Raw genomic sequence first — 57,671 nt, forward strand, 5'->3', positions numbered from 1 at the left:
TAACAAAACCCACCTTTTATTTTTAGCAAAAATGCATTTGTCTTATTCTAGCAAAAATCCATATGGTAACAAAACATATATAGGCATTATAATATAGATCATTGAGTCTTATTCTAGCAAAAATCCATATGGTAACAAAACTAATATGCCTCACTTCTTATCAATTTTCCAGTCTTATTCTAGCAAAAATCCATATGGTAACAAAACATTGTCTAATTATCATTGCTATTTTCCTTTGTCTTATTCTAGCAAAAATCCATATGGTAACAAAACCAGCATTTACAGTTTGTTTTGACAAATTAAGTCTTATTCTAGCAAAAATCCATATGGTAACAAAACCGGTTGGTCTATTCTTGCTCTCTTTTAGCAGTCTTATTCTAGCAAAAATCCATATGGTAACAAAACAAGTGCGTAAAAAAAATAATTTGATCTTACGTCTTATTCTAGCAAAAATCCATATGGTAACAAAACCCACCTTTTATTTTTAGCAAAAATGCATTTGTCTTATTCTAGCAAAAATCCATATGGTAACAAAACATATATAGGCATTATAATATAGATCATTGAGTCTTATTCTAGCAAAAATCCATATGGTAACAAAACTAATATGCCTCACTTCTTATCAATTTTCCAGTCTTATTCTAGCAAAAATCCATATGGTAACAAAACATTGTCTAATTATCATTGCTATTTTCCTTTGTCTTATTCTAGCAAAAATCCATATGGTAACAAAACTTTATTAATTCAATAATATCTTTATCAAGAGTCTTATTCTAGCAAAAATCCATATGGTAACAAAACATCTATAGGCATTATAATATAGATCATTGAGTCTTATTCTAGCAAAAATCCATATGGTAACAAAACTTACTTCATAATTTCCACTAGTACACATTTGTCTTATTCTAGCAAAAATCCATATGGTAACAAAACGCGTGCCTATAATTGTATCTATTAAGTTATGTCTTATTCTAGCAAAAATCCATATGGTAACAAAACCCATCTCAACACAATTTGATAACCATAGAAGTCTTATTCTAGCAAAAATCCATATGGTAACAAAACCTCAAATACATACTATCATGTATTTGAATAGATGCAACCATTTTTTGTTATCTGTTTATTATAGACATATCAAGTTTGTTGTTTATAAGTTTTTTCATTTCTGCTTTAGCCTCCTGTAATGTACAAATGCCTTTTTCAAGAAATACGTTATATAAAATATTTTCATCATTTAAATCAAAGCAAAGATGATCAAATAGATAAATATGATTTATATCTAATTCTATTTTTGTGTTGTTTAATATAATGATTGATAAACATTGATTCATTATATTTAAGTAATCATTGATTGTTCTCGTTAATACTGGAATTTCAATTAAATTCATTACTCTTGCTTTTTCTATTTGATTTTTAGATATAAAATCAATCATCTTCAACTGTAAAAGAATGAGCTCTTCATATGTTAAGTCATATTCGTTAGCTTGTTCTTCTTCCTTTAAAAATACAGGTAAAAGAATTTTTAAAAATTGTTTAGGAGTATAAGTTATAAATCTTGATAGTATTATATCGCTATCCAACTCACTACTAAATGACTCTAACAATAAGTTAATTGTATTAATTGTATCAGTATTATCATTTTGTGAAATTAATACTTCTAAATATTTAGCGACTATAGATTGACTGGTTAACTTTAAATCACTAAGAAGAGAATAATCTGTAGATACATGAAAATATTGGATTGTTTTAGGATTAATGATTTCATCATTAATCAATACTTGAGCATGACCTGTATTATTTTGAGTATATTCGCTTTCTTTTGGATGCAGACAAGCTTCTTTCAATATTTTCATAAAATTAAATTTTTCTTCGTAATTAAATCCTAAACAATATTTGACATATTCAATGTTCATATCATATTTTATATTTCCTTTTTTTATCGTGAGTCTATTCATAATTTTATAAATGAATCCGCATTGACTATTTTTTCTTGATTTGAGACTCCACCGACAATAACTTCAATTCTTGCATATTGTTTTTCCGTAACCATCAATAATCTTATTTGTCCTTCTTTAGGAATATTTTTTCTTAAAACATCCGCATGCTTAACCGCAACTTCTCGGTTAGGAAATATTTTACAATATACAGAAAACTGCATCATCATATACCCATTTTTTATAAGATATTTTCTAAAATGAGTATATGTTTTTATTTCTTTTTTAGTTGTCATCGGCAAGTCAAAGAATAGTATGAGTCTCATAAATTCATAAATCATAAAGAATAGGTAAAGGAAATATATAAGCTACTTCATCTGTTTCTAATTCTTTAATAATACTTTCAATATAAACATATATAGCGTTACTTACTGTTTGCTTTCTACCATCTATTTCTATTTTTTTAGAAGTTAATTGAATTAAAGCTTCTCGATGTTCTTGTTTAAAAAGAATATCTTCCATCATATGATTACATACGTAATGATCTACTATTGGTCTAAATACTTCTATGATGTCATCACTTAAGTTAAACATATTCTGTTTTCCTCGATGAAAGATACCTAAATTTGGCAAATATCCTTTAGCTACAATAATTGATGAAATAAGTGCTCTAAAGATACTATAACCATAATTCAATCCTGCATTGATTACATCTTCATCAAAGCGTACAAAATCATCACCAAACATTTCTCTAAAATACATCTTAGCCGCTAAGCCTTCTCTATTGGTTACGTCATCTAATTCAACTTCATCCATAAATTGATATAGTTTTAAAATCACTTCAAATTTTCTATTATTTCTTTTTAATATTTCTGCTTGATTATAAATTTTTGCTTTTACTATTTTTTGATGTAGTATTTTTTTCTTTTGATCTTCCCACATGATTTGTTTATTAATGTTACCACTTTGTGAAAAATGACCATTCATTGGTAAAATATAACTTTTAGGGATATGGTCTATCCCACATATAATTGTACATATATTATTTTCTGTTAATTTATTTATTAAAGGTATACTTAAACTTGATTTATAATTGTCTATAACTAAGATTTGAATATCTGAAATAGGAAGCAATAAATCAATATCATTGTATTGAACTTTAATGTTGTCTAAATATAATTTCAGATACTCACATTTTTCAATGTATATGACTCTGTGTCCCATAAAAACAAAAAAAGGCTCCGAAGAGCCGAATCCGGGATAAACCCTTGTTTTGTTAGGTCATATAAATTTTTGCTAGAATATAACCATCTATAGTATATCCTAATCAAACTCTAATTTCAATATATTTTCTTTAATTTCATACATATTTCCTAATGCATCTGTTGCAAATTTTTGGATTTTGATGAATGTGCCAACAGATGGCATTAACCTTTTATTGCACATCATACAAATTGGCTTTACTTCAAACATTCCTTTTTTATCATTATTAGTTGCAGTAAATTTCAAGATTTCATAGTGAACGCCGTCATGGTATTGTGTCTTGCCTCCCTCTTGCATAGCAGCATCATAAACATACTTATCTCCTGCTTTTTTAACAAGACCAATGAGTTCATCTCGATGCATCGAACATACAAATTGCCAATCATCACCTATTCCTTTGTTTTGTTTTTCTTGATCATACCATTTTCTTGAAATAATATATTTTTGCTTTGTTTTGCTATAGAATACATCTTTATAACGTACAGTTAAAAATTTATACTTTCCTTCAGGTGATAAATAGAAATCAGTACGATAAGGACTAATTTGTTTAAGAATCACTTTTTTGTTATGAACACGATAGTTTGAAGTAATTTCTAAATGATTTCCTAGTTTTTCTGAATAAAATTTGATAGAAGTAATGGCTGGTCCATTATTTTTCTTTGCATATTTAGTAATCGGTCCAAAGTCATGTTCATATAATGTTAATGGATTTTCACCTTTTAATACATATTTACCTTTTTTATCAAGTCCATAATATTCATTAGATTCTTTATATGTATTAAAATGATCTAATACAACTACTTTTATTTTATCAAAAGTTTTTGAATCTTTATGTTTCATAATATATTTATCAGTATCATCATTAATAATATTATTAACAAGTTCAATAGCTTTCTTTTCCTTTGGGTCATAAATATTTTTGATTCTTTCTACCAGCATTTCTTGTGAATCTACATTTCTTGTACTATAAATTGTCTCATCAGCAATTTGTCTATTAGGTTTAGTATCAATTTTATGAGAAACCTTAATCAATGGATAATGCATAGTATCTTTGTCAATTAAACCTAAAACATATTGATTGGATTCATAGTATATATTTTTTAAATTAGAAATAAATGATATATATTTTGGATCTAAAAATTGATTATCCGGTAAAACATTAAAGACTTCTCCTGTTTTTTCATCATATAAATCTTTTAAATCATAGGTCATTAAATAAGAATTAATAAGATTCATTTTCTTTAATGAAGCTACAATTAAAGCATCAATAGCGTGATGAAAATAGTCTTGTTCACGTTCTTTTGGTAAATTAATTCTTTTTCTAAAAGCATTCGTTGCCTGTCCTTTAATAGTATGAACTTTCGTATCAATATCATTATCTTTAAAATAATGTTGTAAAGTATTCATGACAGTTCGACAAGCATAACTTGTATCTACTAAATTACGATTAATAAACTTTTTCGCCACATCATACTTTGTAATGTCTTCTTCGAATAATAAATTCATTTTTTTCTTACGATTCATATTTTTGTTATTACGCACAAATGTTTGATAATTTGTGAGATTTCCATCAGTGAATTTATTTTTCAAATAGGCTGCTATAGGTGTTAAATTTCCTTTTTCTTGATTTTCTAATCTTGAAGTTAAAACTTTGTTTGATAATGAATCATCCAAAGAAACTGATAAAGGTATAATATGATCAATTTCATAAGCTTTATCATCAAAAATCAAAGTATGTAAATCTATCGCTTGTTGCGTATACGCTGTTTTACAATCCTGTTCTAAATATAAACGTATTTTATTTCTTGTTTTATTATTCACTCTTTCAGGATCAATTTCTGCTCCTTTAATAATTTCATCAATCTCTTTATTTTTCTTTTCAAATTGTCTTTGATTTTCATTAATTCGATTTTTTTGTTCTTGTGTATTTTTATCTCTTGTTGTTTCAATAACTATACTATCAAATTCACCATATTTCTTTCTTAAATCATTAATGACTTTAAATGTTTCACGATGTGCTCTTTTAGCAACGGGAGACAAAATAGCACTATCATCTGCTTCAATATTCTTTTTACCTTTTAATGATGGTCTATTTTTATTAAATAAATCCATTTGATGTAATAACTGCATTTGATTCATTTCAGTATTTAATAATTCTTTATTCAAGAGCTTCATCGCTTTTAATGACAGTGAATGATAGCCAGATATTCCTTTCATACTTGCAAGATCAACTAGCACTTCTTGATTAAAATCAGGATATAATGTCTTTATTTGTTCATACCTTTCTTCTACCCCTTTAGCTTTTGTACAAATATCAATAATTTGATCAACAATATTTTTATCATCCAACTTATTTTCTTGATTATATTTTTTAAATATCTTTAAAACTTTATTAAATCCTTTAAATTCAGTTAAGATTGGTTTTTCATTTTTATCAATCCTAAAACCACTCACTTCAATTTCTTTAACATCTAATAATTTTAGTAATTGTTTAACTGTAATATTTCCTTTTGTATTGACATGTTCGATAATTTGTTCTTTTTGTTCTACTGATATTTTTTCACCATTTATCGTTAGATTATTTAAGTCATTTAATAAGTTAAATAATTCTGCTGTATAAGCTTGTTTAGGTGCTCTTAATTGATCAGGAAAAATACTACATTTCCCTCTCATCACATCTATTAAATTAACATGAACAAGTTGATTATCAACCAAACGATAACTTCCATAAGGTGTTGGCGAAATTTGACTACCCGGTCCTTGATCATAACGACGTCTTCTCGCTACTATGCTAACAATATCATTTTTTATCTTTTCATCAATTTTTTGTTTGGTAAGCAAAGCATCAAGTTCATGAAGGTAATCTTCTGTTTTAAAGTTATTTTCAGTTCCTCTAATATGTCCTTGTTCGTTTAATCTTTCTAATTGAACTTCACAAATAAATTTACCGTCTTTTAATAACTGACTATTAGAAGATAAAACAGCTTTTGTTCCTTCATCATCTTTTGTTTCATCAGCTAATGTTTCTAGTGTCGTTCCCCTTTTTTTAGTAATATGCATAATTGCACAGCATAATTCTTCTAAAGAAAGTTTTTCATTAAGCCCTTTTACCCTCATTTTATATGGATTAAGATAATAATAAGATGCAACATACATATTATTTTTTTCAAGATATTTTTTCATATCTTCTAAGCGATTGACTTTTCTTCTTTTTAATCTTCGTGCACTTCTGCTTGCTCTTCTTTTTTCATTTTCAGAAGCAGTACCTTCTTTAAAAAGACGAACCCCATAATCAACAAAAGTATTTTCATCAATATCAATTACACCATATCCCACCGATGTAATTCCAATATCCAAACCTAAAACCAATCTTCCCATATTTTTTCTCCTTTACATAGATTAAATATATTATACTATAAATAACACGAATATGATATGATAAAATTATTCATTCTTCTTTCAATTTTATCTTGCCTAAATAATAAATATATGTTATTCTAATTAGGCAGTTAGGTGAGATGTCTACGTAGCTCAGCTGGATAGAGCACACGCCTTCTAAGCGTGCGGTCAGGGGTTCGAATCCCTTCGTGGACGCCATTTATAAATTAAGTCTTGATTATTCAAGACTTTTTTTATTTTATATAAAAACAAACGGTACATATTGTACCGTTTTATTCTATAACCTTTTCTCTTTTATTACCAATATAAGGTCCATCTTGACATTTCCCTGCATAATAAAAACCATGACTTTCATAATAATCATTTAATTTTTGATTATCAATCGCACAATCTAAACGTAATCTTGTTTTACGATTGCTTTTTGCTAGTTTTTCTACTTCTTTTAAAATAATAGAACCCACACCTTGAATACCTATCATACTAACAAAATTATGAAGATAGTAAGCTGGTTGTTGATCTTGCCAACGTGTGTCTTCTTGTAAACATACAATAGCTCCCACAATATGTTCGTTATCTTTTAATACATACAATTGGTTTAATTTAGCTTGTTGAAGATAATATTCTAATGGATAAGCATTTAAATAATCTGTATCATTCCATTGATGAATACCTGCTTCATCCACGCTACTCTTTGTTTAACTAATTCAAATACTTCATTTACATCTTGAAGTGTTGCTTTTTCAAATTGATATTTCATTTTAGACTCCACCTACTCTTGATATTCTTCTAATGCTAATTGATTTTGATGAAGTGATGTTGCAATATCTATACCCACATATCGAAAACATGTTGCATCATAGCCATGCCCTGTTACTGCCTCTTTATCTTGAGGATAACGTAAAATATAGCCATATTCATAACTATGATTGATTAACCATTGATAAACATCTGTTTGATTAAAGTCCTGATCAGATATCCCTTTTTTCTTTAAGATGACCGATGTTCCTAATTGCATTTCACTGTAACCTGCTTGATCACCTTCTAGCGATAACACATCATAACTAGTATAAGCCTTTGAAACTATAAACCCATGATCTAACTCCGTATTCATCGCTTTATACATTGATTTCAATTGATTATAGGCTTCATCTTGTAAATACATTGTATAACTCAAACGAGGAATATCAGCTATCATCGTCAGCTTTTTGGGTTGATAACTTGATATAAAAGTTTGATTATTCACAACTTGTTTCATTAAATCAATTTTATATAGACGTTTAGCTCCATCTTTTAAAGTATTCGTCATGAGTGTAGCAACACCATTAGCGTCATAAGTATCAATCATTGATTTAAAATGATGGTAGATAATCCGGCTCGTTAAATTTTCTTCTTCAAAAATTGAAACATAACGATTAGTCAAAGCAATATAGTTATAATCACTATCATCATATAAAGTACGTAATAATTGATAGTATTCTATATTATCAAAATCAAAATACTCGCTATTTAAATAAGCAAAAGCCAAATTATTTTTAATTAATAAATTAAAATTAGTATCTATATGATTTCCAAACTCTACTGTAAGTTTATCTACTATTTTATTGGTTTCATCTAATAAAACAGATAAATCACTATAAGTTTTTACTTTTCTTAAAGAATTATAATATGTATAGTTTTGTAATTTGAATTGATCATATGTGATATAATCTATGAATTGATTAACCGGAATAGCATTATCAATTAGATAATTTTGTTCCTGTTTATCTAAATATCTTTCAATTAATGCACGATTATCATTGTTAATGCCATTAACACGATAAAAACGATCATATTTATAATTTAATGCTGTAAAAGCTAATATAAAACAAATAAAAGCTATTCCATATAAATGCCAACGTTTTAATTTCATTTTATCACCTGCACCCATTATATACTATCTTGAAGTGAAAAGAAAGGAATGGCTTATAAGCGCAATTCCTTTAATTTCACTAATTCAAAAACAGCTTGAATACGTGAATCAACACCTAGTTTTTGAATCACATTAGAAATATGATTTCTTACTGTCTTTTCACTAATACCAAGCTGTAAAGCTATCTCTTTGGTTGAAAAATTATCAACTAATAAATTAAATATTTCTTTTTCTCGTGGCGTTAAAATCATATTATAGCATCCCCTCACTACTATAATATATGTGATTAACTAAGAATTGGTACTTTGTAAAACTTTATATAAAGTTTGTGCCACATCTTGTGGCAACACTTCTTTAAGTTCATCAATTGATGCTTCCTTCAATCGTTTAACACTGCCAAAATGCTTTAATAATTCTTTTTTACGTTTTGGTCCAATTCCTTCTACATTATCCAAAATAGATTGAAATAAAGATTTAGATCGTACATTTTTATGAAAAGAAATCGCATAACGATGGACTTCATCTTGCATTCTTGTTAGCAAGAAAAATAAATCACTCTTTTTATCAATAGGAACAATTTGACCTTGTCCATCTAATAATAAAGCTGTAGAATGCTTATCATCCTTGGCTAAACCACATACTGGTATCCCCATATTTAAACTTTTAATGACTTCATCAGCCACTTTAATTTGCCCTTTACCGCCATCGACAATAATTAAATCCGGTCTTTCTAAACCATCTACCAATACACGATAATAACGACGATAAATAACTTCTTTCATACTAGCATAATCATCCGGTCCCTCAACCGTCTTAATTTTAAATTTACGATAGTTCTTTTTACTTGGAACACCATCTATAAAACAAACCATTCCTGCTACAGCATAGGCACCTTGAATATTAGAGTTATCAAATAATTCTATTCTTCTAGGTAAAGGCATATTTAATTTTTCACCTAACTGTTTGATTGCACCAATGGTTGCTTTTTCATTTTTTTCTTTCAATAAAAATTTCTTTTCTAATGACTCTTTCGCATTTTCATAAGCCATATTGACTAAATCTGCTTTTTTCCCTTTTTGGGGTTTAATGATTTTACACTCTACAATTTCTTCTAATAATGATGTATCTAAATCCATCGGTACAAATAACTCTTTAGGATACGTATTCTCTTGATAAAAGCCAACAATAAATTGAATAATTTGTTCCTGAACATCATCACTAGCAGGAACTAAATTTAAATCTCTAGCCAATAGTTTACCATTACGCATAAAAAATAACTGAATAGATAGATAGCCTTTATCTTGATAATAACCAATAATATCTCGATCTGTTAAATCACTAAATTGAACATGCTGTTTACTTGTTACATGATGAATATGCTGTATTAAATCACGATATTCTTTGGCTAATTCAAAGTTTAATTGTTTGGAAGCTTCTTCCATTTTTTGTTTTAAATCATCAATCACTTCTTTAGTATCACCTTGAATAAAACGGGTAATCTGATTTGTTAAATCTTTATAAACTTCTTCATTTACTTCATGAATACAAGGTCCTAAACATTGATTCAACGAATAATAAAGACATGGCTTTTTAGGTATATGATTACATTTTCTAAGGGGATAAAGACGATTTAATAATTTAAAAGTTTCTCTAGCAGCTGTACCATCAGGAAACGGTCCAAAGTATTTATGTTTTTTATCTTTGGCACTTCTAACTATTTTTAAACGAGGATGTGTTTCTTTAGTCATTTGGATATATGGATAATATTTATTATCCATAAAAGAAATATTATATTTAGGAGCATAATCTTTGATTAAATTAATTTCTAATAATAACGCTTCCTTTTCACTATCACAAACAATATATTCAAAATCCTCGATTTCACCTACAAGTTTTGTTGTTTTATAGTTATGACTGCCAGCAAAGTAAGAAGAAACTCGATTCTTTAATTTTTTTGCTTTTCCAACATAAATCACTGTTCCTTCTTTATTTTTCATTAAATAACACCCTGGTTTTAAAGGCAGTAAAGAAAGTTTATTTTTTATATAAGTTATATCCATTATTCAAAATACACCAAGGTTGCCCCTAAGCCACCTTCATTAGGTCCTCCATCACGATAAGATACAACATATTTATTTTTATCTAACAACTTTCTTACTCCCTTTCTTAAAACACCTGTCCCCATACCATGAACAATACGCACCATCGAATAACGATGAACAAGAGCATCATCAATAAACTTGTCTACTTTGATCATCGCTTCTTCATAACGTAAGCCAATAATATTTAATTCATATCCTTGAGGTTTAGATGTTTTTAATGGTTTTAAACTACTCTTTACTACTTTTTCTTTTACTTTTTCATGTAAGAATTCAACTTCATTTGTTTTGGCATTGATTTTTAAACCACCCATACCAATAGTAAGTACACCTTTTTTATTGATATCCATGACTTCTCCTTGACGATTAACCGAAAGAACCTTGACAACATCACCTATTTTAAATTGATGATGATTTTGGCGAACTACTTTTTCTTTTTCGTGTTTAGATAAATCTAATTGACGTTTAGCGTCAATAACCTGATGTGGTTTTAATTGACTTTGTTCATTTAGATTCTTCATTACCCTAGAAACTTGTGTTTTAGCTTGTTCAATAATTTCATTGGCTTCATTTTTAGCTTCTTCCATTAATTGTTCTTTTTGACTTTGCCATTTATTTAATTTATCGTTATATTCATTATTCTTCTTTTTTGCTTCTAATAACAATTCATCAAGTTGATCTTTTTCTTGTTGAACCCTAGATAATTCATCTTGTAACTTCTCTAATAATCGTTGTGAAGTAGTAAGTGAAGCTTCTTTGATCTTTTTAGCGTCTTGGACAATATCTTGATCTAACCCCAATCTTGCAGAAATCTCAATAGCATAAGAATTACCAACACTTCCTTCAATCAAACGGTATGTCGGCTTCATTGCTTGTTGATCAAATTCTACTGAAGCGACTTTGACATAATCAGAAGCCTTCGCATATTCTTTCAATCCTGAATAATGGGTAGAAGTTAACACCAAGCACCCTTTTTGATGAAGATATTGTAAGATTGCTTGAGCAATACTTTGACCTTCTTGTGGATCAGTTCCTGAACCAATTTCATCAATTAAAACTAAACTATTGAACTTGGCATGTTCAGTAATATGCACTAATCTTTTCATATGTGATGAAAAAGTAGATAAAGACTGTTCAATAGATTGCTCGTCACCTAAATCAACATAGATATCATGAAATAATGGAATCTTGGCTTCGCTTGCAAGAACTGGAAGTCCACATATAGCCATTAAAGAAAGTAAACCTGCTGTTTTTAATACAACGGTCTTACCTCCCGTATTACTTCCACTAATTAATAAAATATTTTGTGGTTTTTGTAAGACGATATCATTGGCAACAACCTGTTGTCGCTCAATTAAAGGATGTTTTGCTTGTTTTAAAACTAAACTTTGATAATCTTGATGAACCTCAGGTAAAATCATTTCATTCTTTTTACCAAATAAACTAATCGCAAAAATATAATCAATTTCTGTTAAATTTTGACAATCTTCTAATAAAATATCGAAATGTCTTTTTACCATTCTTGATAATTCTAATAAAATACGATGTATTTCTATTTGTTCATCTTGTTGCAAAGAGGCTAATTGATTGTTAAGCGCCACAATCTCAGCTGGTTCAATAAATAATGTTCTTCCCGTTGCCGAATGACCATGAACAATTCCTGATACTTGATTTTTATACCCAGCTTTAACCGGTAAAACTAAATGATCATTACGAGAAGAAATACCATCTTGTGATAGTAAATCTACATTTTTAGCTTTAATACTTTCTATTCTTTTTCTAATTTGTGATTGTAAATGCATTAAACGTTGTCTAATTGTATAAAGTTCATGACTAGCATGATCTTGAATATGTCCTGAAGGATCAATACAATGATGAATTTGATCCAATAGTTCTTGTGGTAAATAAAGTAAATCTATTAATTGAGTTAATTGACTATGTGTTGCATCATTGGATGAAAGATACTGTTTTACTTCTTTAATGTTATAAAGTAATGATTGAATACTTAATAGCTCATCAGGGAATAAAACACCATCTTTATTAGCTTTATCTAAATGCGGTTTTATATCATCAAACTGTCCTAAAGGAACATTGCCATAAGCATAAATAAGAGCCATTCCATCAAGAATATATTGTTGTTGGTATTGTAAATCATCTAAATCTTGATAAGGTTTTAATGCTGTTATTTTTTGTTTAGAAAGTTCACTATGACAAAGAGCAGCAATTTGTTTTTTTATTTCATTAAATTCTAAAGTATCATCATTATTTTTCATGTCCATCACCTACTTCTATTTTACTTAATATTTCATTCTTTTTAACTTGATTTGAACCCGTATTTAATAGCTTTATTAAAGCCTGATACTGTTGTTGATCAAGTGTTACATGATCTAAACTTAAATAGTAATCATTTATTTTTTCATCTAATTGACTTTGTGTCAACAAATGATAATCATAGCCATGTTGTAAAGTTTGACTCATCATATAAACAGTTTGGCTATCTTTACCATCATATGAACTTGATTTTTTAAAAATAGCATCCATTTGCATATAATCATTACTGATATCACTTAGCATATCGCTATAGTAAGGAACCAATTCAATGGCTCTACTCGCAATAATTGTATTCTTAACCATTTTCTTTCCATCACTTATAAAAGGAACAACAACCATTGTTAAAGCAATATAAATCATAACGATGGCTTCTAAAGCACTTAAAACCATCCCTAAGATACGATCTGCAAAACGAGTAAGAGAAAAATGATGCAATAAAGATTTAAACAATGGCTTTATTATCCTTCCTAATAAAGCAAAAACAATTTTTGAGATTACAAAAATGATAAAGAATAAAATAATACGATTGATATATTCTCCTAAAAATTCTAGTAAACCTTCACTTTGATAAATAACAAATATATATGACAGCGGACTCGACAAAAAATAAGCCACAATTACAGCTAAAATAGTAGCTAAAAAATCATAAAGTCTTACTGCAAATCCTTTAATAAGACCTATAAAAATCATCAAAAGAAAAAATAAAACGACAATAAAATCTATAATGAACGGTTTCATTTGCCAAATCATGTCATCACCCCTTGGATTATTGTACCAAAACAAAAATATAGTGTCAAAATGACAAATTTATGCTATAATTAGTATATACGTCAGGAGGTTAGATAAAACATGAATGTAGAAAAAAATAATTGTTCTGCAAATTCAAACATTATAAACATGCATGCCTCATATCACGCTCCTTTAAATGAACATGGAAGTAACGTATCAGCGTTAAATGATGAGCGCGCAAAAAATTATTACGACTTATCACATATTGGTTGTGATGAGACAGGTTCTGGGGACTTTTTTGGTCCATTATGCGTTGTTGCTTGTTACGTCGACGAACGTGACTTTGATTGGTTAGTGAGTTTAAATATTCGAGATCCTAAAACAATGACTTCAAAAGAAATAATTGAGACCGCTCGTGAAATAAAAGATCGTTTAATTTACAGTTTGCTTATATTAGATAATTCGCATTATAATCATATGGCACAAGAAGGTTTTAATTTAGCTAACATTAAAGCTAAATTATATAATCAAGCTGTAACGAATGTAATGCAAAAAGTGGCAATGAAAATTGATAAAAAAGTGGTAAATCAATTTGTTTCTCCTAAAACTTATTATAATTATTTAAAAAATGAAGTAATTGTTGTTAAGGATTTATCTTTTGAACAAAAAGGTGAAGAGAAGTATTTAGGAATTATGTGTTCTGCAATATTATCAAGGTATGCATATTATCAGTATTTTAATAATATGTCTCGCAGTTTAAAAATAAAACTACCTCGTGGCACAACTTCCACTGTTGAAAATGTAGCAGTAGATATTGCAAGAAAATATGGTGAAAAGATGTTACTTAAAGTAACCAAAACAAATATGACAAACTTTAAAAGAGTAAAAGAAGCACTTAAGAAATAAGCGCTTCTTTTTTATTTAACTTCTAATTCAAAAGGTTCTACTTTTGTATATTTAACACCCGCTGCATCTAGCATCCGTTTAGCAGCACGATCACTAGGTGTTCCGTTATATTTTTCATCTTCATAAATAATTTCAGCAATACCACTTTGAATGATAGCTTTGACACATTCATGACAAGGAAATAATGAAACATAAATACGGCATCCCTTTAATGGTGCAGTACTATTTAAAATAGCATTTAATTCTGCATGAACAACATAAGGATATTTTGTATCATATAATTCTCCTTCTCTTACTTGCCAAGGAAATTCATCATCTTCACAACCCCAAGGAAGTCCATTGTAACCCACACCAACAATTTTATTTTGAGGACTCACAATGCAAGCACCTACTTGAGTATTAGGATCTTTAGAACGATAAGCTGATAACTTAGCTACTCCCATAAAGTATTGAGTCCAAGAAATAATTTTACTTGCCATTATTTTTCTCCTTTCAACTCTTTTATTTTATCTTGAAAATAATCTGGTAATTCACTATCAAATTCTAAATATTCACCAGTTGTTGGATGAATAAAACCTAAAACTTTTGCATGTAAATATTGACCATGACTTTGGTCATCTCTTTTATAACCATACTTAGGATCACCATAAACCGGATAACCAATATAAGCCATATGTACCCTAATTTGATGCGTACGTCCTGTTTCAAGACGACATTCAATCAATGTCATATCATCATATCTTTCTAACACTTTAAAATTAGTAATTGCTTCTTTACTATTTTCTTTCGTTACGGCCATATTTTGGCGATTAGTACGATCACGACCAATAGGCGCATTAATTTTACCAAATTCATGAGGAATATTGCCATGAACTAAAGTAATATAACGACGTGTTACACTATGTTCTTTTAATTGTTCAGTTAAAGAACGGTGAGCTACATCATTTTTAGCTACCATTAATAAACCACTTGTTTCCTTATCAATACGATGTACAATTCCTGGTCTATTTACTCCATTAATACCCGACAAATCATGACAATGATATAACAATGCATTAACAAGCGTTCCACTAACGATACCTTGACTAGGATGAACAATCATACCTGAAGGTTTATTTACTACAATGACATCATGATCTTCATAAACAATATCTAAAGGGATATTTTCTGGTTCAATATCCATATTTTCATTTTCAGGAATGGTTACTTCAATTAAATCATTTTCTTTTAATTTAAAACTTGCTTTTTCTTTTTTTCCATTAACTGTTACCAGTCCTTTTTTTATATAATCTTGTATCAACGTTCTTGATAAATCAGGAAAATGTTGATCTAATTCTTTATCTAAACGAATATCGTCTTTTGTTGCCTGTAAATTAACTTTCTCCATGTATATACTCCTCTAATAATATTTCTACAATAATAAGTCCTACTCCAATCACAACCGCCATATCAGCAATATTAAAGACAGGAAAATCATAACCTAAAATAATAAAATCTAAAAAGTCACGTACATATCCTAACCATAAACGATCAATCAAATTACCAATAAGACCACTAAATGTGAGAACTAAACCATAACGTGTTAACACATTTTTTGGTGTTGTTTTATTAAAATAAACAGCCATCACTACAACCGCCACAATGGAAACAATAACAAACAATCCTATTCTTCCTGTTAGCATCCCCCATGCTGCTCCTTTATTATGAGAATAAGTATAATAAAAAAAGTGAGAAATAATCTCTTGTGATTGACCTAGTTTCATTGATGAATCAACAATAAACTTTGTTAACTGATCTCCTATTACAATGACTAAAATCGTAATAAGATAAAATATTTTATTTTTTGTACTTATATTTTTCATTTTATCACCCATCGTCATTATACAATAACCCCTTAAAAAAACCAATATTCAATTTAATGAAGTAGTTTCCAATACCGTATCTTGAACTTATTGTAACTTTGTTATAGAATTTGACTTGGAGGTATACATATGACACAAACAGAATTAGAAACGATTATTCATCAAGTAGCAAGTCAAAGTCATCTTTCATCAGATGATATTCCTGATTTAGATTTATACATCGATCAAATTATTACCCTTTTTGATCAAAAATTAGAAAATAATAAAAGATATGAAGACGATAAATTACTAACAAAAACAATGGTTAATAATTATAGTAAAGCTAAAGTTATTACGCCTATTAAAGGAAAAAAATATTCAAAAGAACAAATCATTTCAATGTTAATGATTTATCAATTAAAAAACTCTCTTACTATTCAAGAAATCAAACAATTATTAACCCCTTACTACCAAGAAAATATTTCTTTAGAAAATATTTATAATCAATTTTATCAAATACAAGATAAACAACAAGATGAATTACCTCAATTCATCCATCAATATTTAAAAGATTATCAACTACCTTTAAACAATCAAGAAGATTTATTAATTTTAGTATTATCACTTGCTTCATTAAATGACCAAATTACACGTATCATTCAACTTATTCTTGATCACTTAGAGGAATCTAAATGACATTACAACAATTAAAATATCTAATTGAAGTTGCTAATAGCGGTTCAATGAATGAAGCAGCTAAAAAACTTTATGTCTCACAGCCTAGTTTATCTAGTGCTATCAAAGAATTAGAACAAGAATTTGGTATTACTCTTTTCAATCGTACCAATAAAGGTATTTCTTTATCAAATGAAGGACAGGAATTTTTAGGTTATGCCAAGCAAATTATTGAACAAACACATTTATTAGAAGAACGTTATTTAGATCAAACAGAAAGAAAAATTAAATTTTCTATATCTTGCCAGCATTATTCTTTTGCGATTAGTGCATTTATCGAATTAATTCAAGAATATGGCTATAATGAATATGATTTTACTATTCAAGAGACAAGAACTGCAGAAATTATCGAAGATGTAAAGAGTATGAAGAGTGAATTAGGTATTCTATATTTAAATGACTTTAATAGAAAAGTACTTACAAAGTTATTTAGAGAAAACCAATTGACCTTTCATTCTTTATTTAAAGCTCAACCCCATGTTTTTATAGGTAAACATCATCCTTTAGCTTCTGCTTCTATCTTATCTTTAGAACAACTCAATGATTATCCTTATTTATCGTTCAATCAAGGAAATCAAAATTCATTTTATTTTTCTGAAGAGATTGGCAGTACCTATACCCATAAAAAATCAATTCAAGTCAATGATCGTGCTACCCTTTTTAATCTTTTATTAGGATTAAATGGTTATATCATTTCTACAGGCATTATTTCTAAAGAATTAAATCCTGATATTATTGCTATTCCTTTACAATTAGATGATATGATTGAAATTGGTTATATTAAACAAAAAAATGTTGCATTATCAAAAATAGGACAAATTTATATTGATAAAATGAATCATTATATTTATAATTTGTTATAGTTTTAATCTATAGCAAATTATAATTTTTTTATTATTTACGCATATTTCATAATTCTATATAATGTAGAAAAAGAGGTAGAGAAACATGAAAATAAATAACTTATTAAATAAAAGACCAACATTATCGTTCGAAATATTTCCACCTAAAAATCATGGTGATGATCTTTCGTCCATTTTTCTTACAATTAGTCAATTAGCTAAATTAAATCCTGATTTTATTTCAGTTACTTATGGGGCTGGTGGTTCTACAAGTAAGAATACTGCTAAAATTGCATCTATTATTAAAAATCAATATCATATTGAAGCCGTTGCTCATTTAAGCTGTATTGATACATCCAAAGAAGATTTAATCGATATTTTAAATGAATTAAAGGATAATAATATTGAAAATATTTTAGCCTTACGTGGGGATTATCCTCAAGACTATGATCAAAGAGATTTACAAGGAGATTTTAAATACGCAAGTGATTTAAATGAATTTATTAGTGAACAATTTCCTGATCAATTCTGTTTATCAGGAGCTTGCTATCCAGAAACTCACTTTGAAGCAGAAAGCTTTGAACAAGATCTTCAAAACTTAAAAAAGAAAGTAGATGCTGGAGCTAAATATCTTGTCACTCAGTTATTTTTCGATAATCAATATTATTATCGTTTAATTAAACGTGCTCGCCAAATAGGCATTAATGTTCCTATTATTGCTGGAATCATGCCAGCTACAAGTTCTAAACAATTAAAAAGATTATCTAAAATATCAGATTGTTCAATTCCTTATTCGCTTGCAAGCATGATGGAACGTTTTTTAGATGATCCAGAAGCCTGTAAAGAAGTTGGATTACATTATGCAACATATCAAATTATTGATTTAATGAGTCAAGGTGTTGATGGTATTCATATTTATACAATGAATAAACCTGAAATTGCTGAAGAAATTTTAAAAAGAACAAAAGCTATCCGTCGTGAATATTTCAAAGATTAAAGAACAAGCCCTTAAATATTTAGGATATCAAGGGCAATCTATCGATATACAAACCGAAAAACTCATTAATGAATGTTTAGATGAAATCAATCAAATTGCCCATTTTAAAGTTGTCTATCAACGCTATCCACTCAATCATCATCCTCTAAGACTTCACCATATTTCCTTAGAGTATGATGATTTAATAACATTATTTCAAGATTGTCATGAAGTTATTGTTATTGGATGCACTCTTGGTGTAGCATTTGAAAGAACAATGAAAAAATTATATTTAATTAATATGACTAAAGCTACAATTATGGATGCCATTGGCAGCAGTTATCTTGAAGCATGTTGTGATGAATATGAAAAAACAATCATTAAAGAGAAAAGAACTTTCCGTTTTTGTCCAGGCTATGGTCGTGTTCCTCTTTCTTTAAATCGAGAACTTGCGCAATTATTAGATTGTTCTAAGCATATTGGATTAACGATTCAAAATAATGATTTACTTCTTCCTCAAAAATCAATGATTGGCATCATTGGTTTAGGACAAGATAAAACTAAAAAAAGTTGTCATCATTGTAAACAAATTGAACATTGTCAATTTAGAAAGCGAGGTCAAAGATGTTACAAGACAAACTAAATAAAGAAATACTCCTATTTGATGGAGCCATGGGAACTCAATTACAAAATGCTGGATTAAAAGGTGGCGAAGTTCCTGAATATTATAATATTGATCATCCGGATTTACTTATCGATATCCATTCACGATATTTAAAAGCGGGTGCCGATTTTATTACAACTAATACTTTTGGAGCTAATCCTTTAAAACTTGAACAATCAAAATACAATTACCAAGAAGTGATTTTAAAAGCTGTAGAAAACGCTAAGATCGCACGTGATCGTGTTAATCCTGATGCGTATATTGCTTTTGATATTGGACCCGTAGGACAATTAATGGAACCTATGGGAACTTTGACTTTCGACCAAGTTTATCAAAGTATAAAAGATATGATTGACCTCATTAAGGACGATGTTGATGTTGTTTTATTAGAAACAATGACTGATATCTATGAAGTTAAAGCTTCTATTTTAGCCATCCAAGAAAACTCATCCTTACCTATTTTCGTTACAATGACCTTTGAAGCTAATCAACGTACCCTATCTGGATGTGATCCTTTAACCATGGTCAATATTTTAGAAGGGTTAAATGTTGATGCCCTCGGTATCAATTGCTCTTTAGGTCCTAAAGAAATTACTCCTATTTTAGATCAAATATTAAAATATACTCATTTACCTGTCATGGTTCAACCTAATGCTGGTTTACCAGTTCTTGTTGATGGTAAAACATGTTATCACATGTCAAGTGATGAATTTAGTGAAGCTTGTCTTCCTCACCTTGATCATGGTGTTGCGATTATTGGCGGGTGTTGCGGTACTACCCCAGAATTTATTGAAAAATTAAGTATTCATTGTCATCAACCTGTTAAAAAAAGAACTGTCCAAAAAGCAACAAGAGTATCCAGTGGTAGTCAAACAGTTGAATTTGGTCATCATGTTGTTGTCTGTGGAGAACGTTTAAATCCAACCGGGAAGAAAAAATTAAAAGCTGCCTTAAAAGAACAACGTTATGATGAATTAGTTGTAGAAGGTATTAAACAAGAACAAGCAGGAGCCCATGTTTTAGATGTCAATGTTGGTTTACCTGGTATTGATGAAACAAAGACAATGAAGCATGTTATTAAATTATTACAAGAAGTTTTAAATGTTCCTTTACAAATCGATAGTTCTCATGCCAGTGCCATTGAACAAGCTTGTCGTTATTATAATGGAAAACCATTGATTAATTCTGTTAATGGTAAAGATGAAATTATGGAAGAGATTTTCCCAATCGTTAAAAAATACGGTGGTGTTGTAATTGGTTTAACCCTTGATGAAAATGGTATTCCTTTAAAAGCTGAAGAGCGTTATGAAATTGCTAAAAAGATTATCAAAAAAGCCGCTACATATGGTATTGATAAAAAAGATGTTATCATTGACTGTCTTGTATTGACAGCTTCTGCTCAACAAAAAGAAGTCATGGAAACAGTTAAAGCTGTCAGTATGGTTAAACAACTTGGTGTCCATACCGTTTTAGGAGTAAGTAATGTTTCTTTTGGTTTACCTAATAGACCTTTACTTAATAAAACATTTTTAGCCATGGCGATGTCAGCTGGTTTAGATTTACCTATTATTAATCCATTAGATAAAGAACTCATGAGTACTATTGATGCTTTCAATGTTCTTTATAATTATGATCATGATGCTACAGTTTATATTGACCACCAAGCCAATCAAGAAACAACAGTAAAAACTGAACAAAAAACAATGTCTTTATTCGACATTGTATTACACGGTCTAAAAGATGAAGCTACTAAAGCAACAAAACAAATGCTTGAAAACCAAGACGGTCTTTCTATCATTAATGAGATCCTTATTCCTGCATTAGACCAAGTAGGTAAAGATTATGAACAAAATAAAATCTTTTTACCACAATTAATTCAAGCAGCAGAAACAAGCAAAATTGCTTTTGAAATCATTCAACAAGGTTTCCAAACACAAGACCAAAATAAAAAAGCAAAAATCATTATTGCTACTGTTCATGGAGATATTCATGACATTGGAAAAAATATAGTTAAAGTCGTTTTAGAAAGCTACGGATACGATGTCATTGATTTAGGAAAAGATGTACCTAAAGAAACCGTATTAGAAGCCTACAAGCAACATCATCCTCAAGCTATAGGTTTAAGTGCTTTAATGACAACAACCGTTATTTCTATGAAAGATACCATTACTTTATTAAAAGAAAATCATATTGATTGTCCTATTTTTGTTGGTGGTGCTGTATTAACACCAGATTACGCAAAAGAAATCAATGCTGATTATTATGTCAAAGATGCTATGGATACTGTAGAACTTATGAATAAACTTTTTGATTAAATAAAAACAAAAGAGAAAATTCTCTTTTGTTTTTTTATAGTCTTTCTAAAAAATGAATCAACCGTTGATAACAATGATGATAAGATGCAAGATCTAATCTTTCATCAGGCGTATGAATATCATACATATTAGGACCCATTGTAACAATATCCAAATCAGGAATAGCCCCTTTAAAAATTCCTGTTTCTAAACCGCCATGTGTTCCTTCTTCTATCAACTCAATACCTTCACTCTCTCTAACAAAATCAATATATTGTTTTCTAAGTGTTGAATGTGGATCATAATTCCATCCTGGATAATTATTTTCGATATATGTTTTTCCTTTAAATAATTCTGCTAAAAGGGCAATTTGATGAGATAATTCATCTTTTGCTGATTCAAATGGTGAACGAATTGAATATAAAATATATAAATCTTGTTCCATATTAACAACACCCATATTTAAAGAAACATTTGTTAAATCCATATCTAATGATTTATGTTGAAAACCATTTGGTAATAAATACATCATTTTAATAATATCTTGACTTTCTTGAAGTGAAAGAGTTTGATCAAGTGCCGTAGTTTGATTAAATTGAATAGATAACCCTGCATCACTTTCTTGAAGTTCAGCCTTTATTTCTTGTTCAACTTTTTCTACTATATCCTTTATTTTTTGTTCATCACTATGACTTGCAAAAACACTTACACATTCTCGAGGAATCGCATTATCCTTTAATCCACCTTGTAAGCTTCCTAATGCAAAGTCAATATCATTTAACAAGAACTGATAATAAAGACGACTCATTAATTTATTAGCATTACCTCTTTCTAAATGAATCAAATCTCCTGAGTGACCACCTTTTAATCCACCAATTGTAATTTGATAACAAGGAAGATTATTTTTTATATAATGTAATTCTTTTTCAACCATCATTCTTCTACCACCAGAACAACTGATTGTCACCACTTTTTCATCCCCACTATCAAGTCCAATCATTCTTTTAGCATGAATATGACTTTTATTAAGCGCCATTGCTCCTTTTAAGCCAACTTCTTCTTGAGCAGTAAAGACACATTCTAATGGTGGATGCTTGAGTGTTTGATCTTCTAAAATAGCTAACATATAACAAATAGCTACCCCATCATCAGCTCCTAAAGTTGTTTTATTCGCATGCAAAAATCCATCTTCTTCGATAAGTTCAATAGGATCTTTTAAAAAGTCATGCTGACTGTCATTGTTTTTTTCACAAACCATATCTAAATGTCCTTGCAACATTACTGGTTCATGATTTTCGTAACCTTTACTTGCCTCTTTATATACAATGAAATTATTATTTTCTTCATCAAAAGCACCAGATAAACCATGACTTACCACAAAACGTTCAATATAATCTCGAATACCTCTTTCATTATCTGAACCTCTTGGAATATTTGAAATTTCTTGAAAATAATAATCAATTCTATTTTCTAACTGAAATAAACCCATTTTAATCCTCCTTAATGTGTATTTTTGCCTCGCCAACAATCATTAGAGCGTGTACTTCCATCATTTAAAGCTATAACAGGAACGTTTTTTAAATGAAGATATCCTTCCTCATTTTCAATTAAATCATGAATAATGGATAATCGTTTATGTCCATCTTGACAGTAATATTGATTATCTTTGTAAATAACTTTGATAGGAAAAGACAAACCTATTCTTTTGACTGAATCATAAGTACCTTGTCGATAAGGACAGTAATGATAATGGATATCATCTATAGATAATTGAATAATTCTCATGCATTTCCTTCATGTTGATCAATATATTTTTGGATTTCTTCTTGATCACTGTAATGATGTTTACCGGTACTGGTAATTTGGTAATTTTCATGTCCTTTGCCAAGTACGAGTAAAATGTCATCTTTTTCTAACATATCCATTGCCTTTACAATTGCCTTTTTACGATCTGGTTCAATCATATAATTTTCATGTTTTAATCCCTTAACAATATCATCAATGATTTTATTAGGATCTTCACTACGTGGATTATCACTTGTAATCACCACAAAATCACTGCCTTCACTTGCTATTTCTCCCATAATCGGACGTTTTAAAGGATCACGATCACCACCGCATCCCATCACAGTCATAATTCTTCCTTTTTTAAATTCTTTTGCACTTTCTAAGACATTTTTAACAGCATCTGGTGTATGTGCAAAATCTACAAAAATACCATTTTGATGATATTCAATGAGTTCCATACGTCCACTAGGTGCTTTTAAACGATCATTCAACGCTAAAATATCTTCAATACGATAACCCAAATGATGAATTAGCAACAACGCCGTTAAGTAATTGTAAACATTATATCTACCTACCATTTGAATTTTGGTTTGATAATGATTTCCTTGATAATCAAAAGAAAAATAAGTTCCTAAATGAGTAAATTTAATTTCATCAATAACCAAATCACCTTGATGATCACTAATGATTTCATTACAATTATGATCCAACATAAAATAATGTGCATGTGGATCATCACCATTAATAATGGCTATTTTATTATTTCTAGTTTTTTTAAATAATAGTTGTTTTGCTTTTGCATAATTTTCCATCGTTTTATGATAATCTAAATGATCTTGTGTTAAATTAGTAAAAGCGACTTCATCAAATTCCAAACCATGTATACGGTCTTTAGCTAAAGCATGACTGCTCACTTCCATGACCATTGTCTTACATCCTGCTTCTTTAGCCTTTAAAAAATAATCATATAAAACATCAACATCAGGCGTCGTATTCACCATATTAAGATAATGATGATGATAATAAAACCCAATTGTTCCCATGTAACTAGCTGGATGATTTAACATTTCTAACATTTGATAAATCATATAACAAATAGTTGTTTTCCCATTTGTACCGGTTACCCCGATTAAATTCATATCTTTAAATTCAGGATAATAATTTTGATACAAATAATCTTTTAAATAAGCTCTTGTATCAGGAACAATCACTGTTTCAACGTCATAATTTCCTTCTTCACAAATAATTTTACTTGCTCCATTTTTAATAGCACTCTCTATATAATCATGACCGTCACGTTCAACATTACGAATCGCAATAAATGTATCTCCTGGTTTGACTTTTCTTGAGTCCGTTTTTAGTTTTATTTCCATTATTATAACTCCTTTTTAATCAATCCTATTATAATACAAATCAATGTTGATTGATATGTTTTTCACTGACAACATAAAGTGCATGAGGACACATCTTTAAATCATAATGTCCCCTACCAAATATTTCACCATCAATATTAACGTTTTGTTGAATATCTAAAGCAATATGAGAGTACTGATAGTGATGATATTTCTTTGTCTTATGTAAAGTTCTTCTTAATAAATGATATGCATAAAATGGTAATTCCTTTTTAGAGATAGCATCAACGACTTCTATATCAATTAAATCTTGATTACAGCCTGTATGATAGCCAATGTAGAAACCACCACCAAAATACTGACTGTTACAAAACGCACCAATTGTTACATTCCCACGATATATTTGTAAATCATCATAAGTGATATTTAAAGAATAACTTGGTAATGTGATGATTTGTTTTAATATTTGCATCATATACTGCCATGATCGCGGTATGATGGGATATTTTTTTAAATGAACTTGATTCGCTATTTGTGCGTCGAGCCCACAACAACATATATTAATACAATAAACATCATTACACTTAATTAAATGAAAAGGTTGCGCTTTTAATGTTAGACTTTTCTTTAAAATCTGAATTGGATCTCTACTTTGATAAAGTGATCTAGCAAAATCATTACCTGTTCCTTGTGGAATGACTACGAGTTCATTTTGACTATAAGCCATACCATTTGCTACTTTATGAACAAAGCCATCACCCCCTACAGCATAAAGCCGACACTTTTGTTTTTGGTATTCTAAAGCGATTTCTCTTGCTTCATCCAAATTTTGAGTAAAACGAAATTCGTATTGATATCCTTGCATACAAGCAATAATCTGATTTAAAAATTGTTGATCGGTTCCTGATTTTAATATAAATACATGTTTCATATGATTTTCTCCTCATCTTTATTTTAAACCAAAATTAAAAAAAGTCGACCCAAGTCGACTTTGAATTATCTATTAATAGATGAAGCAATTTTATGATATGTATGACGTTTTCCTCTAATAGCAATAGATAAAGCCATGATATTTTCTGGTAAAGCAATTCCACAGAATCCAGCATCACCAATATGTTGAATATCAACACCACAACGTTTATTTAATAACGCAATTTCTCTAATTGTAGCTTCATCAGCACCTTCTTGGCTTGTTCCAATAGCACTTAAAGATAATGCACCATGAGCTTTAATATAACGGCATGCTTCTGTTACTTCTTGTTCAGATAAACCAGGAACAGTATTCACTGCTGGCATTAAGATAACATCTGCTCCAGCTTCAATAAATTCTTTAATACTATCCATATCTACGATTGGTTCATCAATACCAGCAGCATGCATTTTACCGGCAATAATTAATCCTTTAAAATACTTTTTAGCTTCCTTAATAGCTTCACAGATTGAATGATTTGAGACACCTACACCAGGATTCCCAGTTAAACAAATAAAATTAAACCCTAATTCTTGAGCTTTAATATATGTTTCCTTAGTTGCTTGTCTTCCTGAGGCAATAGTATGACGTTCTTCCATCATATCAGCATCTAAATCTACTGGTTCTAAATTACATCCTACTGGTCTTCCCACTAATCTTTGTAATTCTTTAACAGGGTTTTCACAATCTTCAATTCCAGCGATTTTAGGATTTTGACAATCAAAACAGTTTAATAAAACCATATCACTACCAAATGATACAGCTAATTCAGCATTTGTTAAATCACCTAATAAAGGTTCAATAGCCACAACTGTTTCAGTCATAACAGTTCTACCTTCACTTGCAAGAATGGCTTGCTTTAATTGTTGACCATCCATTTTTAACATTTCACTACTTGTACAGTTTAATAATCTTTTCATACTCTATTCTCCTTCACTTTTCATATCATAGCTTGTATATACATAAAAGTCAATGATATTTAAAGCGCATTCATTAGCTTTGTTCTTCTTTTTCTTTTAGCTCTAATAGTTCTAAAAAACGTTCATTTTTTTGTTCAAGTTCTTCGTTTAAGCGATCTCTTTGATCACATATCTTAGCTATCTCTTGATAATCTTCTAAACTATTAAGTTGTTCCTCTAATGATGAAACTTGATTTTCTAAATCTTGAATTGTTCCTTCAATTGTTTCTAGTTCTTTCTTCTCTAAATAAGGCATACGGTAACGACTTTGTTTTGCTTTACGATAATCATGAGCTCCATTAGATTCCTTCTTTTCCTTTTGGGTTTGACTATAGATTAAACTACTATATCCCCCATTTTGATATCTTAAAGTTTGATTTTGCAAAATAAATAAACCATCACATATACGATCTAAAAAATAACGATCATGACTTACAACGATAATCATTCCTGCAAAAGAATCTAAATAATCTTCTAAAATTGTCAAAGTATCAATATCTAAATCATTAGTTGGTTCATCAAGTACCAAAACATTAGGCATTGTCATTAAAACCCTTAGTAAATAAAGTCTTCTTCTTTCACCACCTGATAAACGTGAAATCAAGGTATGTTGCATCTTTGCATCAAACAAGAAACGTTCACACATATTTTTAGCAGACAATGTTTCCTTACCAAATTGTTGATAACTCGCAACTTCTTGAATATAATCAATGACTTTTTTATTTAATGGTAAATCTTCGTAGCCTTGTTTAAAATATCCAAAATGCACAGTTTCTCCTATTTCAACACTTCCTGATGTCGGTTTTATTTGTTGCGTAATAATGTTAAGTAAAGTTGATTTTCCTGTTCCATTATCTCCTAGTATACCTATCCGATCATATCTTTTAAAAGTATAAGAAAAGGGTTGGAATAATAAGCGTTCACCAAAAGAATGTGATATATCATGTAAAATAATCGTTTTCTTTCCTAATCTTCTTGATACATCCATGAGTTGTACTTTTTGTTCTACAGCAACATCTGCTATTTGACTTAACTGTTCAAATCGTTGTAAACGATCCTTACTTTTAGTAGTACGTGCTTGTACTCCTGCTCGTACCCATTCTAATTCTTTCTTTAAAAAATTCTTTCTTTTTCTTTGAGCATTCAAATCATTTTCTATTCTTATTTGTTTTAATTCTAAATATTGAGAATAATTTGCTTCATAGTTATATAGATGTCCTTGGCTTAATTCAACAATACGATGACATACTCTCTCTAAAAAATAACGATCATGCGTCACCATCAATAATCCTTTTTTCCATTTTATTAAATATTTTTCTAAATATTCAATCATCGAATTATCCAAGTGATTGGTTGGTTCATCAAGAATAAGTAAGTCACATGGCTTCATTAGAGCAATCGCTAAAGCCACTCTTTTTAATTGTCCTCCCGATAAATGATCAACCAGTCTATTTTCATCTTCCATTCCAAAACGATGTAACATCGTTTTAATTTCATATAAGTTTAAATCTTTGGTATCAATTTGTTTCTTTACTGTTTCTAAAATCGTATCACCATTTTGATATACTGGATTTTGTGATAAATAGTTGATTTTAATATCTTTTTGATACATTACTTGCCCTTGAAATGCTTCTTGACCTGCAATCATCTTCAACAATGTAGATTTACCTGTACCATTTACACCAATTAAAGCAACTTTATCTTTTTGATCTAAATAAAAATGAGCATCATCGACAATCATCTTTTCACCATATTTTTTAAATGCATGTTCAATACTTACTAGCATACTTCCACCTCACGATGATTTTAACACAAATCATTGACTACGACTACTTACCCTGTTTGTTTTTATAATAGGTCTTTAAAATAAACATCACTCTTATCAGTATAAGTAAAACAATAATATACAAATAGAATTGTTGATGAGGATTCTTTTGCGACTTTTTTATCTGTTTATTTTTTATAATGAGTTGATGAATTGATTTATTTTGATGATAAATTTTTCCTTTCTTAATCCTGATTTCAATTGGTTTGTTAAGTTTGATATAACCTTTTGGAACTTTATTTTGGTATAGCAAATACTTACCATCTTTCAATGAAGTAAAGCTATACTGTGATTCTTGATGAGACATTTCTATGATTTGTTCTTTACCATTTTCTTTTTTATATAAAACCATAACCGTACCTTTTAAAGCTTGATTATTTTCTTTTTTAAGTTTGACCGTTAAACAACTTCGATAGGGAGTATAATATACTTCAATGTATTTATTTTGATTTAAAAGTCCTTTTATTTCATCTCCTTTTATCTTAACTTGTTGATAGCCTTTAAATGACCTGTTCAAATTATAATGAGTATTGGCATTTTGTTTTATAATAGAATGAGCTAATTGTTTTTGACTTTCTTGATCTATATAGGTTACATTAATTTTATAATTGATATTTGATTGACTCGTTGTTTTAGCTTTTATTTTAAAAACAGGTAGTGTAAAAAGCAATAACAACATCATTCCCATTATAAATAATCTTCTTTTCATGACATTCTCCTCCTAAATTATTTTAATAAAAAGAAGAAATAAAGAATGTCAAATAATGCAGGAAATCCTTTTTATTTTAAGCATTAGTAATATGAATTTATTTTGATTAATCAAAATAATCATGTCATAATAAAATAGTTCATTTTAGGTTAACAGTTTCTTTTTATAATGCTAGAAAAATAAGGAGTATGAATATGAAAGAAAAATTAATTCGTTTTATGCAAGGTCGTTATGGAATTGATAAATTAAATAACCATTTACTTGTATTTGTTATTGTGTTATTTATTTTAAATATGTTTATTAATCAACCTGCTATCTTAATATTAGGCTATATCTTATGGTTTATTGTCATTTACCGTATGTTTTCCAAACAAATCTATAAACGATACAATGAAAACACAAAGTATACTCAATTGATTAAACCCATTACTCAATTTTTCAATTTACAAAATAAACGTTTACATGACCGTCAACATAAATATTTTCGTTGTCCTCATTGTAAACAAATGGTAAGACTACCAAAAGGAAAAGGAAAAATTATTGTTACTTGTCCTCAATGTCATGAACGTTTTGAAAAGAGAACTTAATCATGTTTGGATATGTTACAACAAATCGTCCAGAACTTAAAATCAAAGAAGACCAAATCTACCAACAATATTATTGTGGCTTATGCCAAATATTAAAAAAAGATTATGGTAGAAAAGCACAGCTTTCTTTAAGTAATGATTTAACTTTTGTTTATTTGCTATTATCTTCTTTATACGAACCTCAAAGTCAAATAGAAAGTTATCGTTGTCCACTTCACCCTACAAAAAAACATATTGTTTTAAAAAACAAATATGGTCATTATGCCAGTGATATGAATATGATTTTAACATACTATAAGTGTGAGGATGATATGATAGATGATCATAGTATTCATCAAAATATTTATCATCAACTACTAAAGGCAAATATGAAAAAAATCAAAAAGAAATATCCTGAAAAATGTACTCTTATAAAAAAAGAACTTGAGCAAATTCATCATCTTGAACAAAATAATTGTCAAGATCTTGATGAAATATCTCGTCATTTTGGTATAATTATGGGGCATATCATGATTTATGATAATGATTCGTTTAAGGATGATTTGTATCAATTAGGATTTTATTTAGGTAAATTTATTTATTTGCTTGATGCCTATGATGATATTGAAGAAGATATTAAAAAGAATCATTATAATCCTTTAAAAAATAAATATCAAAACACTGATTTTGAAGAAAAATATGTCAATATTTTAGAGATGATGATGAGTGAATGTAGTTTCTATTTTGAAAAACTTCCTATTATCGAAAATAGCGAGATTCTTAAAAATATTATCTACAGTGGTGTTTGGACAAAATATGCACTCATCAAAAGTAAAAGAATGGAGAAGAAAAATGAATCCTTATGATGTATTAGGTATCACTCCTGACGCCAGTGATGATGAAGTAAAAAAGGCCTATCGCCGTTTATCAAAAAAATATCATCCTGACGCCAATATTAACAATCCTAATCAAGCTGCTTATACTGAAAAATTCAAGGAAGTACAAAATGCTTATAAGACAATCATGGATAGTCGCAAAAAAGGTAATCAATACCAAGGTGGCTATACTAGCTATAGTTATCAATATACTGGAAATGATCAAGAAGCATTTAATGAAGCTGCCGGTTTTATTAATGCTCGTCGTTTCCCCGAAGCCTTACAAGTATTAGGACAAATTCGTACCCGTAATGCAATGTGGTTTTATTATAGTGCCTTAGCTGAAAATGGTGTTGGTAATAATATCCGTGCCCGTGAGTATGCTAGGACAGCAGTCAATATGGAACCGATGAACTTTCAATATATAATGTTATTACAACAATTACAAGGAAATACAGCTCAATATCGTACAACGAGTCAAAGTTATGGTCGACCTGATACATCTATGGATTGTTGTTATCAAGTATTGATGTTGAATTGTTTAATGAGCTGTTGTTGTCGTGGTTTTTACTGTTAGTACAAATAAAAAATGCATTTCTAAATTGTTTAGAAATGCATTTTATTATCCCTTTAAACCACGAGATTGGCGGTCCATATCTTCAACCACAATATCATAAATTTCACCTAAGGTTGAACAATATTCAAGGACTTTCCATGGTTCATTAGTATGAAAATGAATTTTAATTAATTCATCATCACCAACCGCTAATAAACAATCTCCTTTAAAGTGCTGAATAAAATACTCATTAATTTCATCTTCATTTAAATTTTTTCCTTCAATTAATAATTGAGTATCATATCTAAACTCTATCATCATCTTCCCCCATTTCTTTCTCTATTTTTGCAATATGATCATATCTTACAATACCATAAATTGCTACAATAAGTGATCCAGCTAAATCTAAAGATAAATCTTTAATTGTATCTCTTAATGCTTCATGACCAACTAAAGGAACATCTTTTTTTCCTATAAGCGTTCCTCGTGTTGTTTCCATATATTGTTGACTATTGGTATGAAAAATACCATCACATGTAAACTCACAAATTTCCCAAAATGCACCTAAAGCTAATGAAAAAGTAACAACAAATAACGCTGTAAAGTAACGATTCATATAAATATATTTACTTTTTTCATTCATGATAACTTTAATAATCCATAATGCGATAAAAGATAAAATAATTCCTGAAAAGAAATGCAATAAAGAATCCCACCAAGGGAAAGTATGATAAAAATTAAAAGCATCTCCTAAAACTAATGCTGAAAAAGCAAAAATAGCGATTGTCCCATGTATTTCAATAGGTACAGAAATATTTAATCTCTTTTTAATTAATCGTGGTGATATCAATATAATCATAAAGCAACAGTATTGAACTAGTTGAAAAATACTTGTTGATAAACGTTTAGCATCTTTAATAAAGAAAACACGGATTAATGTTGCAATCATTAAAATACTAATAAAAACAAATAAGAACTTTTTTATTCTATATAATCTACTTCTATCCATAACTAACTCCTTTTTAGGTATTATATCAAAAAAGATAAAAAAAAGAAGAGTTTCCTCTTCTAATCAAAAATAATTCTATTTTCTTTTCTCTTTATTTGTTGAGGTTCTTTTTGGTTATACCCTAAAACACAACAACCAACACCTTCATATCCTGTCAAATGCCACTTATCTAAATATTTTTTCCCTTCAGGAAGTTCAAACATTTCTTTAGCACGGTTAATCCAACATGAACCTATATTTAATGCATAAGCTCCATTTTGTAAATTAGTAAGAACTGCTGAGCCATCTTTAATACGATTAACTGAATCTTGTGGAGCAAAAACAATAATGAGTGTAGGTGCATGATAAAAAGGATCACTCTCTGTTTTCATAATGAATGCATTCAACTTTGATAGTTCTTTTAATGTTTTTTGATCTTGAATAACAACTAACTTTGTATCTTGTTTATTCTTTCCACTAGGAGCATTTAGACCACATTGTAAAATCTTATTTAATTCATCTTGAGATATTTGTTTATCTAAAAATAAACGATTACTTCTTCGTTGTTGTAAAGCTTCAATTGCTTCCATCACTATGCCTCCATTCCTAGAATGTAATTAATAAATTGTTGAGCTGTTCTACCAGAAACCCCACCATGAGATAATTCCCATTTATTTGCTTCAGCAAGTAATTGTTCATCAGACATTTTAATATTTGCTTTATGAGCTAATTCTAAAACAATGGTATTGAATTCTTTACGATTAGGTTTAGAATAATTAATTTTAACACCAAAACGATTAACTAAAGATAATTTTTCTTCCATTGTATCAGATTGATGCATACCATTTTGTTGAACAACATCATTACGATCAGACCAGTTTTCTTTAATCAAATGACGACGATTACTTGTTGCATAAATTAAGATATTTTCAGGCTTTGTTTCTACCCCACCTTCAATAACAGCTTTTAAAAATTTATATTCAATTTCAAATTCTTCAAAAGATAAATCATCCATATAAATAATAAAACGATAATTACGATTTTTAATTTGAGCAATAATATTAGATAAATCTTTAAACTGATGTTTATAAATTTCAATCATACGTAGCCCACGATCATAAAATTCATTTACAATAGCTTTAATACTTGTAGATTTACCAGTACCACTATCACCATATAATAAAGCATTATTCGCTTTTCTGCCTTCAACAAAAGCAATTGTATTGTCTAATAATTTCTTCTTTTGAATTTCATAACCTACTAAATCATCTAAAACAACCTCATCCATATTATTAATAGGTTTTAATGTTACTTTGTTTTCTTGGCTAGAAGCAATTCTAAAGGCTTTATTTAAGCCAAACATACCTACACCATAATCATTATAGAAAGTCGTAACAATATCAAAGAATTCATTTTCATCTTTTGCCTTTTCTAATTTTAATGATAAATTTTGAACTTTTTCAGAAACATTTTTATTATACATTAATTCAGGTTTTTGTAAGGCTTTATAATCACAAATAACAGAAAAACAATCGATTCCTAGGCGTTCTTCTACTTCACTAAAATCATAATCAAATAGTTGTTTAAATACTTTAAAATCATTTTTTGCAAAATGATTAACACTTCCATCTTTAGCCCCTTGCTTTTCACAAGTAATACTAAATGGATTTTCATTTGTAATTAAAATAAATGTTAAATAATTATGCCATAAGTTACCATTAAAACCATACTGTGTTGCAAGTTCTAATAAATGTTTAATTTGACTATAAATAGCCGCAATTAATTGATCTTCAGGTAAAGTATTATCATCGATGAGTTTAGCTAATTGCATTAAAATACTATCTTCATCCATGTGTCCATACATAATGAGTTTTGAAATAATTCGATACATTCTTATTTTCTCCTTTTCACTTATGATAAAAAAGGGGAACCGTCCCCTTTTATTTTATTAATTTTGGCATTGATCAAGAATATCTTTCATCTTCTTTGCTAACCCTTTACAATTAGCAACAGATAAAGAACAAATACCAACACGAATTCCTTTATTCACTTTAACAGTATAAATGTGATGATCCATTAAAGTTTCATGGAACTGACTTAAAAGTTGATTATCTTCAATCTTTAAAGTAACAAAGAATCCTTCTTTATATGGATAATATTGTAATCCACAAGCATCAGCTTCTTGAGTAAAAATTGAACTTCTTTCTTTAAGCAACTGAACATATTTATTTTTTTCTTTTAAGAAAGAATCTAGATGTTGTGTTGTGACACGCACAAAGTTTTCCATAGCTGCATTAGGAATATTAGACCAATTAGCACGAGCATGTTTTTCTAACACGATTTCCATTTGGCGAACACTTTCTTTTTGCTTAGCAAGAACAACTGCCGCACCACATCTAAGTCCGTATGATGTTAAAGTCTTAGAACATGAAAAAGCAACAACAACCATAACATTATCACTAATATCATTAAAATAATTCATATATGTACGTGATTTTTCTAATTGATATGAATAATCTATGTAAGCAATATCATTTAAAATAACAAATGGTCCTTTACTTGATAACTCATTTGCAATAGCAATCACTTCTTGCCATTCATCATGAGACATTGAATAACCAGTAGGATTATGACAAGGATCATTAATCACGACAACAACTTTTCCTTGTTGATCCATCACTTTTTGACATACTTCTTTAAAGTTATTTAAATTGAAATGATCACCATCAAACATTTCATAAGTTGTTACATTAATATTTTCAATACCAGCCATTAATTTATATGAACCCCAAGCAATAGAAGGCAAAATTAATGTTTCATGAGCATCTAAAGTATTAATAATCGTTGAACTGACAGCACCGCTTCCCCCTGGTGTTGCAATAACAGAAGAGGCTAAATTTAATTCACTTCCCTGACTTACCCATTTTAATACTTGTTGTCTAAAGTTATCATTTCCTCTAAAACTTGCTGCATATTTAGCCTTTTGATTGTTTTCAATATGATTATATGTATCAAATACTGAATCAAGAGCAACCAATTGACCTTGTTCATCATATAAGGCACCGATTGTTCCATTAATCACATTTTCTTTTCCTATTTTAGCTATATCTTCATTAGCTAAAGAAACAATCTTAAATACATTATCTTCAATTGGTGTTTGATCAATACTGGACTTAATAAATTCTTTCATTTTATATACCCCTTATTTTAAATAATATCTTCTCAAATATGGTAAGCGTTATATCTTTATTTGTCAATTTCTTTTTAGAAATAATTGTATAATTGTATAAAATCTTATTTAATATTCTTCTCTCCATGTAAATTTTGTATTTTTAACCATACATTCATTACAAGGTTCATAGGTAAAATCTTAACAAGAAAGATTTGTAATTTATTAATAATGCCATACAATGAAACATCTCGCTGACGATATAAATCTTTGATAGCTTTATTAATAACTGGTTGAGCTTGATATATTTTTCCATAAAAACGAAAAACATCATGACTTTGCTGGTCTTTGGCACGTTTAAAAAACTCAGTGTGGACCCAATAAGGACATACCGCTAAAACATGAATACCACGATATTTTAATTCTCGATTAAGTGCCCTTGAATAATTTAAAACAAAAGCTTTGCTGGCAGCATAAACATTTAAATAAGGAATCGGTAAATAACCACTACACGATGCAAGATTCATTATCTTGGATCCTTTTACCATATAGGGTAATGAATAATCAATCATCGTCACTATTGCTTTCATATTTAAATTCATCATATTCATTGTTGTTTCGTGATTGATATTTTCATAATGATCAATTTTACCATAACCTGCACAATTAGCTAAAATAACAATTTCTACATTTTCTTTTTCCAACATGACTTTATAAGTATTCAAATCTTCTTTAGATGATAAATCTAAACTTAATACTTTGCTCTTTATAGAAATTACACGTGCAAGTTGATCTAATCGCTCTTTTCTTCTCGCTATTAACCATATCTCATCAACTGATTCTTTTTTGATAATTTGGTAAACAAATTCTTTTCCCATTCCACTGCTGGCACCAGTCACAACAATAATTCTTTTACTCATCTTGGTAGTCCTTAATCATTTGAATATAGGGTAATATTTCAAATTCTTGGCTCTTATATAATTTTAAAGCACGTTCATTATCTGGTTCTACTTCTAAACGTACACGTGCCTTATCTTTTACTACCTCATCATTTAAATATTTTAAAAATTGATGACCTATTCCCTGTCCTCGATATTGTTTTTTAATATATAGTTCTTCTAACCATACAACCTTGCCTCCTGCTTCGGCAGAAAAAGAATAACTTAAAAGCATATATCCCACTGGCATTTGATCAACTAAATATAAATAACATCCTACATAAGGTGAATTGTTGACTGCTTCTTGATAAGTTGCTTCCATATATTGAAAAGGCACAGGGTGTAAAACAGCCTCACTGTGATAAAATTCATTAACTAATTCTAAATATTCTTCTTTATATTCTTTTGTTAATTGTGTAATCATAAATAAACCTCCACTATTATTATATTTTATCTAAAAAAAGAACATAATAAAAGTAAAATGGTACTTTTAAATATAGTTAAGCGCATACAAACATGATATGATATAGTTAATGGAGGTTCGATTATGAAAAAAGAAAAAGTTTTAGACATAAAATATGCTGGTAGTCAGATATTTTATTTTGCTGCATTTTGTGCCATGATGGGATATGCATCCGTCTATTTATTAGACAAAAAATTCAACAATTCAACAATCGGTATTGTTTTGGCTGTATCTAATATCATTGCCGTTATTGCTCAACCAATGTTAGCATCCTTTGCTGATAAACATAAAAAAATAGAACTTAGACAAATGTTAAGTATCATCATGATGATTGTTATTGCTTTATCTGCTATTTTATACATAGTTCCTGTAACAGGCATGATGATTTTAATTTTAGTTGTCACAATATTTGCATTAATGTCAAGTATTATGCCCCTTATGAATTCTCTTGCCTTTACATTTGAAAAATACGGTATTCATATTAATTACGGTCTTGCAAGAGGACTTGGTTCTGTTGCTTATGCTGTTACTTCAATGGCACTAGGACATATTGTTGCTGATTATTCCCCTGAATTATTACCTTTATTTTATATTATCTTTTCTGTTTTACTTTATCTTGTTGTTAAGGTATTTGTTTTACCTAAAGGAAATTATCAAATTGTTGAAGATGATCATCAAGAAAAAGAAGAAACAACAACTCAATTATCATTTGGTCAATTTTGTGCCAAATATAAGAAGTTCATTGTTTTTCTTTTAGGATTTGTTCTTGTTTATTTTGCTCATACAATTATTAATAATTTCTTTATTCAAATTATTAATAATATTGGTGGCAATAGTAGTGATATGGGTAATGCAATCTTTTTAGCAGCTATGTTAGAATTACCTACAATGGCTTACTTTAATCAACTAAGTAAAAAAATAAATTGTGGCACTTTGATTAAGTTTTCAATTATCATGTTTTTAGTTAAACATGTGATTACTTTCTTTGCTACTAATATGCTCATGATCTATATTGGTCAAGTTTGCCAAATGTTTGCTTATGCTTTATTTATTCCTGCATCAGTTTATTATGTTAATGAAAAAATAGCAGTTGCCGATCGTGTTAAAGGTCAATCAATGGTAACAACAGCTATGACTTTATCAGGTGTTTTCGCTAATTTTATTGGTGGTATTTTATTAGATGCCATTGGTGTTCATGAAGTTTTATTAGTTGGTGTTGTTCTTTCTGTTGTAGGAGCTATCATTGTTTGTCTTACAGCTGAAAAAGTATAATAGAGAATGAAGTTCATTCTCTATTTTTTATTAATAATTTAATTTCATTTTCTGTTAAATACCGATACGTTCCTATTTTTAATTGTTGATCAAGTTGAATTTGACCAAATGATATTCTTTTTAAATCAACAACTTCATTTTGACAAGATAAAAACATCTTTTTTATTTGATGATATTTTCCTTCTTGTAAAGTAACATAACCATGATAATCATCAATGATTTCTAATTGGCTTGGTAAACAAAGTGTGTTTTGATCAATGATAATACCTTTTTTAAAGGCTTCAATATATTGATGATTCATAGGATATTGAGTCGTAACAAAATATTTTTTTGAAACATGATTTTGCGGTAATAACAATCTTTTTGATAAAGTGGGATCATCGCTCATAATTAATAAACCTGTCGTATCTTTATCTAGCCTTCCTAAACAATAACAATCTTTTTGATCAATAAGATCATTAACACAAGGGTATTTTTGATCATAGCGAGCGCAAATATAACCTTTTGGCTTATTTAACATGATATATGTAAAAGGCTGTGCTTTTATTTTTTGATAATCAACTGTAATATCATCATCAAATTGAACTTGATAATGACTATCTAAACATGTCTTTCCATTAACCATGACATGTTTATTTTTTATTAGTTTTTTACAATATTTAGCGTTACCTAGATGATTAAACATCATGATATAATAAAGATCTTTCATTATTTTGTTTTCACCTTTCGATAATAAATCATAGCAATCATAACTAAAATTATTGTAACAAGGAATATCATGATTGCAAGGTCGTATTGTTGATTTTTTATTGTTCCAGCTAAAAAAGTTGAAGTCACAATACTTGGTATTCTTGCTAGGGTTGTAAAAATAAGCCATTTAAATAAAGAAAGATCAAACAAGCACATCATATATGTCATGATATCTTTAGGCGAACCTGGAATACAGTAAAGCCCATATAATAAATACTTATTTCGTTTCTTTTCTAATATTTGCTTAAACTCATTAATTTTTTCTTCTTTAAAAAAGAATCGGATGATTTGATACCCATATTTTTTTACTAAACCATATACAATGATTGTTCCTAGCAGTGATCCAAGTAAACATATAACTGTACCCCACCATGAACCAAACATATAACCTGAAAAAAGTTCTAATGGCTCCCCTGGTAAAAAGGCAATCACTATTTGTAGTGCTTGTAATAAAATCATTGTTATTTCTTTTAACCCTGCAGGATAATGACTCACTATGATAAGTAGATGCTGCCAATCTATTTTATAAACCAGTAAACAACAAACTATAATCGCTAAAATGAATAAATACATGCGTTTTCTCTTTATCGTCATACATTTCACCTCATGTATTTATTATTCTCTATAATTCTTTATTTTTAGTCCTATTAACCCTTAATTTTTTCTAAAGAAAAAGGAAATACTTTAAGCATTTCCTAGAATACAACTACTAATAACATTTTAAACTGTTCTTTACCATAAACAGCATGTGGATGACCGGCAGGCATCACAATTGATTCTCCTTCATTTAATATATATTTTTGATCATCAATAGTAATTTCACCTACACCATCTAAACAAGTAACAAAAGCATCTCCACCACTTTTATGACTGCTTATTTCTTCTCCTTTATCAAAAGAAAATAAAGTCACACTTAAAGCATTATTTTGTGCTAAAGTTTTAGAAATAACTTGACCTTTTTGATAACTTACTTCTTCTTTTAAAGTTACTACCGTTTTTTTATCAATATTTTTTAACATATATCTTTCCTCCATTTATTATTGTACTATAGATGTACTCTATTTTATACAATTATGCTTTTTCAATTCTTACAATATTTTCAATATGAGATGTATGAGGAAACATATCCACCGGTTGACAATAAGTTACTTGAAAACCAAAATCTTGAAGATAAGCAATATCTCTGGCTTGAGTTGCTACATCACAAGAAATATAAATAATTTGTTTAGGATTTGCTTTAATTAAGTAATCTAAAAATTCCTTTGAACAACCTTTTCTAGGAGGATCAACAAAAACAACATCTAAATGAATATCTTGTTTAACTAAATCAATCATATATTTTCCTGCATCATCACATATAAATTCGACATTATCAATATGATTAATTAAAGCATTATTTTTAGCATCTTTAATGGCAGCTTCTACAATCTCCACACCATATACTTTTTTTACATGTTGGCTCAATGATAAAGTAATCGTTCCAATCCCACAATAAGCATCTAAAACCACATCCTCCTTAGATAAGGTTGCTGCAGCTATGGCTTTTGAATAAAGAACTTCAACTTGAATTGGATTAATTTGGTAAAATGACTTTAAAGAAATCTTATACTTATTACCTAATAAAGTATCATAAATATAACCAGGTCCATACAAATATATCTCCTGATCACCTAAAATAACATTATCATGACGAGGATTAATATTTTGAATGATGGTTTTTATTTGTTGAAATTCTTTTGTTAGCTGGTCAACTATTTCTTGAATATGAGGAATTGTCTGACGATAAGAAATAAAAACAAGCATCACTTCTTGGCTATAAAATCCCTTTTTAGTCAAGATATGTTTTATATTTCCTGTATGTTTAACTTTATCATATGGTTCAATTTGGTATTGTATCATAAGTTCTTTGACTCTTTTTACAATTTTATTAGAGTCATTATTTTGAATCAAACAATGGTCGTTTGCGATAATATCATTGGTCCTTTGTTTATAAAATCCTGTAACAAGTTCACCTTTTTGATTATATCCAACGGGAACTTGAACTTTATTACGATAATACCAAGGATCATCTTGCATCAAACAATCTTGTACTTCAACATAGCTATGACCAATTCGTTCCATACAATCCTTAACTCTTTTAGTTTTAAATAACTGTTGTCCTGTTTGATTCAAATGCATTAAATGACAACCTCCGCACCCTTGATAAATATGACAACGAGGAGCTTGACGATAAATAGAAGGCTCATTTATCTCTATAAGACGCCCTACCCCATAATTTTTAAGCATTTTAATACATTTTATTTTTCCAACTTCTCCAGTAATCATTCCATTTACAAAATAAGTAAATCCTTCATATTTTACAATACCTTTTCCATCATGTGACATATCCACACATTCACCAATAAAATAATCATTTTTTTTCATAATCCACCTCCAAAAAAAACGAGCTATGCTCGTTTTTAGTTTCCTTGTTGTGCCTTATTTGCGGCATCTACTTCAGCTTGACGTTGGTATACTTTATCCGTTGTTTCTTGATCTTTTACAGCTGCGCTTGTAAAAGAAATATTGTCAACACCTGCATGTTTTGTTCCAAAAACAGGAAAATCATCACCACTACCCTTTAAAACAAAATCCACATCATATTGCATTCTACCATTTGCTTTATTAAATACTTGGGACCAAGAAGCACCAGAACTTTTTTCTTTTCCTAGAGCATCATCTAATTGATGTAATGCGTCCGTTGCAACACTGATAGCATCATTTGCTGTTGTTCCCTCAGTATATTTAAAAGTCATTTTTATTGTACGACAGTGCTTTTCAATCTTTAATTGCTCCACTTTATCATTAGCAACAACATTGCTTTCTACTTGGCTAAATTGACTCTTATCAATAGAAACTAATTTTTCACAACGTTTTCCATATACAGGACCATCACTATTTCCTGAAGCAACAAATATATAAATAAGGAAAACAATAATCAAAGAAATAAGTGCAATTAAAACAATCTGCCACTTTTTAATTTTACCTTTCTTTTTATTATTCTTTTTCATTGATTTAACACTTTTTTTCTTTTGATGAGATGAATCATCAAAGACAAACTCTTCTTTTTTGACAGCCGATTTTTTATTTAAATCATTTCTATCATATTCCTCAGTGTCATCAAATGAGAATCTTTGTTTGGCCATTTTTTCACCTTCTTTACTTTCATATTCTATCAAATAACTTACTGTTTGTACATTAAGAAATACCTTTTCACTATAACATTATAACAAGACTACTTAGCTAATCTTGTTGAATTATTGTCATTAATACAATAAAGTACTTTCTGCACTCTTACCTGATTTTTTAATAATCACTGCTTTAAGACCATCTTGATCATTGACAATGACACTTATATCAAAGCCACTAAAACGACTATCCAAATCATCAGCAGCCAATTGTACTAAATAGATTAATTCAGTGTACGTTTTAATATTAACTGACATTTGTATTTTCATGGATTTTAAATGACCATCCTGGTAACGTCCATAACCAATAACTCCCACTGCTTCAGTAGCAGCATTCTTTAAATTATTTTTAAAAATAGCAAATTGTGAAGAAGTTTCAGCATCTTTTTTTTCAGCATCACTACTTGTAAAAACCAAAGTATTATAATCTAACTCACTAATAGATCCTACAGAACCATTACAATAAGAACTATAAATATATTTACCACTGTAAGAATTATTACTTGTGGCTGCTTGATAAACAGCAATAAACACTGGCAAATCTTTTAATTTTTTCTTTGATTGCATATATTTATATAGTTTTTCAATCGTTCCTCTAGCATATTCTTTAACAACTGAATCACTCATTGGTGTTGATAATTCATGATCTGAGCTATCTTTAGGATGAACCACAATAGCCACAGATAATCCTTCTAACTTATAGTCAGTAGCTCCTTTTGTGTAATAATCTTGTTCATAAATATTTTCAACCATAATTGGATTTTCTATATTTTCAATACTTGTTCCCTTTGATGGTTGTAAAGAATAAGGATATTTTTTGGGATCATCTGATCTCAATAACAAATTATCTTTATCATCCTTTGTAAACTGTAACCCCTCAGACATATAATATTTACTCGTTGAATAATGTTCAGTAGAAAGAACTTGCAATTCACGACCAATTGTTTGAAAATCATCAGTACCATGAAAATCACTATATATTGTTTCACGGTTTGTATTTGCGCCTAAATTAACAATAGGATAAAAAGTATCATCTAATGAATCTGTTGATGTTGTATCTTTACTGCTATTTTTATCAACCGTATCTTTAGCTGAAGTACATCCTGTTAAAACTAATAAGCAAAGTATAAAAAGAACTATTTTTTTCATAAAAGCCTCCTATTTAAATGCATTATAACATGTCTTTATTATTTTAGCATCTCATTAAGCTGTTCTTCATTTAAGACAGTAATATTTAAAGATTGTGCTTTCGTTAACTTACTTCCTGCATTTTCACCAGCAACTAAATAATTTGTTTTCTTAGACACAGAACCCGTTACTTTACCACCATTATCCTCTATCAACGTTGTTGCTTCCTTTCTAGATAAAGTTGGTAATGTTCCTGTAACAACAAAAATAAGACCATCTAATTTATTTGATTGTTCACTTTGTTCAATTTCCATTTTCAAACCATAATCTTTAAATTTTTGTATCATTTTTTGATTATTTTCATCTTTAAAATAATCAATAATCGCTTTAGCACTTGTTTCACCGATATCATTAACTTCAATTAAACTTGCAAATGATGCATTCATCAAAGCATCCATTGTTTGATATTTTTTCATTAAAGACTTGGCAGCTGATTTACCTATATTAGAAATACCTAAACTCGTAAGTAATTTAACAGCATCATTTTCTTTACTTTTTTCAATCGCATTTAATAAATTATCGGTACTCTTTTGTAAACCAATCACTTTATGATCCAACAATTCTTGTCGTTTATCTTTTAATGTATAAATATCACTTAAATCATGAATATATCCTTGATTAATGAGCGTTTCCACATAAGCCAAACCAAACCCTTTAATATCCATAGCATCACGACCAACAAAGTTAACAACATTTCTTACGAGTTTACTTGGACAACTTGGATTAGAACACTTAATATCTACTGTTCCTTCTTCTTGAACTGTAGGTGCACCACAAACTGGACAAGCATGACCAATTAAAAATGGTTCTGTTCCTTCGGGTCTTTTTTCTTTAACAACACGTTTTACTTTAGGAATGATTTCCCCTGATTTATAGACAAGAATCGTATCGCCAATACGAATATCCAACTGATTAATAAAGTCTTGGTTATGAAGTGTTGCTCTAGAAACTGTTGTTCCACATAAACGAATAGGTTCAAAAATAGCTGTTGGTGTAATCCTTCCCGTTCTTCCTACTGATAATTCTATATCTAGTAGTTTTGTTTCTTTTTCTTCAGGAGGATATTTAAAAGCAATAGCCCAACGTGGTACTTTAGCAGTATTTCCTAGTTGCGCTCTTTGATCGTAATTATCAATCTTCACAACAGCCCCATCTATATCATATCCTAGTTGATCTCGCTGTTCACCAATTTCTTGAATAGCTTGCCAAACTTCATCACTTGTTTTACATACACGATAATTATCAATGATTTTCATTCCTTGTTGTTTTAAAAACTCATATCCTTGACTGTGAGTTAGAATTTCTTTACCTCGAATATCTTGAATATTAAAAATAAACATTGATAAATTTCTTTCTTTAGTAATCCGTGAATCTAATTGTCTTAATGTTCCTGCAGCACAGTTTCGCGGATTCGCAAAAAGTTTTTTCCCATTTAATTCTTGTACTTCATTGACTTGATCAAAGGCTTGATTTGTCATATAAACTTCACCACGGACTTCTAAATATTCAATCGGTTCCTTTAGTTTTTTTACAACATCTTTAATAACTCTCGCATTAGCCGTTACATCTTCACCTTGAATAATGCCATCACCTCTGGTAATAGCTGTTGTCAGTATTCCTTGTTCATATCTTAAGGCCATAGAAAGACCATCAATTTTGTATTCTACTACAAATGTAGGATCTACAAGTTGTTCTTGCATTGAAAGTACAAATTCATCTACTTCTTCTTTAGAAAAAACATCTTGTAAAGATAGCATAGGTACACGATGTCTAATCAATACACCCGCTTCCCTTTTTGCTGTACCACCAACATGTTGTGTAGGTGAATCAGGAGTAACATAATCAGGATGATTCTTCTCAATCTGTTTTAATTCTTGCATTAACATATCGTATTCATAATCTGAAATTTCCGGATTATCCTGATTATAATAACGATCACTATGATATTCTATTGTCTTTTTTAATTCTTCATATTTCTTTAAATCATCCATTTTTTCATTCCTCCATATACCTTTCTATTATATCAAAATCCCCACTTAGAGAAAAGATATAACTCTTTAAAATAAAAACATGGAATTTTCCATGTTTTAGTTCATTTTCTTGATTTCACCACAAGCTATTTTCATACCTGAATCTCCTGCAGGCTGACTTTTAAAATCATCTGCATGTTCATGAATAACTAAAGTATGACCAATTATATCTGATGGTCTAAATTTATCAATAAATATCATAGCCCATGCAGTACCATGACTAGCAAAGATAGGTGGTAAATCACCTATATGGTACGGATGATCTTGCTTAGTTGGATTAAAGTGTCCTAATGTTTTTTCATAAGGAATAGCAGTATCATTAATGCAAGTTTTACCTTCATGGACATGGAAGCCAAAAAAAGCATGATTCTCTTTTTCACCTGTCGGTAAACCACTGATTTGATAAGCCATTAAGGTCCCATCAAACATATTAAAGAAACTGACTGTCCCTTCTATTTTATTTCCTTTTATCAAAGCATAAGCCTGTGGATTATTTTCTATTGCTTTTAACATCATCATTGTTAATTTTGATTGTTTTACTTTCATTATCTCACCATTATAGATTATGTTAAGCAATCAAAATTATGTATTAATTCGTTAAACGTTTTAATGCTTTATGATTAGCCATTAAAGATTTTAAGCCAACAGGTAATTCAAAAGCAATATCTAGAATAGTTTTATTGACTTTAACAACAACACCTTTACCAAATACATCATGCATGACTAAATCACCAACTTGCCAGTCCGTGACTTCATTATTACCTATCATTTCCTCTTTAGTAGGTCCTGTTTGTATATAATCACTTGTTTTATAACGTGGTCTTGCGCCACTATGCACAATACCTTCATTACCAATTTCATCTACAAATCGACTTGAAATTTTAGGCGAATCCGTTACAAAACTGAATCCTTCACTATCGGTTAAGAATAATTGTTTTTTAGCTCTCGTAAAGGCTACATACGCTAATCTTCTTTCCTCTTCTAAACCTTCATCGCCACTTTCAGACATACTTCTAAAACTTGGAAAAATGCCTTCTGATAAACCTAAAACAAAGACATAATTAAACTCAAGTCCTTTAGCCATATGAATTGACATTAATGATACATATTGGCTTTCATCTTCAACATCGTTATCAGTATATAATGATATATCTTGTAAATAGTTTTCTAAAGTAGCTGTATCTGGATTAGCAACTTGGAAATCATATATTGAACGTTGTAATTCATGAATATTATCAATACGATTATCTTCTAAATCTCTTTTTAACATTTCTAAATAACCAACATCGATCATCAGTTGTTCAAACATTTCATGTAATGGTTTTTTAGATTGTTTCGCTGTTTCAATAGCTTCAACTAAATTTCTAACTTCCTTTTTAGCTTTAGATGACAAACGAATTTCATCACTATGTAAAGTTAAAGCTTCATAAAGGCTAATTGAATAATTTAAAGCCACATTTTGAATGTTTTCCAATGTCTTTTTACCAATTCCTCTAGCTGGTACATTTATTATTCTTTCAAAAGCTAAATCTTCATCACTATTAACTAAACGAAGATAGCTTAAAGCATCTTTAACCTCTTTACGACTAAAGAATTTCAAACCACCAAAAATACGATAATCAATTCCTTTACGAATTAATACTTGTTCAATAACTCGTGATAAATAGTTTGCTCGATATAAAATAGCAAAATCACGATAATTAACACCTTCTTCATTATTAATAATATCTTCTATCTTATTAGCAATCCAGTTTGCTTCTTCTTCTTCACTTTTAGCAACATAATGAACAACATCTTCACCACCAGTTTGATTTGTATATAAATCTTTTTCTAAACGATTTCTATTTTTACGAATTAAGTTATTCGCTACATTTAAGATATTTCCTGTTGAACGATAATTTTGATCTAGAATAACAGTATGATTAGGTTTAAAGTCTTTATCAAAATTAAGAATATAGTTTACATCAGCCCCTCTAAAACTATAGATTGTCTGATCAGGATCTCCAACAACACATACTTTAGCATTTTGGCTTAACAAATGAACAAGATGATATTCTATTTCCCCTACATCTTGAAATTCATCAACATGAATATACTGGAATTTACGTTGCCATTTTTCTAATATTTCAGGATAATGATCAAATATATAGACCGTTTTTAATAATAAATCATCAAAATCTAATAAAAAATGATCTTCTTTATATTGTTCATATGCTTCATAAACTTTTGCTTTTTTAGTTTCACCAGCAAAATTACCAGCTAATTCTAAAGCTCTTTGTGGTGATACTCGGGCACATTTGTATCCTGATATTGTATTAATCATATTTTTTATTGAAAAAACTTTAGGGTCAATTTCTAGTTGATTATAAATCTTTTTTAATAAAGCTTTTTGGTCTTCTTCATCCATAATGGTAAAATGACTAGGATAATTTAAGACATTAATATGCGCTCTTAAAATACGAACACATAAAGAATGAATGGTACAAATAAGTGAGCCTGTTGCTTGAACACCAATTAATTTTTGAACCCTTTCTTTCATTTCATTTGCAGCTTTATTGGTAAAGGTAATTGCCAGTATAGAACGTGGATCAATACCAATATTTTCAATCAAATAAGCGATTCGATAAGTCACAACTCTTGTTTTTCCTGATCCAGCACCAGCAATAATACGAAGATGACTATCTAAATAAGTTGCTGCTTGATATTGATTTTCATTTAATACACTTTTTAAATCCATAGACTTCCCTCCGTCCTTACATTATATATGAAGATTGTATTTTTAGATAGAAAAAGTTTCTTATTTCTAAGAAACTTTTTATTTTTTAATATTGATGAGACAATCCTACAATGTCATTAATATCTTTAATTCCCATTGCATCAAGCTCATCATTTAAATCTTTAATGATTTTATCACAAGCATAAGGATCAATTAAGTTTTGACAACCAATGGCCACTGCATCAGCCCCAGCAATCATCATTTCAATAACATCTTTAGCACAACTAATACCACCCATACCAATAACAGGTATATTGACTGCTTTAGAAACTTGATGAACCATTCTTAAAGCAACCGGGAAAATAGCTGGTCCTGAATAACCACCTGTCCCATTGGCAATAATTGGTTTTCCAGTTTTTAAATTAAAACGCATACCAATTAAAGTATTAATCATCGTAATACCATCTGCTCCTGCTGCTTCTACAGCTTTTGCCATAGCGACAATATCAGTAACATTAGGTGATAATTTAACATAGACTGGTTTTTGACTCACTGCTTTCACTTTTTTAGTTAATTCTGCAGCCATCTCTGGATTCGTTCCAAATTGAATACCCCCACAATGAACATTAGGACATGAGATATTCAATTCCAAAGCACCGACCATATCATGAGTTGAAAGACGACGTGCACATTCAACATAATCATCTGGAGAGCTTCCACCAATATTAGCGATAACTTTATCATGATAAACTGGTCTTAATTTTTCTAATTCTTCATTCATAACAGCTTCAACCCCAGGGTTTTGTAAACCAATAGCATTTAATAAACCACTTGGTCCTTCAGCAATACGTGGTAAAGGATTACCATAACGGGGTTCTAAAGTTGTTCCTTTAATCATGATACTTCCTAATACGTTAATATCATAAAATTTTGTAAACTCATAACCAAATCCAAATGTTCCACTGGCAGGAATAACTGGATTTTTCATTTCTAATCCTGGTAAAGATACTCTTAAATTAGCCATTTACAATCACCTCTTCACTTACTAAAATTGGTCCTTCTACACAGATTCGTTTATAAGGTTTTGTTTTCACTTTGCATGAACATCCCATACAAGCACCAAAACCACATCCCATACGAGCTTCAAACGATAATTGCCCATGTTCTGGATAATTCATTACTAAAGCATCTAACATAGGTTCTGGTCCACATGTATAATATTGATCAAAAGTTAAGTTATTTTCTTTAATAACATCGACAACTGTTCCTTTTGTTCCTAATGATCCATCCATTGTCGCTACAAATACATCACCAAATTCTTTGAATTTATCTTGATAGAAAACATCTTTAGCACTATTAAATCCAAGGACTGTTGTAACTTCAATACCTTGTTTTTTTAATTCTTTTCCTAATTTATATAATGGTGGTGTTCCTAGTCCTCCACCAATAAGTAAGGCTTTTCCTTCTTTAATTGTAAAACCATTACCTAATCCAATTAAACAGTCTAAAGTATCACCAATTTCTTTATTTTTTAAGATTTCTGTTCCTTGTCCCACAACTTTAAAAACAATCACAATTGTTTCATCATCATAATCACTAATAGACATAGGTCTTCTTAAATAAGGTTGTAAACTATCATTAATCTTAATATTAATAAATTGTCCAGGTTGTTTAATATACTTGGCCCCATCACCTTTTAAAACCATCTCATAAACATCATCAGCAATATTTTTAATGCTTTCTATTTTCATCATTCCCTGTAAATTAGCCATAATTTCCTCCTACATTTCTTCTATCTTTCCATCAATAATACTGTATTTTAATAAACCATAGCATTCTGTATTTAAAAATGGTGTATTTTTTGCTTTAGAATACAATGATTCTTCAGTAATCATGTACTTAGCATTTAAATCAAAGATAGCGATATTAGCATCTTTTCCTACTGCTAAATCATGATCTAAACCAATCACCTTTGCTGGTTGAATTGTCATCGCTTTAATGACTGTTTCTAAGTCTAGTAAACCTTTTTTTATCAAGTATGTATACATTAAAGAAAAAGCATGCTGATTTCCAATAATACCAAATGGTGCTTGATCAATTGGTTTATTTTTTTCTTCAAAGGCATGAGGTGCATGATCTGTAGAAATACAAGATACAGTACCATCTTTAATTCCTTCAATTAAAGCATTTAAATCTTCTTTACTACGTAAAGGTGGATTCATTTTATAATTAGGATTCAAGTTCTTAATATTATCTTCTGTTAAAATCAAATGGTGAGGGCAAGCTTCACCGCTTACTGGTAATCCTTTAGCTTTAGCTTCTTTTAATGCTTGAACTGTTTCTTTAGTTGAGATATGACAAATATGATAACGATTATGAATTTTCTCAACTAATTTTAAATCTCGAGATGCTTGTTTATATTCAGAAGCATTATTAATACCAACAAGATGATTTTCTTTAGAAACTCTACCTAAATTAATACAAGCTCCTGGTTGAAGTTCACTTTCATCTTCACAATGTGCAACAATAATACTTTCATATTTTTTAGCTTCTTTCATAGCTTGTTCCATCATGTCTTGACTTTGAACGCCTTTTCCATCATCTGAAAATCCCATCACAATATCACTTTGATGATTAGCCTTAAAATCCACCAATTCTTTTCCTTTTAATCCTTTAGTAATCGCACTATAAGTATAAGTATGTATACAACTATCTTTAGCTACACGTTGTTTAAAATCTGCAATTGTTTCCATATTATCCATGCATGGTAATGTATTAGCCATCGCTACAATATGACTATAGCCACCATGTTTAGCTGATAATGTTTCTGTCTTAATCGTTCCTTTATGTTCAAATCCTGGTTCTCGTAAGTGAACATGTAAATCAACTAATCCGGGGATAACGAGTAATCCTTTTGCATCAATGGTGTGTTCACCTTCTAAATGTTTTCCTACTGCACTTATTTTTTTATCAGTAATTTCTACATCTAATGATTGAATTTTTCCTTGATAAAATACTTGTCCATTTTGAATAACTGTTTTCATAAACCCTCCTTATAAAAAAACATATCAATAACTTGATATGTTAAAAATAAATGTAAAAAGAGTGATCATTTAGAATTGTCAAAGCTACCTTTGTTTCCATCATCATCACTCTCCCTTTGTTTTTTAATATAACACATACTCGTATATCAGACAATATATAAACTTTATTGATCTTTGAATTTTTCTTTCATTGCTGTTTCTACACATGGTGGAACAAGCCCTTCTAATGAACGATGATGACTTGCCATTTCTTTAATAGCTGAAGATGAAATAAAAGAATGTGAAGGTCTTGTCATAAAAAAGACCATATCTACATCAGCATCTAAATGCTGGTTAGAAAACGCAAGCTGTAGTTCATATTCAAAATCCATAGTCGCACGTATACCACGTACCAATATTTGACTTCCTACACTTTTAGCATACTCTACTGATAACATATCAGTCGCATCAATGATGACATTGTCATACTCTTTTGTTGCTTCTTGCAATAATATTTTTCTTTCCTCTACACTAAACATTCCTTTTTTATTAGGATTTTTACATATTGTAACATAGAGTTTATCAAATACACGACTTGCTCTTTCAATAATATCTAAATGACCATTCGTAACGGGATCAAACGTACCCGTATAGACTGCTATTTTTTCTTTCATTTTTTAATCCTCTTTGTAACGATAAATATTTAAAGCTGTAATTCCATATTGATGCTTTTTAATGAGTTCTAATCCACTAATAGGCAGAAAAGTCACTTCTTTTAATTCTTCTATCATAATTAAAGCACCATCTTTCAATTCATGATTTTCTACTAATGTTTTTAAAATGCCGTCAACTAACCCTTTACCATAAGGAGGATCTAAAAATACTAAATCAAATTTAATATTTTCCTCACTAAAACGCTTTAAAGCTCGCTGATAATCCATTTTATAAACATACGCATTTTCTAATTTTAATAATGTAAAATTCTCTTTAATTGTTTTAAAAGCCTCATATTGTTTATCTACTGTATAAAGACAATCACAACCTCTAGACATTGCTTCTATACCAAGACCACCGCTACCACCAAATAAATCTAATACTGTTCCACCATTAAAATAAGGTCCTATCATATTGAACATATTTTCCTTATTACGATCTGTCGTAGGTCTCGTTAAATTTGTCTTAGGCACTTTTAATTGTCGACTTTTGTATTTTCCTGCGATTACTCTCATAAATTTATCCCCGTCATATCTAAAGAATCACTAATGCCATTAAAAACTATATGAGTAACATGCGCTAATAAATCATTTAACTCATGATAACATTGATAATAGTTTTGAATGATATCATCACTTGCCATTTGCATTTTAATATCTTTCAATTCTTTTCTAATTTTAGAATTGTCTATGTACTGATCAAACTGTTTTAACTCATTTAATTTTGATAAAACAGTTTGATATTGTATTAATAATTGATGTACATCTTCACGTTCTAAAAGTTTAGATGCTTCTATAAAATTAATATAACGTTGATCTTCTTTAATAGCACAAACAAGATTATCAATTTTTTCATTCATTTTAACATCTCCATCATTTGAATAAATAAAGATAGCTTATCTAATTTATCAATTAATTCATTATTTTGTTTTTGTTTCATTTCTTCTAACAAATCTTGATATCTTTCAGGATATCTTGATAAAACGATATACCATTGAGGATGATATCGTAAATACATATAAACATCATTTTTCGTCATACCAATGATCCTTTGCATCATTTTTACTCATTAAAGAATTAACCATATTTAATACTTTTTCAATAGACTGTAAAGAAGATGCTAAACCGTCGAAATCAATATTCTTGACAATATCCATAAAATGTAATTGATCATTTTGACGATTAAGATAAGGTTTAAAAAAATCATCTTTAGGTCCATATAAAGTATAAATTTCATAAATCTGTTGCCAAGTATATTTTTTACTTACAACATCATCTTTAATAGAAGGTATTGTTTTTAAAAAAGATTTAAATGATTCAAGATTATCCACAACTTTCACCTCATCATATTATATGTTAATAAGATGCATCGGTGCGCAGTTTATCTTTGTTATAACGAGCAATAATGGATTGACATATTCCAATCCCCATTAAAGTAGCCAGTGTTGATGATCCTCCATATGAAACGAGTAACAAAGGGACTCCTGTCATTGGTATCATTCCAGAAATTCCTCCTAAATTAACAAACAAATGTAAAAAGAAATAAGAGGCAACACCTGTTAAAATAATACGTGAACGATTATCTTGAATTTTATCAGCATATTTTAATAATCTAAAAATAATAATAGCTGTAGGAATAATAATAAACGCTAAACCTACGATTCCTAGTTCTTCATATATAATAGCACCAATAAAATCATTATGAGATTCTGATATATAGTCATATTTTTGAATAGAATTTCCAAAACCTCTACCAAATAGTTGACCATTAGCAAAAGCAATCATTGAATTTAATAATTGCCATGAATCACCATAAATATTTTCTAATGGATTAAGCCAAGTTGTAATTCTCGCTAATTGATAGCTTTGCAAAAAGAACTTTGCCACTATAAGACCAACAACAATACAAGCAATAACTGCAATCCAAATAATCTTTTTATATGTTTTATAATAAGGTCTCGTCGTAACCATAAAACAAATAAAACAAATAGCTGCTAAGATCGCAGTTGAACCAAAGTCATGCTGTACCCCTATTCCAATAATAGCTACAAATAACATCATTCCTATCGGTTTAATAACACAATCAATAAGTTTCTTTTTATAAAACTGTTTTTTTAATTCATTCGTTCTAAATTTTCCTTTAACCACAAAAGCTGCATCTGTTTCTGTTAAAAAGTAAGATAAAATTAAAATCATGGCAATCTTCATGAACTCCGCCGGTTGAATAGTTATCGGTCCTAAATGGATCCAAGCATAAGATCCTTTCGTTCTCCACAAGCGGCATACGCACATTGAAGCAATACCTATCCAATAAACGAGTAAACTCGTACGATGATTAACCCAACGATTATCAAATTTTTTTGATAAAATCATCATAGCTATAATTCCAATGACTGCATATGCAGCCTGCATTCCCATGTTTTTAAGGACAAAGTTTAAGCCCTTTGAAGAAACAGCTCCTACAGAAGCTGAACCAATCATGACAATTCCAAAACAAATTAAAACACTTACAGCACCATAAATGGTTTTATCTGCTCCTTTTTTCTTAAAAAAATTACTGAATTTTCTATTAATCTGATTCATTTTATTTTCCTAATTTAATCCAATCATTTTCAAGACTTGCTTTATATACTTGATAGATTGAATAAGATGAAACTTCTTTGAATTGTTGATCAATTTGTTTTTCTTCGCTTTTGCTTTGAACGACATTTTTAAATTGACGATAAGCTTTCATAAATTCTTCTTTACTAATTCCTTGTTCGTAAGCTTGTTCAACAGCGTTATATAATGCCATAACATCAATAATATCTTCTGTTGACCATGTATAATCTAATGGATAATTGTAATCCATAATTTCACCCCATTTCTTGAACATTATATCTTAAATAAACTAAAAAATAAACTTAATTAGGACATTATCCCTAACAAATCTCCCATTTAAGAATAATATGTACTAGAAGGAGGGATCAAGATGAACTGTGGTTGTAACTTTGCTAGCTGTAACCCATTTGGCTGCGGTGGATGTTCCTCATGTGGTAGCGCCATGCCTTTATCATCATTTGGATGCAACAGTGGATGCAGTTGGTTTGCGATTGTCTTAGTTGTATTCTTATTATTAATCATTTGTGGAAATTCAAGAATTCATCCTTAATGTATTAATATCACCTCAAAATGTGCTATAATGACCAAGTAATGAGGTGATAGTATGTTATTAATGAAAGATATTATAAATGATCAAAACAAATTAATTAGAACAATATCAAAAGAGGTATCTTTACCTCTTAGTAAAGAGGATCATGACTTATTAATGGAAATGCATGAATTCCTTGTAGCCAGTCAAGATGAAGAATTATCTGAAAAATATAATTTACGTCCTGCTGTTGGAATTGCTGCTATTCAATTAGGAATTCCTAAAAGAATGTGTGCTATTCACGTGTTAGATTATGATGAAAACGGAGAACCTACAAAATCAACTGATTATGCCTTAGTCAATCCAAAGATTGTTTCATATACTCAAAAACAATCTTATTTAAAAACTGGTGAAGCTTGTTTATCAGTAGACGAAGATGTTAAAGGTTATGTACCTCGTCATGCTAAAGTCACAATTGAAGGTTATGATGCTTTAACTGATCAAAATGTTTCTATTGTTGCTCGTGGTTTTTTAGCCATTTGTTTACAGCATGAATTAGATCATTTTGATGGCGTTCTTTATTACGACCATATTAATAAAGATTATCCATTAGTACCAATTGAAAATGCAATGGTCATTGAATAAAAACAGACTTCAAAAATTGAAGCCTGTTTTTTTATTTAATTTTCCAAATAGTCAATGATTTAGGTGGTAAGCAACTATCATGACTACCTAATAACGTTTCAAATGATTGTACATTAAAAATATCTGGACATTGGTAATTTTGATCATCTATATTTAAAGCAATAATCATTCTTTGTTCCCTAGTGGTTCTTTCAAATACAAACTGACGATTGGTAAGTACCAATTCATGATAATTGCCATGACTCAAAGCTGGATATTGATTTCTTAAAGAAATCAATTTTTTTATATAATCAGTCAGTTCATTAGCTAAAGGTTCACTGATGGCAGGTCTTAAAGCATCATCACTTCCTTGACCCTTTACTCCTTTTTGCCCCCACTCACTACCATAATAAAGACATGGTATTCCTGGTAATGTAAGAAGCATTCCAAAAATAAGTGGTAATTTGTCTAAGTCAGTTAATTGACTAGCAATTCTTGTTACATCATGATTATCAACAAAAGTAAATAAACTTTGACCTTTATACATTTCACCATAATTACGTTTTAGAGTATGTGCTATTTCAAACATATTAAGCGAATTAAAAGAAGACCATAATCCTTTAAAACCAGGATAATCAGTAATACTATCTAGATGCGCTTCACTAAACATATAACCTGCATTATCTCCTAATACTTCTCCTAGTAAAAAGAAATCTGATTTTAAATTTCGACAACGTTCTTTTAACATAGCCATAAACCATCTTGGTAAACTGTAGGCAACATCTAAACGTATACCATCAATATTAAACTCATTAATCCACATATCAACAGATTCTAATAAATAATTTTGCACTTCTGTATTATCTAGATTTAATTTTACTAATTCATAATGTCCTTCCCATCCTTCATAATAAAAGCCATCATGATAAGGTGAATCACCATCAAAAGATAAATAAAACCAATCTTTATATTGACTTTGACTATGATGTTGTAAAACATCTTTAAAAGCAAAAAAGCCCCTTCCAACATGATTAAAAACACCATCTAATACAACTTTTATAGATGCTTGATGAAATAATTCAATTAATGATTTTAAATCCTCATTTGTTCCTAGTCTTTCATCAACTTTGCGATAATCTCTTGTATCATAACCATGATGATCACTAGAAAAAACCGGATTAAAATAAACTGCTTTAATACCCAAATCCTTTAAATAAGGAATAAATGTTTGAATTTGATTTATTCTTGAAACACATTGACCATCATTATCTTGAGGTGCATTAACCATATTTAAAGGATAGATTTGATAAAATACACTATCTTGATACCACATATACGTACCTCCTATATCTATTATAACAAATTACTGACATTTATATTATGAAATATGCTATTATATAATAAACAGGAGGTGTTTTTTATGACACACAAAATCATTACTCTTACAAGAGAATATGGTTCAGGAGGAAGACTCATCGCTAAAAAAGTTGCTGAAAAATTAAATATTGCTTTTTATGATAATGAATTAATCGATGAAACAGCCAAACAACTAGGTATTGATATTGATACAATTAGAAAAGTAGCTGATAAAAAATCTTCAAGCTTTGCCTATTCTATTAATACAACACCTGCTTTGCTTCCTATTAATGACCAGGTTTATACTACACAAGCTAAAATCATTAAACATCTAGCAGATCAAGAAGATTGTATTATTGTTAATGGATGTGCTAATTATATCTTAGATGATTATCCTCAAGTGCTTAAAATCTTTGTTCATGCTCCTTTAGAATCTCGTATTCAACGTGTAGAAAATGAATATCATGAACAACATCAAGATACTAAAAAATATGTATTGAAAAAAGATAAAAATCGTAAAAATTATTATAATTACTATACAACAAATACTTGGGGTAATTTA

Annotated in this window: 60 protein-coding genes, 1 tRNA gene and 1 CRISPR repeat array (1 of these 62 running past the window's edge); of the genes, 14 read left to right on the forward strand and 47 right to left on the reverse strand. The window is 29.3% G+C overall.

Going from position 1 to position 57,671, the window contains the following annotated elements:
* Window positions 1–39: 39 nt before the first annotated feature.
* A CRISPR array of direct repeats spans window positions 40–1,065; the repeat unit is 36 nt; unit sequence GTCTTATTCTAGCAAAAATCCATATGGTAACAAAAC.
* 47 nt (window positions 1,066–1,112) lie between these two features.
* The 4 genes from DWZ53_RS03500 to cas9 form a co-directional block, all read right to left on the reverse strand.
* Complete coding sequence (locus tag DWZ53_RS03500) at window positions 1,113–1,913, reverse strand: hypothetical protein (RefSeq protein ID WP_147358155.1); 801 nt, start codon at window positions 1,911–1,913, stop codon at window positions 1,113–1,115.
* 38 nt (window positions 1,914–1,951) lie between these two features.
* Window positions 1,952–2,260 carry a CRISPR-associated endonuclease Cas2 gene (cas2, locus tag DWZ53_RS03505; protein WP_233541825.1) on the reverse strand — a complete coding sequence of 103 codons (309 nt, stop codon included), beginning with the start codon at window positions 2,258–2,260 and terminating at the stop codon, window positions 1,952–1,954.
* A gap of 4 nt (window positions 2,261–2,264) precedes the next feature.
* The gene (gene cas1, locus DWZ53_RS03510) at window positions 2,265–3,158 is read right to left on the reverse strand and encodes a type II CRISPR-associated endonuclease Cas1 (RefSeq protein WP_118432047.1); all 894 of its coding nucleotides are present in this window, start codon (window positions 3,156–3,158) and stop codon (window positions 2,265–2,267) included.
* A gap of 99 nt (window positions 3,159–3,257) precedes the next feature.
* Window positions 3,258–6,575: a type II CRISPR RNA-guided endonuclease Cas9 gene (cas9, locus tag DWZ53_RS03515; RefSeq protein ID WP_118432049.1), complete on the reverse strand. Its 3,318-nt coding sequence runs from the start codon at window positions 6,573–6,575 to the stop codon at window positions 3,258–3,260.
* Window positions 6,576–6,717: 142 nt separating this feature from the next.
* Here cas9 and DWZ53_RS03520 point away from each other — a divergent pair.
* Window positions 6,718–6,794 (forward strand) — tRNA-Arg (locus tag DWZ53_RS03520).
* Window positions 6,795–6,868: 74 nt separating this feature from the next.
* Here the strand turns inward: DWZ53_RS03520 and DWZ53_RS03525 are convergent.
* From DWZ53_RS03525 to DWZ53_RS03550, 6 genes are all read right to left on the reverse strand, one after another.
* Entirely contained in the window at window positions 6,869–7,279 is a 411-nt protein-coding gene (locus tag DWZ53_RS03525) for a GNAT family N-acetyltransferase (protein WP_118432050.1), read from the reverse strand.
* Window positions 7,280–7,365: 86 nt separating this feature from the next.
* Entirely contained in the window at window positions 7,366–8,505 is a 1,140-nt protein-coding gene (locus DWZ53_RS03530) for a M15 family metallopeptidase (protein WP_233541826.1), read from the reverse strand.
* A 53-nt stretch (window positions 8,506–8,558) separates the two neighbouring features.
* Entirely contained in the window at window positions 8,559–8,756 is a 198-nt protein-coding gene (locus DWZ53_RS03535; protein ID WP_118432054.1) for a LuxR C-terminal-related transcriptional regulator, read from the reverse strand.
* Window positions 8,757–8,795: 39 nt separating this feature from the next.
* Window positions 8,796–10,565, reverse strand: coding sequence for an excinuclease ABC subunit UvrC (gene uvrC / locus DWZ53_RS03540; RefSeq protein WP_118432056.1), 1,770 nt, complete (start codon window positions 10,563–10,565; stop codon window positions 8,796–8,798).
* Window positions 10,565–12,877 (reverse strand): endonuclease MutS2, encoded by a 2,313-nt coding sequence (locus DWZ53_RS03545; protein ID WP_118432058.1) that lies wholly within the window; start codon window positions 12,875–12,877, stop codon window positions 10,565–10,567. The genes uvrC and DWZ53_RS03545 overlap by 1 nt, the downstream gene beginning before the upstream one ends.
* Window positions 12,867–13,685 (reverse strand): CvpA family protein, encoded by an 819-nt coding sequence (locus tag DWZ53_RS03550; RefSeq protein WP_118432060.1) that lies wholly within the window; start codon window positions 13,683–13,685, stop codon window positions 12,867–12,869. The genes DWZ53_RS03545 and DWZ53_RS03550 overlap by 11 nt, the downstream gene beginning before the upstream one ends.
* Window positions 13,686–13,784: 99 nt before the next feature.
* On the opposite strand from DWZ53_RS03550, the gene rnhC reads away from it, so the two are divergent.
* Entirely contained in the window at window positions 13,785–14,570 is a 786-nt protein-coding gene (gene rnhC / locus DWZ53_RS03555; RefSeq protein ID WP_118432062.1) for a ribonuclease HIII, read from the forward strand.
* Window positions 14,571–14,581: 11 nt separating this feature from the next.
* On the opposite strand, the gene DWZ53_RS03560 is transcribed toward rnhC, so the two are convergent.
* The 3 genes from DWZ53_RS03560 to lspA are packed head-to-tail and all read right to left on the reverse strand — an operon-like array spanning window position 14,582 to window position 16,432.
* The gene (locus DWZ53_RS03560; RefSeq protein ID WP_118432064.1) at window positions 14,582–15,049 is read right to left on the reverse strand and encodes a dCMP deaminase family protein; all 468 of its coding nucleotides are present in this window, start codon (window positions 15,047–15,049) and stop codon (window positions 14,582–14,584) included.
* Window positions 15,049–15,957 (reverse strand): RluA family pseudouridine synthase, encoded by a 909-nt coding sequence (locus DWZ53_RS03565; protein ID WP_118432066.1) that lies wholly within the window; start codon window positions 15,955–15,957, stop codon window positions 15,049–15,051. Before DWZ53_RS03565 ends, DWZ53_RS03560 begins: the two co-directional genes overlap by 1 nt.
* Window positions 15,944–16,432 carry a signal peptidase II gene (gene lspA, locus DWZ53_RS03570; protein ID WP_233541827.1) on the reverse strand — a complete coding sequence of 163 codons (489 nt, stop codon included), beginning with the start codon at window positions 16,430–16,432 and terminating at the stop codon, window positions 15,944–15,946. Before lspA ends, DWZ53_RS03565 begins: the two co-directional genes overlap by 14 nt.
* Window positions 16,433–16,561: 129 nt before the next feature.
* On the opposite strand from lspA, the gene DWZ53_RS03575 reads away from it, so the two are divergent.
* From DWZ53_RS03575 to DWZ53_RS03595, 5 genes are all read left to right on the forward strand, one after another.
* Complete coding sequence (locus DWZ53_RS03575; RefSeq protein ID WP_118432070.1) at window positions 16,562–17,107, forward strand: DUF1836 domain-containing protein; 546 nt, start codon at window positions 16,562–16,564, stop codon at window positions 17,105–17,107.
* Window positions 17,104–18,009: a LysR family transcriptional regulator gene (locus DWZ53_RS03580; protein WP_118432072.1), complete on the forward strand. Its 906-nt coding sequence runs from the start codon at window positions 17,104–17,106 to the stop codon at window positions 18,007–18,009. The genes DWZ53_RS03575 and DWZ53_RS03580 overlap by 4 nt, the downstream gene beginning before the upstream one ends.
* 85 nt (window positions 18,010–18,094) lie before the next feature.
* Window positions 18,095–18,985 carry a methylenetetrahydrofolate reductase [NAD(P)H] gene (gene metF, locus DWZ53_RS03585; protein ID WP_118432074.1) on the forward strand — a complete coding sequence of 297 codons (891 nt, stop codon included), beginning with the start codon at window positions 18,095–18,097 and terminating at the stop codon, window positions 18,983–18,985.
* Window positions 18,966–19,607, forward strand: coding sequence for a vitamin B12 dependent-methionine synthase activation domain-containing protein (locus tag DWZ53_RS03590; protein ID WP_118432076.1), 642 nt, complete (start codon window positions 18,966–18,968; stop codon window positions 19,605–19,607). Before metF ends, DWZ53_RS03590 begins: the two co-directional genes overlap by 20 nt.
* The gene (locus DWZ53_RS03595) at window positions 19,589–21,943 is read left to right on the forward strand and encodes a homocysteine S-methyltransferase family protein (RefSeq protein ID WP_118432078.1); all 2,355 of its coding nucleotides are present in this window, start codon (window positions 19,589–19,591) and stop codon (window positions 21,941–21,943) included. Before DWZ53_RS03590 ends, DWZ53_RS03595 begins: the two co-directional genes overlap by 19 nt.
* Before the next feature lie 34 nt (window positions 21,944–21,977).
* Here the strand turns inward: DWZ53_RS03595 and pepD are convergent, their stop codons facing one another.
* The 7 genes from pepD to DWZ53_RS03630 form a co-directional block, all read right to left on the reverse strand.
* The gene (gene pepD / locus DWZ53_RS03600; protein ID WP_118432080.1) at window positions 21,978–23,411 is read right to left on the reverse strand and encodes a beta-Ala-His dipeptidase; all 1,434 of its coding nucleotides are present in this window, start codon (window positions 23,409–23,411) and stop codon (window positions 21,978–21,980) included.
* An 11-nt stretch (window positions 23,412–23,422) separates the two neighbouring features.
* The gene (locus DWZ53_RS03605) at window positions 23,423–23,707 is read right to left on the reverse strand and encodes a hypothetical protein (RefSeq protein WP_118432082.1); all 285 of its coding nucleotides are present in this window, start codon (window positions 23,705–23,707) and stop codon (window positions 23,423–23,425) included.
* The gene (locus DWZ53_RS03610; RefSeq protein ID WP_118432084.1) at window positions 23,704–25,083 is read right to left on the reverse strand and encodes a UDP-N-acetylmuramoyl-L-alanyl-D-glutamate--2,6-diaminopimelate ligase; all 1,380 of its coding nucleotides are present in this window, start codon (window positions 25,081–25,083) and stop codon (window positions 23,704–23,706) included. Before DWZ53_RS03610 ends, DWZ53_RS03605 begins: the two co-directional genes overlap by 4 nt.
* A 40-nt stretch (window positions 25,084–25,123) precedes the next feature.
* Complete coding sequence (locus tag DWZ53_RS03615) at window positions 25,124–25,993, reverse strand: diacylglycerol kinase family protein (RefSeq protein ID WP_118432086.1); 870 nt, start codon at window positions 25,991–25,993, stop codon at window positions 25,124–25,126.
* A 65-nt stretch (window positions 25,994–26,058) separates the two neighbouring features.
* Window positions 26,059–26,952, reverse strand: a complete 894-nt coding sequence (locus DWZ53_RS03620) for a haloacid dehalogenase-like hydrolase (RefSeq protein ID WP_118432088.1) — start codon at window positions 26,950–26,952, stop codon at window positions 26,059–26,061.
* A gap of 73 nt (window positions 26,953–27,025) precedes the next feature.
* The gene (locus tag DWZ53_RS03625) at window positions 27,026–28,777 is read right to left on the reverse strand and encodes an ABC-F family ATP-binding cassette domain-containing protein (RefSeq protein ID WP_118432090.1); all 1,752 of its coding nucleotides are present in this window, start codon (window positions 28,775–28,777) and stop codon (window positions 27,026–27,028) included.
* 43 nt (window positions 28,778–28,820) lie between these two features.
* On the reverse strand, window positions 28,821–29,525 hold the full coding sequence (locus DWZ53_RS03630) for a prealbumin-like fold domain-containing protein (RefSeq protein WP_118432091.1): 705 nt from the start codon (window positions 29,523–29,525) through the stop codon (window positions 28,821–28,823).
* A gap of 194 nt (window positions 29,526–29,719) precedes the next feature.
* Between DWZ53_RS03630 and DWZ53_RS03635 the strand changes: the two genes are divergently transcribed.
* The 3 genes from DWZ53_RS03635 to DWZ53_RS03645 are packed head-to-tail and all read left to right on the forward strand — an operon-like array spanning window position 29,720 to window position 31,543.
* Entirely contained in the window at window positions 29,720–30,112 is a 393-nt protein-coding gene (locus DWZ53_RS03635) for a hypothetical protein (protein ID WP_118432093.1), read from the forward strand.
* 2 nt (window positions 30,113–30,114) lie between these two features.
* Window positions 30,115–30,957: a DUF5685 family protein gene (locus tag DWZ53_RS03640; protein WP_118432095.1), complete on the forward strand. Its 843-nt coding sequence runs from the start codon at window positions 30,115–30,117 to the stop codon at window positions 30,955–30,957.
* A complete protein-coding gene (locus DWZ53_RS03645) occupies window positions 30,944–31,543 on the forward strand; it encodes a J domain-containing protein (protein ID WP_118432097.1) in 600 nt (199 codons plus the stop codon). Before DWZ53_RS03640 ends, DWZ53_RS03645 begins: the two co-directional genes overlap by 14 nt.
* A 45-nt stretch (window positions 31,544–31,588) precedes the next feature.
* Here the strand turns inward: DWZ53_RS03645 and DWZ53_RS03650 are convergent, their stop codons facing one another.
* From DWZ53_RS03650 to DWZ53_RS03680, 7 genes are all read right to left on the reverse strand, one after another.
* Window positions 31,589–31,840, reverse strand: a complete 252-nt coding sequence (locus tag DWZ53_RS03650) for a kinase to dihydroxyacetone kinase (RefSeq protein WP_118432099.1) — start codon at window positions 31,838–31,840, stop codon at window positions 31,589–31,591.
* A complete protein-coding gene (locus tag DWZ53_RS03655; protein ID WP_118432101.1) occupies window positions 31,827–32,531 on the reverse strand; it encodes a hypothetical protein in 705 nt (234 codons plus the stop codon). Before DWZ53_RS03655 ends, DWZ53_RS03650 begins: the two co-directional genes overlap by 14 nt.
* A gap of 59 nt (window positions 32,532–32,590) precedes the next feature.
* A complete protein-coding gene (locus DWZ53_RS03660; RefSeq protein ID WP_118432103.1) occupies window positions 32,591–33,100 on the reverse strand; it encodes a nitroreductase family protein in 510 nt (169 codons plus the stop codon).
* Window positions 33,101–33,102: 2 nt separating this feature from the next.
* On the reverse strand, window positions 33,103–34,401 hold the full coding sequence (locus DWZ53_RS03665) for an ATP-binding protein (protein WP_118432105.1): 1,299 nt from the start codon (window positions 34,399–34,401) through the stop codon (window positions 33,103–33,105).
* Window positions 34,402–34,458: 57 nt separating this feature from the next.
* The gene (locus DWZ53_RS03670) at window positions 34,459–35,700 is read right to left on the reverse strand and encodes a pyridoxal phosphate-dependent aminotransferase (protein ID WP_118432106.1); all 1,242 of its coding nucleotides are present in this window, start codon (window positions 35,698–35,700) and stop codon (window positions 34,459–34,461) included.
* A gap of 104 nt (window positions 35,701–35,804) precedes the next feature.
* Window positions 35,805–36,599 carry an SDR family oxidoreductase gene (locus DWZ53_RS03675; RefSeq protein WP_118432108.1) on the reverse strand — a complete coding sequence of 265 codons (795 nt, stop codon included), beginning with the start codon at window positions 36,597–36,599 and terminating at the stop codon, window positions 35,805–35,807.
* Complete coding sequence (locus DWZ53_RS03680) at window positions 36,592–37,041, reverse strand: N-acetyltransferase (protein WP_118432110.1); 450 nt, start codon at window positions 37,039–37,041, stop codon at window positions 36,592–36,594. The genes DWZ53_RS03675 and DWZ53_RS03680 overlap by 8 nt, the downstream gene beginning before the upstream one ends.
* Before the next feature lie 123 nt (window positions 37,042–37,164).
* Between DWZ53_RS03680 and DWZ53_RS03685 the strand changes: the two genes are divergently transcribed.
* On the forward strand, window positions 37,165–38,352 hold the full coding sequence (locus DWZ53_RS03685) for an MFS transporter (RefSeq protein WP_118432112.1): 1,188 nt from the start codon (window positions 37,165–37,167) through the stop codon (window positions 38,350–38,352).
* 13 nt (window positions 38,353–38,365) lie between these two features.
* Here the strand turns inward: DWZ53_RS03685 and DWZ53_RS03690 are convergent, their stop codons facing one another.
* From DWZ53_RS03690 to DWZ53_RS03780, 19 genes are all read right to left on the reverse strand, one after another.
* Entirely contained in the window at window positions 38,366–39,061 is a 696-nt protein-coding gene (locus tag DWZ53_RS03690; protein WP_233541828.1) for a 16S rRNA pseudouridine(516) synthase, read from the reverse strand.
* Complete coding sequence (locus tag DWZ53_RS03695) at window positions 39,061–39,696, reverse strand: TVP38/TMEM64 family protein (RefSeq protein ID WP_118432114.1); 636 nt, start codon at window positions 39,694–39,696, stop codon at window positions 39,061–39,063. The genes DWZ53_RS03690 and DWZ53_RS03695 overlap by 1 nt, the downstream gene beginning before the upstream one ends.
* Window positions 39,697–39,797: 101 nt before the next feature.
* The gene (locus DWZ53_RS03700) at window positions 39,798–40,121 is read right to left on the reverse strand and encodes a cupin domain-containing protein (RefSeq protein ID WP_233541829.1); all 324 of its coding nucleotides are present in this window, start codon (window positions 40,119–40,121) and stop codon (window positions 39,798–39,800) included.
* A gap of 52 nt (window positions 40,122–40,173) precedes the next feature.
* The gene (rlmD, locus tag DWZ53_RS03705) at window positions 40,174–41,526 is read right to left on the reverse strand and encodes a 23S rRNA (uracil(1939)-C(5))-methyltransferase RlmD (RefSeq protein WP_118432118.1); all 1,353 of its coding nucleotides are present in this window, start codon (window positions 41,524–41,526) and stop codon (window positions 40,174–40,176) included.
* Between the two features lie 35 nt (window positions 41,527–41,561).
* Window positions 41,562–42,287 (reverse strand): hypothetical protein, encoded by a 726-nt coding sequence (locus DWZ53_RS03710; protein WP_118432120.1) that lies wholly within the window; start codon window positions 42,285–42,287, stop codon window positions 41,562–41,564.
* Window positions 42,288–42,407: 120 nt separating this feature from the next.
* Entirely contained in the window at window positions 42,408–43,478 is a 1,071-nt protein-coding gene (locus DWZ53_RS03715) for a CamS family sex pheromone protein (RefSeq protein WP_118432122.1), read from the reverse strand.
* Window positions 43,479–43,516: 38 nt separating this feature from the next.
* The gene (gene ligA / locus DWZ53_RS03720; protein ID WP_118432124.1) at window positions 43,517–45,508 is read right to left on the reverse strand and encodes an NAD-dependent DNA ligase LigA; all 1,992 of its coding nucleotides are present in this window, start codon (window positions 45,506–45,508) and stop codon (window positions 43,517–43,519) included.
* Window positions 45,509–45,604: 96 nt separating this feature from the next.
* Window positions 45,605–46,093: a superoxide dismutase family protein gene (locus tag DWZ53_RS03725; RefSeq protein WP_118432126.1), complete on the reverse strand. Its 489-nt coding sequence runs from the start codon at window positions 46,091–46,093 to the stop codon at window positions 45,605–45,607.
* Between the two features lie 43 nt (window positions 46,094–46,136).
* The gene (locus DWZ53_RS03730) at window positions 46,137–48,284 is read right to left on the reverse strand and encodes an ATP-dependent helicase (protein ID WP_118432128.1); all 2,148 of its coding nucleotides are present in this window, start codon (window positions 48,282–48,284) and stop codon (window positions 46,137–46,139) included.
* An 85-nt stretch (window positions 48,285–48,369) separates the two neighbouring features.
* Entirely contained in the window at window positions 48,370–49,287 is a 918-nt protein-coding gene (locus DWZ53_RS03735) for a dihydroorotate dehydrogenase (protein WP_118432130.1), read from the reverse strand.
* Complete coding sequence (locus tag DWZ53_RS03740; protein WP_118432132.1) at window positions 49,280–50,035, reverse strand: dihydroorotate dehydrogenase electron transfer subunit; 756 nt, start codon at window positions 50,033–50,035, stop codon at window positions 49,280–49,282. The genes DWZ53_RS03735 and DWZ53_RS03740 overlap by 8 nt, the downstream gene beginning before the upstream one ends.
* Before the next feature lie 9 nt (window positions 50,036–50,044).
* Window positions 50,045–51,307: a dihydroorotase gene (locus DWZ53_RS03745; RefSeq protein WP_118432134.1), complete on the reverse strand. Its 1,263-nt coding sequence runs from the start codon at window positions 51,305–51,307 to the stop codon at window positions 50,045–50,047.
* Window positions 51,308–51,471: 164 nt separating this feature from the next.
* Window positions 51,472–51,960, reverse strand: a complete 489-nt coding sequence (coaD, locus tag DWZ53_RS03750; protein WP_118432135.1) for a pantetheine-phosphate adenylyltransferase — start codon at window positions 51,958–51,960, stop codon at window positions 51,472–51,474.
* A 3-nt stretch (window positions 51,961–51,963) separates the two neighbouring features.
* Window positions 51,964–52,515, reverse strand: a complete 552-nt coding sequence (gene rsmD / locus DWZ53_RS03755) for a 16S rRNA (guanine(966)-N(2))-methyltransferase RsmD (protein WP_118432137.1) — start codon at window positions 52,513–52,515, stop codon at window positions 51,964–51,966.
* Window positions 52,512–52,859, reverse strand: coding sequence for a YlbF family regulator (locus DWZ53_RS03760; RefSeq protein ID WP_118432139.1), 348 nt, complete (start codon window positions 52,857–52,859; stop codon window positions 52,512–52,514). Before DWZ53_RS03760 ends, rsmD begins: the two co-directional genes overlap by 4 nt.
* A complete protein-coding gene (locus DWZ53_RS03765) occupies window positions 52,856–53,038 on the reverse strand; it encodes a YlbE-like family protein (RefSeq protein ID WP_118432141.1) in 183 nt (60 codons plus the stop codon). Before DWZ53_RS03765 ends, DWZ53_RS03760 begins: the two co-directional genes overlap by 4 nt.
* Window positions 53,025–53,330 (reverse strand): spore coat protein YlbD, encoded by a 306-nt coding sequence (gene ylbD, locus DWZ53_RS03770; RefSeq protein ID WP_118432143.1) that lies wholly within the window; start codon window positions 53,328–53,330, stop codon window positions 53,025–53,027. The genes DWZ53_RS03765 and ylbD overlap by 14 nt, the downstream gene beginning before the upstream one ends.
* 25 nt (window positions 53,331–53,355) lie before the next feature.
* Complete coding sequence (locus DWZ53_RS03775; RefSeq protein WP_118432145.1) at window positions 53,356–54,582, reverse strand: FtsW/RodA/SpoVE family cell cycle protein; 1,227 nt, start codon at window positions 54,580–54,582, stop codon at window positions 53,356–53,358.
* Window position 54,583: 1 nt separating this feature from the next.
* Window positions 54,584–54,850, reverse strand: coding sequence for a UPF0223 family protein (locus DWZ53_RS03780; protein ID WP_118432147.1), 267 nt, complete (start codon window positions 54,848–54,850; stop codon window positions 54,584–54,586).
* A 120-nt stretch (window positions 54,851–54,970) separates the two neighbouring features.
* Between DWZ53_RS03780 and DWZ53_RS03785 the strand changes: the two genes are divergently transcribed.
* Both DWZ53_RS03785 and def read left to right on the forward strand, forming a co-directional pair.
* Window positions 54,971–55,150 (forward strand): hypothetical protein, encoded by a 180-nt coding sequence (locus DWZ53_RS03785; RefSeq protein WP_118432149.1) that lies wholly within the window; start codon window positions 54,971–54,973, stop codon window positions 55,148–55,150.
* 54 nt (window positions 55,151–55,204) lie between these two features.
* Window positions 55,205–55,774, forward strand: a complete 570-nt coding sequence (gene def, locus DWZ53_RS03790) for a peptide deformylase (RefSeq protein ID WP_118432151.1) — start codon at window positions 55,205–55,207, stop codon at window positions 55,772–55,774.
* 31 nt (window positions 55,775–55,805) lie between these two features.
* Here the strand turns inward: def and DWZ53_RS03795 are convergent, their stop codons facing one another.
* Window positions 55,806–57,086 carry an alpha-amylase family glycosyl hydrolase gene (locus DWZ53_RS03795; protein WP_118432153.1) on the reverse strand — a complete coding sequence of 427 codons (1,281 nt, stop codon included), beginning with the start codon at window positions 57,084–57,086 and terminating at the stop codon, window positions 55,806–55,808.
* An 87-nt stretch (window positions 57,087–57,173) separates the two neighbouring features.
* On the opposite strand from DWZ53_RS03795, the gene DWZ53_RS03800 reads away from it, so the two are divergent.
* Window positions 57,174–57,671 carry the 5' portion of an AAA family ATPase gene (locus DWZ53_RS03800; protein WP_118432155.1) on the forward strand. 114 nt of this gene lie beyond the right edge of the window, so 498 of the gene's 612 nt are visible here — the first part of the coding sequence; it begins with the start codon at window positions 57,174–57,176; its stop codon lies off the right edge, out of view.

The sequence above is a fragment of the Coprobacillus sp. AF33-1AC genome (assembly GCF_003475785.1).
In the GTDB taxonomy this organism is placed as follows: Bacteria; Bacillota_I; Bacilli_A; order Erysipelotrichales; family Coprobacillaceae; genus Faecalibacillus.

Bases quoted from the DNA above. Each gene is read 5' to 3' on its own strand.
- DWZ53_RS03530 (WP_233541826.1), bottom strand. From the start codon at position 8,505: ATGAAATTAAAACGTTGGCATTTATATGGAATAGCTTTTATTTGTTTT.
- DWZ53_RS03785 (WP_118432149.1), top strand. From the start codon at position 54,971: ATGAACTGTGGTTGTAACTTTGCTAGCTGTAACCCATTTGGCTGCGGT.
- rnhC (WP_118432062.1), top strand. From the start codon at position 13,785: ATGAATGTAGAAAAAAATAATTGTTCTGCAAATTCAAACATTATAAAC.
- ligA (WP_118432124.1), bottom strand. From the start codon at position 45,508: ATGGATGATTTAAAGAAATATGAAGAATTAAAAAAGACAATAGAATAT.
- DWZ53_RS03795 (WP_118432153.1), bottom strand. From the start codon at position 57,086: ATGTGGTATCAAGATAGTGTATTTTATCAAATCTATCCTTTAAATATG.
- DWZ53_RS03565 (WP_118432066.1), bottom strand. From the start codon at position 15,957: ATGGAGAAAGTTAATTTACAGGCAACAAAAGACGATATTCGTTTAGAT.
- DWZ53_RS03665 (WP_118432105.1), bottom strand. From the start codon at position 34,401: ATGTATCGAATTATTTCAAAACTCATTATGTATGGACACATGGATGAA.
- DWZ53_RS03710 (WP_118432120.1), bottom strand. From the start codon at position 42,287: ATGGCCAAACAAAGATTCTCATTTGATGACACTGAGGAATATGATAGA.
- DWZ53_RS03580 (WP_118432072.1), top strand. From the start codon at position 17,104: ATGACATTACAACAATTAAAATATCTAATTGAAGTTGCTAATAGCGGT.
- DWZ53_RS03715 (WP_118432122.1), bottom strand. From the start codon at position 43,478: ATGAAAAAAATAGTTCTTTTTATACTTTGCTTATTAGTTTTAACAGGA.
- DWZ53_RS03605 (WP_118432082.1), bottom strand. From the start codon at position 23,707: ATGAGAATTATTCAATTATCTATAGATGATATCCATTATCATTACTGT.
- def (WP_118432151.1), top strand. From the start codon at position 55,205: ATGTTATTAATGAAAGATATTATAAATGATCAAAACAAATTAATTAGA.
- DWZ53_RS03760 (WP_118432139.1), bottom strand. From the start codon at position 52,859: ATGAATGAAAAAATTGATAATCTTGTTTGTGCTATTAAAGAAGATCAA.
- DWZ53_RS03615 (WP_118432086.1), bottom strand. From the start codon at position 25,993: ATGAAACATGTATTTATATTAAAATCAGGAACCGATCAACAATTTTTA.
- DWZ53_RS03680 (WP_118432110.1), bottom strand. From the start codon at position 37,041: ATGATTACACAATTAACAAAAGAATATAAAGAAGAATATTTAGAATTA.
- DWZ53_RS03700 (WP_233541829.1), bottom strand. From the start codon at position 40,121: ATGTTAAAAAATATTGATAAAAAAACGGTAGTAACTTTAAAAGAAGAA.
- DWZ53_RS03780 (WP_118432147.1), bottom strand. From the start codon at position 54,850: ATGGATTACAATTATCCATTAGATTATACATGGTCAACAGAAGATATT.
- DWZ53_RS03545 (WP_118432058.1), bottom strand. From the start codon at position 12,877: ATGAAAAATAATGATGATACTTTAGAATTTAATGAAATAAAAAAACAA.
- DWZ53_RS03650 (WP_118432099.1), bottom strand. From the start codon at position 31,840: ATGATAGAGTTTAGATATGATACTCAATTATTAATTGAAGGAAAAAAT.
- metF (WP_118432074.1), top strand. From the start codon at position 18,095: ATGAAAATAAATAACTTATTAAATAAAAGACCAACATTATCGTTCGAA.
- DWZ53_RS03695 (WP_118432114.1), bottom strand. From the start codon at position 39,696: ATGACGATAAAGAGAAAACGCATGTATTTATTCATTTTAGCGATTATA.
- DWZ53_RS03610 (WP_118432084.1), bottom strand. From the start codon at position 25,083: ATGGAAATAAAACTAAAAACGGACTCAAGAAAAGTCAAACCAGGAGAT.
- lspA (WP_233541827.1), bottom strand. From the start codon at position 16,432: ATGAAAAATATAAGTACAAAAAATAAAATATTTTATCTTATTACGATT.
- DWZ53_RS03690 (WP_233541828.1), bottom strand. From the start codon at position 39,061: ATGAAAGATCTTTATTATATCATGATGTTTAATCATCTAGGTAACGCT.
- DWZ53_RS03660 (WP_118432103.1), bottom strand. From the start codon at position 33,100: ATGGAAGCAATTGAAGCTTTACAACAACGAAGAAGTAATCGTTTATTT.
- uvrC (WP_118432056.1), bottom strand. From the start codon at position 10,565: ATGGATATAACTTATATAAAAAATAAACTTTCTTTACTGCCTTTAAAA.
- DWZ53_RS03675 (WP_118432108.1), bottom strand. From the start codon at position 36,599: ATGAGTAAAAGAATTATTGTTGTGACTGGTGCCAGCAGTGGAATGGGA.
- cas1 (WP_118432047.1), bottom strand. From the start codon at position 3,158: ATGGGACACAGAGTCATATACATTGAAAAATGTGAGTATCTGAAATTA.
- rlmD (WP_118432118.1), bottom strand. From the start codon at position 41,526: ATGAAAAAAAATGATTATTTTATTGGTGAATGTGTGGATATGTCACAT.
- rsmD (WP_118432137.1), bottom strand. From the start codon at position 52,515: ATGAGAGTAATCGCAGGAAAATACAAAAGTCGACAATTAAAAGTGCCT.
- DWZ53_RS03735 (WP_118432130.1), bottom strand. From the start codon at position 49,287: ATGGCTAATTTAAGAGTATCTTTACCAGGATTAGAAATGAAAAATCCA.
- DWZ53_RS03645 (WP_118432097.1), top strand. From the start codon at position 30,944: ATGAATCCTTATGATGTATTAGGTATCACTCCTGACGCCAGTGATGAT.
- DWZ53_RS03620 (WP_118432088.1), bottom strand. From the start codon at position 26,952: ATGAAAAGATTATTAAACTGTACAAGTAGTGAAATGTTAAAAATGGAT.
- DWZ53_RS03725 (WP_118432126.1), bottom strand. From the start codon at position 46,093: ATGAAAGTAAAACAATCAAAATTAACAATGATGATGTTAAAAGCAATA.
- coaD (WP_118432135.1), bottom strand. From the start codon at position 51,960: ATGAAAGAAAAAATAGCAGTCTATACGGGTACGTTTGATCCCGTTACG.
- DWZ53_RS03685 (WP_118432112.1), top strand. From the start codon at position 37,165: ATGAAAAAAGAAAAAGTTTTAGACATAAAATATGCTGGTAGTCAGATA.
- DWZ53_RS03655 (WP_118432101.1), bottom strand. From the start codon at position 32,531: ATGGATAGAAGTAGATTATATAGAATAAAAAAGTTCTTATTTGTTTTT.
- cas9 (WP_118432049.1), bottom strand. From the start codon at position 6,575: ATGGGAAGATTGGTTTTAGGTTTGGATATTGGAATTACATCGGTGGGA.
- cas2 (WP_233541825.1), bottom strand. From the start codon at position 2,260: ATGAGACTCATACTATTCTTTGACTTGCCGATGACAACTAAAAAAGAA.
- DWZ53_RS03640 (WP_118432095.1), top strand. From the start codon at position 30,115: ATGTTTGGATATGTTACAACAAATCGTCCAGAACTTAAAATCAAAGAA.
- DWZ53_RS03560 (WP_118432064.1), bottom strand. From the start codon at position 15,049: ATGGCAAGTAAAATTATTTCTTGGACTCAATACTTTATGGGAGTAGCT.
- DWZ53_RS03740 (WP_118432132.1), bottom strand. From the start codon at position 50,035: ATGGCTAATTTACAGGGAATGATGAAAATAGAAAGCATTAAAAATATT.
- DWZ53_RS03500 (WP_147358155.1), bottom strand. From the start codon at position 1,913: ATGAACATTGAATATGTCAAATATTGTTTAGGATTTAATTACGAAGAA.
- DWZ53_RS03535 (WP_118432054.1), bottom strand. From the start codon at position 8,756: ATGATTTTAACGCCACGAGAAAAAGAAATATTTAATTTATTAGTTGAT.
- DWZ53_RS03595 (WP_118432078.1), top strand. From the start codon at position 19,589: ATGTTACAAGACAAACTAAATAAAGAAATACTCCTATTTGATGGAGCC.
- DWZ53_RS03775 (WP_118432145.1), bottom strand. From the start codon at position 54,582: ATGAATCAGATTAATAGAAAATTCAGTAATTTTTTTAAGAAAAAAGGA.
- DWZ53_RS03670 (WP_118432106.1), bottom strand. From the start codon at position 35,700: ATGAAAGAATTTATTAAGTCCAGTATTGATCAAACACCAATTGAAGAT.
- pepD (WP_118432080.1), bottom strand. From the start codon at position 23,411: ATGGGTTTATTTCAGTTAGAAAATAGAATTGATTATTATTTTCAAGAA.
- DWZ53_RS03550 (WP_118432060.1), bottom strand. From the start codon at position 13,685: ATGATTTGGCAAATGAAACCGTTCATTATAGATTTTATTGTCGTTTTA.
- DWZ53_RS03745 (WP_118432134.1), bottom strand. From the start codon at position 51,307: ATGAAAACAGTTATTCAAAATGGACAAGTATTTTATCAAGGAAAAATT.
- DWZ53_RS03575 (WP_118432070.1), top strand. From the start codon at position 16,562: ATGACACAAACAGAATTAGAAACGATTATTCATCAAGTAGCAAGTCAA.
- DWZ53_RS03730 (WP_118432128.1), bottom strand. From the start codon at position 48,284: ATGGATTTAAAAAGTGTATTAAATGAAAATCAATATCAAGCAGCAACT.
- DWZ53_RS03630 (WP_118432091.1), bottom strand. From the start codon at position 29,525: ATGAAAAGAAGATTATTTATAATGGGAATGATGTTGTTATTGCTTTTT.
- DWZ53_RS03625 (WP_118432090.1), bottom strand. From the start codon at position 28,777: ATGCTAGTAAGTATTGAACATGCATTTAAAAAATATGGTGAAAAGATG.
- DWZ53_RS03765 (WP_118432141.1), bottom strand. From the start codon at position 53,038: ATGACGAAAAATGATGTTTATATGTATTTACGATATCATCCTCAATGG.
- DWZ53_RS03635 (WP_118432093.1), top strand. From the start codon at position 29,720: ATGAAAGAAAAATTAATTCGTTTTATGCAAGGTCGTTATGGAATTGAT.